Raw genomic sequence first — 57,671 nt, 5'->3', positions numbered from 1 at the left:
ATTCCCCGGCGATCATTAACACCGGCGTCGCGTACAGGTCCACATGCACCGGCTGGAGATCGGTATTCCCGAGGCCGATCGCGAGCTTTCCGCCGCCCTGCTGGATCTCCCGGATATCGATGCTCGAAGGCATCATCGGAATCGGTCTGGCCTTCGTGCAGGACAGTCCGGCAATGCGTTCCAGCATCTGCTCGGTGCCAACATCTTCATACTCCGGCAGCGAAGTCTGGAATTCCAGCGGCGGCTTGCCCCGGACGAGTCCCCGTCCGGCCACCTTCATCGGCTCCAAGCCTTCCGTCCGGCCGACCACGCTGTCATAGTCGCCTTTTTCCGTCATCTGGAGGGCTACCGCCAGCTTGAAGTTAACCGACAATTTATACCGTACAAAGGTGGCGTTGGTGGCTGTGGCGACGAGATAAATGCCGTATTTGGAGCCTTCCCGCGCCAACAGCATCATTTGGGCGTCCAGATCCTCATACGATTCCGACAGCGCAAAATAGTTGTCGATGATCAGCACAATCGCCGGCAGCGTATGACCGGAAGCGCGATAAGCGTTGAAGCCCTCGCTGACCGTTTCTTCAAACCGTGCCTTGCGCTGCTCGATCTCCCGGAACAGGAACAGCATGAACTGATCGATCTTCCCTTTTTCCTCCAGCGTCATCACCCCACCGACATGCGGCAGCTTCTCGAACACCCGCAGCGAGTTGCCGCCGAAATCCATCAGGTAGAGGTTCGCCTCATCCGGCGAGTAAGTTTGGGCGATCGACATGCACAGCGTTTTGAGAAACACGGTCTTTCCCGTTCCCGGCGCACCGTAGACGAACAGATTGCCTTCCCCCGCAAAATCAACCTCCAGCACGTTCTGGCTTTGATTCCGCGGATCGTCCATCCGCCCGACCGGCACCGAGAGCAGCTTCTCCCGCTTCGGCCAATGCCCGGGGACAAATCCGTCCCCCAAAATGTTGTCGAAGTAGAGGGCTTCCGGAAGCGGCGGCAGCCAAGGCCCCTTCAACGGCGAAATCCCCGACGACTCCGCCGACTCCGTAATCCGCTCGACCATCGCTTCCAGTTGGGTCGGCAGCTCGTGCTTGACGATCTTCTCTTCCGACAGCGGATAGATTTGCTCCATCCGGCCGTTCAGCGAGACCTCGTAAATCCGCTTCGCCTTGTTCTCGCTCTTCTGCATCGCTCCTTCGGGATCGTAATCCGCTCCCGAGTAAGTCGATTGGAACAGCTCGAAAATCTCGTCGTTCCCGACTTGAATGTAGGCGCGCCCCGGCTCCTTGATCATCGCCGCGTCCGGGCGTTTGATAACGTCCTTACTGTCCCGTTCGTCCTGAACCTTGAGACAGATCTTGAACTTGGAGTTACTCCAGATCTGGTCGTCGACCACCCCGGCCGGCTTTTGCGTCGCCAAAATGAGATGCACGCCCAAGCTTCGGCCTACGCGGGCCGCACTGACGAGCTCTTTCATAAATTCCGGCTGATCCTGCTTCAGCTCCGCGAACTCGTCCGCGATCATGATCAGGTGCGGAATGGCCGGCATCCGGCCGTCCTTGTTGTTGCTGTAGTAAAGCTTTTGATATTTATCGATGTTGTTGACCCCAAATTCCGAGAAAATCCGCTGCCGGCTCATCAGCTCGCTTTTGATGGACAACAGCGCCCGCGTCGTCTGGTTGCCGCCCAGGTTCGTAATCGTCCCCACCAGATGCGGCATCCCTTGGAACACATCGGCCATCCCGCCGCCTTTATAGTCGATCAGGACGAATACCAAGTCATGCGGATGATAGTTCATCGCCAGCGAAATGATGATGCTCTGCAGCAGCTCACTTTTCCCCGAGCCCGTCGTCCCGGCGACCAAACCGTGCGGACCGTGCCCCGTCTCGTGCATATCGAGGTTAAAAAGATTGCCCCCCGCCTTGATGCCAATCGGCACGCTCATCCCTTTAAACGGCTTATTGATCGTCCATCGGGATAACAGATCCACTTCCTTCGTCGTCTTGGCCTGCAGCATGTCGAGCAAGGTCAACGAGTTCGGCAGCGTGAAGTTGCCGCCCGAGTTTTTGATGCGCAGCGGGGCCATTTTCCGGGTCGCCTGCTCCAGCTGCTTGAGGCTTACGGTGTCGGGGTTGAACGTGTTCTTCTCCCCGGTTTCCCGGTCCGCCAGCTCCCCGGTCTTACCTTGGGCCAGAATCACCTGCTTGCAATTCATCGGCAGGTAAGCCTGGTGCTTGGCCAGGTACACCGTCGACAGCCCCAGCGCGGCGCTCTTGTTGTACAGGTATTTCGTGATCGGCTCCTCATCGAGCAGCGAAGCGTCCTCGACGATGAACACGTAGTGCGGCAGCGGAATACCGCCGATCTTGCGCCGCTCGCGTTCCTTGAACACGTTGTTCAGCTCGCCGAGCACGGCGTGAGCAATCGCTTTGCCGCACAGCAGGAAGCGGAAATCGAAGCCGTCGCTCCACAGATGCGGGAGATGGCGCAGCCAGTTCCACTTCTCCAGCCCGTCCTCCGCGGCCAGCACGACCAACCGTACGTCGTCGTAGCCGTGGTGGGTCACGAGCTGCAGCAGCATCTGCGTCACCATGTCAAACGTCTTCTCATCCTCGCCGGCGATCCCGACGATTTCCGCCTGAATCAGATTGACCGAGACCGGCACGCCCTGCACGCGCTCGAATTCCAGCGCCAGCCGCTGCGGTTCCATCATCAGCGGGTCGCTCTCCAGAATGATCGCCTGCTTGGTGTACTTGATTTTCAGCTCGGCCGGAACACTCCCTACGCCCAGGCGAAGCGACAAGAAATCGGGCGAAGATGGCGTTCTTTCCCACAGCCGGTTGTCGATCTCTTGAATCCGCTGCAGACAGGCCGACGGATCGGGACTCATCTCGTTCATCGCCTTGATTTGCTGTTCCCGCGCCAGTTGAAGCTCGCTCCGGCTGTCCGTGATGAACTGCAAATACTTCTGCTCGCGTTCCTTTTTCTTCTTTTTATACTTCCGAATTTGCGACGCCGCGCCGGTCAAGGACACGATCAGAGTCATCACCGTCATGGCGATGGACAGCATCATGTACATGGACTGGGACGTCAGCGCCAGCAGGAGCGTAATGACCAGCATCACCGCCGGCGGCGCCAGCAGGGCGAACCAGGAGATTTCCGGCTTCTCATAGGCGTGAGGAGGATTCGGGATCTCCAGCTCGCCCCCCGGCATTTCCGGAAGAAACCGGGGCTGCCGGCTAAATTCATATTTTTCGTTGATCATACGTACCTCACGATAAAGTTATGACTTTGACCGCCTGCCCGCCGGACAGCGACATCCGGTACCACTCCTGCCGGCTGCAAAAATACAGCGTATCCCGCAAAACATGCAGGTAATCGGCCCGCTCGCCGCAAATCCGGATCCGGCTTCCCGTGTCGGGATCAATCCGGTAGATGGAGCTTTCATTGAGCCGGTTGGCACAGTACAGATAGCGCCCGTCGCTGTTGAGGCTGTTTGGCGCGATGTCGTCATATACGCTTGATTGCCCGGTCGGCAGATGCAAAACGGTAAGCAGGTGTTGATTTTTCTTATCGGCAAAAACCAGGCGCTCGCCCACTTGAATCAACTGCACCGCAGCGTGTTCCGAAACCAGTTCCCGGTCGCCGCCGTCAAGCCCGCAGGAGCGGATCCCCTGCTCAGTCGCATAAAAGAGCCGGTTCGCTTCCACCACGAAAGCTTCCACCGCATCATCCGCCACCCGGGCTTCGCTTCTGCCGTTAAGCAGGCAGCGGTACAGCTTCCGGTCGTTTTCCCCGATATAGTAGAGCCACTCGCCCTGACGGGTCAAACCGTAAACCGGGCGATCCAGCAACGGTTCGGGAGCCTGTGATCCGCGGTCCAAGCGGCACAGCCGGTTTCCCCGCATCTGGTCGCTGCAAAAGATCGCGTCCTCCGCCTCGTTCATAAACCAGAACACCCCGTCCAGAAGCTCCGTCACGCCGGCCGCTTCGTCGCGCCGAAAGGTACCGGAATAGCCCCGGAGATCGGCGAGAAACAGGCCGTTCCCACTCTCAAAGGCGACTCCGCCATTATGGATATTGCTGTTCACGGTCTTCATCCCTTCTATACGAGAGTAAGCAGCGCCCCGTCCACAACGCCTTCTTCCTCCAGCGTCAGGGAGGGGTCCAAAATCCGGCCCAGCGGTTCCGCCTGGAGGCGATGCTCCGGTCCGACGGGGAGTTGCAGCGCTTCGGACAGCATCGCCAGCAGCTCTTGCGAGGTGACGAACCCCGGAATTTTCAATTCCTTCGTCAAATGCGGGCCGGCCTGGAACGTTACCAGGATATAGTCCATGCCGTCACTTCCTTTTGATATTCCAGTTTTCTTGCGCTTATTAACGGGAAAACCTCCCGTTAATTTAAAGCTACGAGCCCTTGGGGCGGAATTAGCTGGAAAAACTCCATCTATTCCATGATCCCGGCCGCTTAGATGTCCGTTTCATGTGAATTAACTGGAGGATTTCCAGTTAATTCATCACTTTCACCTAATAGCTCCCCATTAACGGGAGAAATTCCAGCTAAATGCACTGACGTTGCATTAAACCTGACTTAGTGCTGCCGGTCCGCAATTTTTTCTGGCCGTCCATTATAATAGCGGCGTTTTGGGCTGTTATTTGGCCCAGAATGGCTTTTTCGGGAAGAATAGCGGCTAAAAAGGGCCCTATTTCTCTGGTGCGAGCTCAAAAATCCGGTTTTGGCCCGACTTTCTCTAAAATAAGGCCCCAAATGACCTCTATTTCACACCAAAAAGCCAAATTCGACAAAATCATGCCCCAAACGGCCCTTATCCACCAGCCCGGCTTCAAAGAGAGGCGGTTACGGCTGTTCGCCCCCGCGGATTAATGCAACGCTAGTGAGCTAAATGGGCTAATTAAGCTTTTTTCGCCAATTCAGCCCCATCCTCGCCAGCAATAATCAGTTTTTCACATCCAGGATCAGGCTTCGCTTGGAGGTCAGCTTGGTAGCCGTATCTTCCCCGGCCGCTTCCGCAAGCTGCAAATACTTCGTCTTGAACTTGTACTCGGTCGTCGCCGTCATTTCCACCTTGGAAACCAGCTGTTCCGTCTCCAAATCGTCCTCTACCGTAAAATCGAGTTCCACAATAAATTCATTGTATCTTCCGTCATTGGAGACGAACCTTAGCGTATCTTCGCTCTGTCCCTTGTTCGTGCAGGTAAAATTCATCGCATCCTCGAACGATTCGGTAAAATACCCCACGAATTTCTCCCGGTTGACCTTCGCGTCCAGATTCCGCATTAACTCGTATTCCAAGCTCCGGTCCCTGGCCGAACGGGCCGCATTCGTCAGCGCCGTGCCGAGCAGGACTTTCTCCTTGGTCAAGTTCGCGATCTCCGCGATCGGCTGCAAAAGAACGACGGCCAGAAACACCACCAGAATGCCTATCGCCACATTTTTCATCATTCATCACCGGTCGTGTATTCTCTCTGGTACTCGTCATACGGTAAATCCTTGTAATGTTTCAGCCCGATCGTCTTCATCGTGAACGAAACCGGAAACTCCTGTTCGATTTCCTTCCCCCAGAGCTTCATCTTGAACGGGTAAACGGCGCTCAGCGTGATCGTAACCGGGTTTCCCCGCTGACGATAGGGCTTGGAATCGTCATCCAGATTCTCGTAAACCTCGGCATTGGTATCCCCTTCCGCCGAGTGTTCATCGTCGTCATCCTTTTCTTTCCGCACGGAAATTTTAATATCGTCCGGCCGCTGGTTAAAGATAGGCCTTTCCTGCAGCTCCTCAAGGACCTCTTCCTTATAATCTTTCTTCAGGTAGTTGTCGCTGGCCACCTTTTGCGAGACATGGAAGGTTTCCACGATCAGCGTCGTATACCAGGGAAAGAAATATATAAAGTTCGTAAACACGATGATTGCCACCGTGACCAGGATAGAGATCAGGATGGATTTTGCAAATGCACGCATATCAATTCACCTGTGTGTTAAGACGTAGGAGATTAGGTGGTTCCGCCCATTTTTTCCTTAATCAAATCATCAAAGAGGAACTCCCAGACTTCAGTAATCCATTGCTGCAGCAAGTTATTTTTCAATGTCGTCACAATAAACGCCACAAGAACAATCACCGCGACCGTAATCGCGATCTGCTTCACCCCGATATCCCCGGTTTCATCCTTCCAGAAATTGCGCTTCTCGCTCTTTTCAAGCTCCTTATTTTTCATAAACTCCATCCTCCTCGTCCTCGGACAATTTATTGGAACATTTTTATGGAATCCAAAATGGTGAATAAATAGTAGATGGCGATATAAATCCCCAGCACGACGATCAAGATGAGTTGAATCCGCGAGTTCGTCCGCTGCCTGCGCTCCAGGTCTTCCTCCAGGGCGAGGATGCGGTAGCTGTCCACCTCATTCTTCAGGTAAACCATCTGCGAGATGTTGTCGTACCCTTTGAGCCGGGTTTCCATCAGATCGCAGAACTTGATGATATAGTGGATCGGCACGCGTTTCTTCAACTGCTTCAGCGCATATTCCTCGCCGTACTCGATATTGTCGAGCATCACCCCGAGCTCCTCGGCCATATCCTTGTTGGCGTTCGGCAGATAGTCGCGGATGACGTCGGCCAGGTAGATGTTGACCGATTTGGAGTACTGGTAGTACACCATACTGTAGAACCCCGGAAAGTCATACGCGATATTCTTGTTCTTCTTCTCGATCTTCTTCTCCATCTCCGAGACCGGGTACATCCAGCCGAGGAAAATAAAGATCGCCGAGACGTAACCGAGCAGCTGGTTGGCGCTCATCATCACGATCGTCACCAGCCCGCCGCCCACGGCATAGAACAACTGCTCCGCCCGCAGCTCCTCGGGCTTCATGTTCAAATCCAGGCGGTCGATCATCTTCTGGAAGCGGGTGCGCTCCGCGGTGCTGAGCAGGCGGCCGATATATTTCTCGGAGAACCGGCGCTTAAACACCTTAAACTTGTCATTCAGCTGCGCGTTCTTCCGCTCCTTCAAATATTTACGGTTGCGCTTCTTCTGCCGGGCGTTTACGGGCCGAAAGAACGGGTAAATGAACGCCTTGACCAGGTAAAGCACCGCCGCGAGAGCGCAAAGCTTAGCCAATAAACTCATTTGCCATCACTTCCCGGACCCAGGTTGCCCTGCAGCGCCTGCGTACGGGCGAAGCTGAGACAGATGGTGCTGATCATCGCGGTGTTAATGAGCTTGCCCCAGGTGCTGTAGAGCATGAAATCGCGAAAATCCTCCACCGTTAAAGCGTACAAAAAGAACAAGACAATAATGACCGTTTTGATCAGGAAATCCCGGTTCATCTTGCGGAAAATCCGATCTTTGCGGGCGTTGATTTCCCGAAGCACCGCATTCTCATCGACAATATCGAGAAAAATGTCCGCCATCCCTTTGCGCTCGTTGTACTCGAACACGATGGCTTTTTTGGTGAAATTATCGAATTTCGGGCCGAGCTGCCGATTTAGCAGCGTGATCGCCTGTTTGAACGAGTAGCCGTTATTTTCGCAGTTATCGATGAATTGCTGAAAATAGGGCCGGATGCTGGGCTTGATGTACTCCTCGCTCTCCATCACTTTTTTGATCGCGACCAGTACACCCTCCCGGGCCAAGGGACAAATGATGTCCTCGGCGTCCATGATGCTCTCCAGCTTCTCCGCCTTGATCGCCTTCGACTGCATGACGAAGAAGGTAAGCAGCCCGATGAAAATGGCGACCGTAACGACAACCGCCAGGGTGACGTTTTGCATAAAAATAACCACGACGAGCACGACGATGGCAAAACAGATACAGAGCAGGGAAGTGAAACTTTCCAGCGTCAGCGGCAGATTGAAATCGAGAATCAACCCTTCGACGAGCCGGTTGTATTTGGCGTACACGTTTTCCTTCCGCTTCACGATCCGTTCTTTTTTGATCCGCTCCACATAGCGCTTCGTATTGTATCTGCCCAGGTGCTCCGCCAGCGTGTCCAGCAATCCCAAAAAGAAACGGCCGGTCCCTTCAAAGAACCGCACTTCGAACACCGCGTTGAACACGATAAAGGCGGTGATGCCGAAGAACAGACTAATGATTGAAGTTGTATCCATGGAATCCGTACTCCTCTATCTCATCTTCCCCGGGCGGCGAAGTCAGGAACTCAAAGCGGCTGCGCTTGATCCCCGCTTTGATCATCGTTTGCTGGACCTTCTCGGACAGCATGCCGACACGCTTGTGCTTGCCGATGATCTTCAGCACCCGGTGGGTGCCTTCCTCCTCCAGTACGTCCTCCGAGATGAACTTGTAGATCGGATTGACGATCGGTTCAAGCCCTTCGGAGCCGAGCACTTCCGAGATTGACGTGACTTTGCGGGTTCCGTCCGCCAGCTTTTCCTGGAAAACGATAAATTTGACGGCGCTGCAAATATTCCGCAAAGCCAGCTCGGCCGGCTCGTTGGAGGCCATCAGGTACGCGGTCAGAAAGCGGTAGATCGCTTCGCGGTCGCCCTCGGCATGCAGCGTCGTAAAGAAGAAATGGCCGGTTTGCGCGGCCCGGAGCGCCGTGGCGAATTCCCCCGGCGTCCGCAGTTCGCCCGGACCGATCCAGTGCGGAGACTGCCGCATCGCGTTGATCAACAGATTCTCCATCGTTGCCGGACTGGCGTCGTCATCGTCGGGTACCGATTCATACTGCAGCACGTCGTTGATGATTCGTCCGTGCTCGCTGTTCCCTTCCCGCCGCTGCAGCCGCATTTCCGACGGATTCTCGATCGTAATGATCCGCGACAGCGGATTGATCTCCCGGACCATGATTTCGTTCAGCGTCGTTTTGCCGCTCCCGGTAGGCCCGACCGTAATCCAGGACAAATCCGCCTTCGGCAGCAGGGACAGCAGCTTGAACATGTTTACGGAGAACGATTCGTTCTTGATCATCATTTCCGGGGTAATACTCTTCTTGCTGAACTTCCGGATCACGACGGCCGGCATATCGTACGGCGAGATGTCCGCGTGCGTCGCGTTGACCCGGTATCCTTCGATCGTCCGCGCGTTGACCATCGGGATCTTCGGGGTCAGCCGCACTTTGGAGACGCCGAGCAGCTTGGAGATGATCCGCTCCAGATGCTCCCGGTCGATAAAGTGCTGCTCCCAAGGAACCGTCTTCCCGCCGGTCTCCACAAAGATCTGATCCGTGCCGTTGATCCGGATTTCGTCGATCGACGGGTCTTCCATCGCCTTCGTAATCGGGCCGTAGTGGGTGATCTCGTCGATCAGCGCTCTTTTCAACTCCACCAGCTCGTAGTAGCCTTCGACGACCGGTTTTTGCGAATCGACGAATTCATTGATGTAGGCCTTCGTCATTTCCCGCTTTCGTCCGGGATCGTGTTCCCGCCGGAAAGCGTGCGTCGCTACTTTGGTGATATATTTCTGACACAGTTCCAGCGCTTCTTCAAATTGGATGGTCGTATATTTGTTTTTCAGATCATCCATTTCTTCTTTTTTGACGATCTGATGGCTTACCTTCTGCTGCATGTCGCTGATTTTCGCACGGGTGAGCATAAATTCATTGTCCCTCCCTTACTGGTTGCCCAGGATATCCGCCAGACGCCGCATATCCTTGAGAAAATACCGGTTGACCAGCGGGTTATCCCTGATGTACAGCTTGCCTTCCAGCGCGCTGGCATAGGCCGCTTTGACCAGCGGCAGCGCCGCCACAATATTGAAGCCGAATTCCTTCAGCCCTTTGTAATCGTATTGGACATCCTGCATGTTCATCAGAATCACGCTGGTGAATTTCGCGGTACTGATACCGACCGAAGCAGCAAAATCCAGCATCCGCACCATATTGCTCGAAGCCTCGATCCGCTCGGTCGCCGTAAAGAAGCCGATATGCGAATATTTCATCGCCCCGAGGCAAAACTCCAGCGGAGGATTGTTCGGAATGTCCAGCAAAATGATATCGAACATGCTCTTCAGCGTATCGATGACCCGTTCCAGATGCTCGAACTCAAAGTCGAGATACTCCTCGATCAAATCATGCGGACTCGGCGACAGCAGATACAACCGCTCATACTTCGTCGCCTGAATCTCCTCCCGGAAGTCGACCTTGTCGCTCTTCAGCACCCGGATCAGGCCGCTGCCTTTCTTGCTCGGCTGCGCGTCCAGAAAATGATGCAAATTCGGGTTAAACACTTTTAAATCGACGATACAGGTATTCAGCCCTTTTTGTCCCAACAGATAGCCGAGGTTACTGATGAGCAGCGCGTTGTCGACCATATCGCAGGCCGGAAGGAAGCCGACCACGCTGTAGATGAGCTTGCTCTCCTGCATTTCCGAGCCGACCCGATCCTTGGCCGAAATTTTATTCAGCACCTCATCCAGGTTCAATCCTTGGTTTCGAGCCATGATTCCACCTCATTTTGCAAAGTAGGCAACTGGTCCAGAATGACCTGGCTGTTCTTCCGGCTTAGGATCGTGATCAGATACTTCTTCCCTTCAAAGCCGTTATACTTGGCAAATTTGTCGATTTGCTCCCGCGAGCCTTCCAGCAGCAAGGATTTCGGCTGGATACTCCGCAGGAAATCTTCGCTCTTCATTACTTCCTGCCGCTTGTCTTCACTGAGCTTGAGCACTTCCTTGTAAACCTCATAGATCGAGTGGCTGCGCGAATTGAGCATATCCCGGACTTCAATGCTGTCGAACAAGACCTCGGTGCGCACCTCCGTCCCGGACGCCAGGAACCCGGCATTGGGGTTTCCCGAACCCGTTCCGGTTTTTTCGGCCTCATACGATACGCGGATTCTGACCCGGTCCCCCGGCATCAGAATATCGCCGCCGGCTTCCAGGAAGTTGTAGGGCAAGGTCAGTACTTCGTGCTTGTCATCCAGCTGGTACAGCCATTCGTTCTGCTGCGGCTTCTCCGCCATCAGCTGGTCCTTGTACAAAATGCTTTTGTCCCGCATGTAATACTTCGTAAACTTATCCTTCACTTCCTCAAGATCCTCCGCCAGGATCATGTCCTCGGTATATTCCTTGCGGATGAGCGAATACTTCTCAATCATCTTCTCCGACAGCGGCACGTAAGCCGCGACTCCGCCACTCTGCTTGATCCGGAGTACCTCAACGGTGTCCTTGGCCGCCTCGTTCGCATTGTTCAACACGATAAAAGAGATTACGATGACCGCGATGCTGAACAGCAAAGCGAGTATTTTTTTGAACAGCTTTTTGTTCGGGGAGACGCTTTTTACTGTACTTAAATCCATATGAGTTACGCACCCTCCATCAATCTTAGAAGCATTTGACCAAAAGCCTTCTCATACTCGGCGCCCGCCTGGATCGCGGGGATATCCGTTTCGATCTGGCTGTCGAACCCGTCGCTGTAGGGGACGGAGCCCGCTGTTTTCATCTCGTAACGAAAGTAGTCGCTTAGCCCGGAGGTCAGCAGCTCGCTTACCTTATCCGGAGCGAACAAGCTGTCCTGGAAGCGGGAACGGTCATTGTATTTGGTCACGATGACCTTGGATTTGGCGTTCAGGTAAGACGCGCGTTCCTGGTCCATGACGACCTCCACGTTCCGGATGGTGCTCAGCACGGCGTGGAGATTGTTCGGCACGCAAAGACCGAACAGATCCATATGAATCATCGATTCCCGGAACATCCGGAACAGATCGAGCGGCATATCGAGCAGAACGAGATTAAACTTGGTTCGCAGAACGGAAATTAAGCCGATCAGCTTCTCCGTCGTGTAGAACTGCTCCATTAACTTGCGGTCATGAAAAGAATAGCCCAATCCGGCAAGCCAAAAGTTGTCCTTGATATTAAAAGCGGTGGTCATATAGTCCTGCGGCCTGGCCAGTGTGCGGATTAGCGAAGCGCTCATCTGCTCGTCTTTGTTCGTCCGCTCATGGAAGCGGCTGAAATACATGTTCGTGCTGCGGTACTCCGCATCCATATCGATGATGATCGTACTGAGCCCCCGCTTGCTGGCTTCATGCGCCAAATTGACGACCGTGCTCGTCAATCCGCTTCCCCGATGGCCCGTAATGGCAGCAACGCGGCTGATTCCCCGGCTGACGTTGAGCAAATCCCGGGTCAGGCGGTCCGTCGCCTCCGGTTCGGCTTTCGGTTCCGGTTTGGAGCGAAAACGGTCGAAGAACGATCTTTTTTTCTCCGGCGGCTTATTCTCTTCAGGTTCCTCGGTAACGTGCTTGGGTTCTGATTTGGCAGATCTATGTATATCGGTAAGTTTTTTATGGCCCTGCTGATCCATCGCCTCCGCAAAAACCTCAGAAGGAATCCGCACCTGGTCGGAAACGATCAGCGTTATGTTCGTATATTCTTTAGTCAGCGACGCCAGTTCCTGAGGTTTCAAATAGTCCCGCGTCACGATCAGGACCGGAATCCCGGGTTTTCTCCCGTTCTCGATCCATCGGAGCAGGGCCGTCAAATCTTCCCGATCCTGTCCGGGACGCCCGGAGAAAGCTTGATCCGTAATGAGCACGCCGTCCAGAGCCGGATTTTCCCGGGACAGGAACTCCCCGAGCTCCGGCAATTCCAGTCCGTTCGGATGGACCGACTCCATTTTTCGGCCTAAGCAGCTTGTCACTATTCTATGAAATCCACCGGATACGATAAGCCATTTCATATGTTCACCTGCTAGTAGATGGTTTTTCACAGGAATTAGTAATTTTTACCTCCCTGGCTTTTGCTATTATACAAGTAACCTATATCACAGACAATCCAAAAAACGATAAATAATCCCTTAGAAGGACGATTTCCAAGTATAGGAAGGCCCTTTGACATATCTTTTGCGGAACTGGGGAAAAAGTAGGATTCTCCCAAACAGTCGCCAAGAATTAGTGAGAAATGCAGAGGATGTAAAAAATACCCGGACCGCCTAAGAGAAAACTCGTGTTGATGTCAAACGTCGAGTCCAGAGTAGTCATCGCCAAATCCGTCTCTATTTTAATAGGAAGAAACTCGGAATAAGAAAGAACGTGCGACGCAATTTTTCGGTTTGACGGATTCACGAATCCGAAAAAAACCGTATGACTTAAGTCGTGAATATGAGCGAATCAACCTGTATCTTAAGTCGTGTTATTTTTTGGTTCCTCCATCCCATATCCCCTCGATTCCTCAGACTTTTTTCATACGCGATTGTGCTGCTGCAAATGTTTAGAGTTCACAAAAATAAAACGACGATCGCTTCAAAATCATTGCGATCGCCGTAAAAGCTTACCTAAATTTATTATACTCTTTTGTCCAGAACTCCATTGTTATCGTCGTCGTATACATACCCATCGATATCATAGTTTCTGTACTCACCAGCCAATTCATCAATCATCCTTCTCAGCAAAGCGTTTTGGTCGGTGCTTGATAGTCTATCCCAATCATCTTTCTCAACATAGACCTTCACAACAGCTTCTTCATCATCCTCATCCACAGATAGTCTTATGGACAGCGGTATTCCGCGATAAGTGCCAAAATTTCTCTTCAACTTGTCAAGCATGTCATCCTCATCAGTCACACCGCTGCTAGACAGGGTGACATTTCCTGAACTGCTGACGGAAAACGATGTTAATTTCTTGGAACTTTCGTTTCGCACAGTCCCAGTGATATCAGCACGATCAAACTCGTCAAGGATGTCATCTACAATAGCTTGGACAAGGTTTTTCTTCCTGCTGCTGGTCAAGTCTTTCCAGATATCTTCGTCAACTTCCACTTTTACAGTAATATCATTTTTGTCGCCGGATAGCGATATTTCAGCATCTAGTCGGCTATAGTAATCCCTATAGTCCTTGTTTAGCTTATCTTCTAATTTATCCAGATTCCCCTTACTGGTTGAATTTTTTTGCGCACTAAGTTGCGTTTCCAATGTAGCGATGGTCTGATTCTTTGTGGCAAGGGTGGAATTCGCGTCGCTAAGCTCTTTTTTCAAACTGGTTACTTGACTTTCCAAGTCTTTGATCTGTTTATTCAAACTATCGATCGTGGCCTGGTCAATTGGAGCCGTTAGGTCCGAAATCTGAATTTGCTTTGCCGCGCCATCCCAATATAGTGATTTTCCAAGTGCTTCTCCCGCCATTCTGATAGGCACATACGTAGATCCGTCGACCACAAAAGGCTCCTGACCGGAAGTAGAACTGATGGTTTGACCGTTGTAAACAAGTTTAATGTTACTATATACCGCTTTCAATGTTTTTGTAGCCTCTGCCGCAAAAGAAGTGTTTGCCAGCACGGTACCCGATACAAGAGTCGCAGCCAGGGCTATTGCCGCTGCCGTTTGTTTCTTCATCTTCATTTGGTACATATTCCCCTTTTACATAATTCCCCAACCGATTTCCCCCATAGTGCCCGTAAAACCAGTTGTAGGTATATAAAAGGTTACCATAAATTTCTTGGGAGTGCGAATACAATGTACCAGTAATTAGCTACTTTATTAAATCGCACTTTCCGGCCAGTCGGCCCCTCCCCTCCTTAATGACTATTTTCCAGAATCCTGGAATTTAAGAATTTTGTTGGATTTCCCGTTTTTCTGTCTTCCATGATAATGGAATGGGGTAATGTTCCTTGATAACCATTTTGAGAGGAGAACTGCTGATGTCTCAATTTTTGAAAAGACTCACCGCAATATCCCTTAGCTGCCTGCTGGCCTGGACCGTTTGGCCGGGAACCGGTAAGGCCGCCGAGTCTCCGGAAAAACCGGGCACGCCGAAAACCGAGTGGAGCTTCGAGTTTGGACAAGCTTTCAGATCTTCCAAAGGAAACTCGGTTATCTCCGCTACCGATGGAGGATACCTTGCCGTCGGTGACGTAAGCAACAGCTCAACTTCTTTTGGATACGTCGTAAAAGTGGATGAAAGTGGCCGCCCCCTATGGGAGCAAACCTTGAATGCTACCGGAGACCCCAATATGGATGGCGTCACGGCCCAAGGGATCATCCCCGTACGGGAAGGCGGTTATTTGGTGAGCGGAGCAGCGACGGACCGGACGGCCAGGCCTTTAAACATTCCTTATTTGGCCAAGCTGGACGACCAGGGAGTCGTCGAGTGGTCCCGCTATTACCACCTTTCGAACTCCACTCATTTTTATGCGGAATCCGCTACGGAGACAGTGGATGGCGGATTTGTATTTACGGGCTATGGCGCCAATTCCTGGAGTGAGGCTCCAGCTTACCTGATGAAAGTAGATCGGAATGGTAACGAAGTATGGCATAAAACTTTCCGGCTTGGCGATAACCAGTCCTTTAGTGAAGTATTAAGCACTTCAGACGGAGGCGTGCTGGCGGTCGGTGAAATCGACAGTGTGATGCATTCGGATTCCGACGCCTCCCTGGTCGTTAAAGTCGACGCGAATGGTGAAGTGCAATGGGAAAAACAGCAAGTTTTTCCCGGCAGCGGCCGCTCCGCTTGGTCCGTACAGATGACGTCGGACGGAAGCTATATGGTCTCCGGAATGACGCGTCAAGACGGAAAGCAGGTGCCGTTCGTATTCAAAATGGATGAAAACGGAGAGATCCTCTGGGAGAAAACCTACCCGCTTGGGGAGGGAGAACATTTCTTCCAGCAGTTGGTTTCGACCCCGGATGGCTATGCTCTGCTTGGGCGCCACACCATCCGCGAGGATGTGTATACTTCGTCGTCGCAGTATCAAATTTTGCGGATAGACCACGACGGGAATATGACCGGACATCTCCGGTTTGGAGGCCCGGGATTGGGATATATCGAGAAAGGTACGTACAGCCCGGATGGCGCTTTTCTCATGACGAGTCAAGTTAAATTAAACGAAAGGTACCTGATGCAGCTGATCAAGGTAACAGGCAAAGGCGAGGGGCCGACGGCGAATTTGCAGGAACTCCGGTTCACGGATCCGGCTCTGGAGCTTGACGTCGGCGAACGCAAGCCTAGCGTCGTAGAGGCGGTTTATGCGGATGGAACCGCGTCGGTCATCACGAACCAGGCCGTATTCACCTCGCTAAATCCGGAAATTGCCACCGTCGATAGCGACGGCTTCGTTACGGGCCTGTCCCACGGGACGACGGAAATCGTCGCCGAATATGCCGGATTCTCCGCAAGACTGCCGGTGACGGTGACGGACATCCCTGGCGAAACGCAGGGGCGGTTCTACCTGGACTCGGAGGATTATTCGCTGATGATCGGCGGTGAGCTGGATACCCAGGCTCTATTTACCGACGAGTCGGGCCATACCTCGATCGTGAACGGGGAAACCCGGTTTACGATCGCCGATCCCGAAATCGCTCAAGTGGATGAGCGCGGCTTTCTCCTTGGCCTCAAGCCGGGGCTCACTTCCGTGACGGCCGAATACCGGGGGCACACCTTCACGGGGAGCGTGCTGGTCGTGAAGCCGTATGTGCCGGTGCCGCCGGTTCCGGCAGACGAGCAACCGACGGCCCCGGAAGCGCCGGAAGTGAACGCTGAGCCGGAAGGGCCGCCGGTTCCGGCGGTGGAAACACCTGCGGGGCCGGCCGCCCCTGAAGCGGACGCGGAGCCGGAGGGGCCGCTAGCCGGCGAGGCGCCCGCTAAGACCGGCGGGCAGCCTGGAGCGCCGGCCGAGCCTGCTGTAGAGGCGGCCCCGGCAGCTCCGGCGGCCCCCGAAACCGGGGACGGCTTGAAGTAAGCCGCCCAGTCTGGATAACAAGCCCGGATTAGATCCGGGCTTGTTCCTTTTGCCCAGCCTTACAAAAGCCCGCAAAAATGCAGGCTTTGACGGACCGGGTCAGGACTTTCCGGCAAATTTCTGCGAATCTGCATCTTTTTTCGGGGGAAACGGCCCGGCAGGCTGATTCCTACGAAAATACCTGCATTTTTTGCAGGAATTCTTTATTTATTTGAAATCCCCGATCCAAAGCCTGCATTTTTGCAGGAATTTCGCCCACGGGAGCAGCAGCGGCACCCTTTTAAACCCCGGACATCGCCGGCGGCGCAAAAAAAGCCGCCGAACTCGTCGCGGCGGCAGCATAAACCTTCTTCTTCACTTGTCCTGCTCTTCCTTCTCCTTGATCAATTCCAGAAATTCCAGAATGATATCGGATACCGCATCTTCGGCCGGCGAATGAATGTACTTGCTGACTCGCAGGATATCGCCTCTATACAGCTCAAGCAGTTGCAGTACGGCCTCCGGGTCGTTTTGCTTCGCCCGATGAAGCAAAGTCAGGAACTCATCATCCGGGACAACTCTTGGATCATTTTGCGCTTCCATTTGTTCACCCCTTGCTGAGTCATATTCAATTCAAGGGCTACCTCACGCTCGGTCTTGTCTTGCAAATAAAGCTTATAAATGATCAAACGCCCCGTACTCGAAGGCAAGGCATCGATCAGCTGACGGATCAACATTTTGTCATCAGAAGATGAGGTAAAACTGGATACGGCCGGTTCGAATCCGTTGAATGAACATTCCCGTCTTTTCACAACTTTGGCTTTGTACTGTACCCTCCAGGCGATCCGATAAACTTCTTTCCGATATTGCTCATACACGGTTGGTTGTTCCTTCAAATTAACCTCCCCCTTCCATCTTCATCTTCTATGTATAGGGAAATGTGAAGGTTGAACTTACAACCATTAATATGCGAGATAATTTCAATTATAACATTTTTTCTAATTATTGGTTGTCAAAGTGGACAATTTTTTTCTCTATATAAGTGAAAGGGAATTTTCAGAGAAAGGAGGCCCTGAACATGCAGGTCACGGACATTGTCTCGATGGTGGCGAATGTTGGATTTCCCGTCACGCTGTGCTTTATCCTCATCAAGTATGTACTTGAAACTGTCGGTAAAAAGCTGGATACCATGAACTCTACGATTCAAGAATTATCCGAGCAAGTCAGAAATCTCGAAGAAAGCATCGACGGCGCCAGCCCGGCGGGTCAGACCGGTGCAAAAGCCAAATGAGTTTGAGTTTATCCCGTTTCGAACCCGTTGTATCGTGTCGTCACAGTGAACAAGGAAGCAGCCTGGCCCCATTCGAGCACAAGTTCCTAGCCTTTGGCTGCTTCCTGTTTTTCATGGCCCTTAGCAAACCGCCTTCCGCATCATTTTATTCCCTTCAAGCCCGTCCTATGCCTAAGCCGCGGATAGTCAAAAAATATCGAATATTGTCACCGTTTCGGAATGTACTATATAATCTATTTAAAAATTAATGAATAGGCGGTTGATCAGCGGATGAGTATTTTGCATAGCCTAGTCGCTTCGGTCCCTTACATGAAAAAAATGATTAAGGGCGACATTATGATCGGAATCACCGATCTCGAAAAATTTCTGCTCTATGAACCTTCTCAGGCTATCGATTTTCAGATCAAGCCCGGTGATCCTATTCCGGCGGACGACCGAAACCTGAGAACCGCCCTGGCCGGTCAAATCTCTTCCACCCAACTTCCTGCGGATATTTACGGAATTCCAATCCTGGCTTCCGCCATCCCGGTCCGGGATGAGCACGGAACCATCATCGGAGCTTTGGCTACCGCCCAGTCCATGGAGAACCAATTGAAGCTGGAAGAGAACATGCTGATGATGGAGTCCATTGCGGGCCGCCTTGTCGATATGGTACAGACCGTGGCCGCCCATTCCGAAGAACTGACGGCCACCAGCGAGAACATGCTGGCCAATACAAAGCAAACCGTGGAAAACTCCTCGGAGATTAATCATACCATCGGATTTATTAAAGAGATCTCCGAGCAGACCAATCTGCTTGGGCTAAACGCCGCGATCGAAGCGGCCAGAGTCGGTGAACTCGGAGCCGGCTTCGGGGTGGTGGCCAAGGAAGTCCGCAAATTGTCGGTCAGCACGAAAGAGGCCACCGCCAATATTTCCTCGACGCTAACCAATGTTCAGGACTCCATCCGCCGGCTGGAAACCGATTTTTCGCAAATCGTTCACTCTTCGCAAGAGCAGGCCGTTCTGGTCACGGAGTTCATGACGGTCATCGAACAACTGAACGAGGCCAGCCAGCAGATGAAAAGCTTTGTCGAATCGCTGATGCAGCACACCAGAGAATAAAACGAAAACGGCAGCCGCGGCTGCCGTTTATTTTTTCACTCGAACGGATATTTCAAATTCCATTGCCCACGGACTTCGTCAAGAAGCTTCATAATTCCGAGCGATTCCTCCAGCGTGATGGACGGGCTCTCCTTCAGGTCTGCCTGAAGGCAACGGCCCACCTCCTCCGCTTCAAAAGCATATCCGGTGGACAACCGGTCGTCAGAGAATTTTATTTCCTCTTGGCCGGCAACCCGCAGATAGGCTTCCTTCGCGTTCAGGAAAGACGGAATATAAATGGAGCCTTCCGTTCCGTGAATATAGGCGTCATTCATCAACGCAAGCCGGACGGCTCCGTGCAGGGAGGCGGTTTTCCCCTGGCCGTAGTCCAGCAGAATGGAGAAGTGCTCGTCGACACCCGTCTGCCCAAGATAGACATTGCTCCAAATGTGTTCCGGCTTCGTTCCGAAAATCATCGACGCGAAAGAGACCGGGTAAATGCCCGCATCCAGCAACGCTCCGCCTCCGAGCTGCGGATTCAACAGGCGGCCTTCGGGATTCCAGTCGCTGCGGAAACCGAATTCGGCTTTAAGCAGCTTCACTTCGCCGATCCGCCCTTCCTCAAGCCACGTTCTGACCTGGACGATCGGCGGCAAAAACCGGGTCCACATCGCCTCCATCAAAAAGAGCTTTTTCCGCCTCGCCGCGTCCACAAGCGGCTCCAACTCGGCGCTGTTTACGGTGAACGGCTTTTCGCATAAGACGGCTTTACCCGCATTCAGAGCGGCAAGCACGTTCTCCCGGTGATAAGGATGCGGCGTTGCCACATAGATCGCATCGATATCCGGATCCTCCACCAATTCCGCATAGGTGCCGTAAGCGCGGGGCAAGCCGAATCGATCCGCAAACTTCTTAGCGCTTTCAATCGTCCGCGACCCTGCAGCCAAACCCTCTCCATTTCCGACGTAAGCCAAATCTTCGGCGAACCTCTCGGCAATCCATCCTGTGCCCATGATTCCCCATTTGATTGTTCCGCCCGCTTTTTCCACGATAGAGTTTCCCTCCTGACAATAATTTCATTGTGACTATATTAATTCTATCAGCAGGATAAACGGAACACCAACTTTTCTTCTATCGCTATTCAAAAGGGTACCGCAGTCCCCACTGGGTGCGAATCGTGCTCAGTTGTTCCATCACCTGCATCGAAGCGGCAAGCGGCATCAGCGCGCTTTCGGTCCGGCCTTCCACAAGACAGCGGCCCACCTCTTCCGCCTCGTACTCGTACCCTTTGCCTTTCCGCTCGTCCGCAAATGTCTCCACGGCTTCCCCGCCGATATACAGCGTGACCGAAGGCGCCTTATTGATTGAGGGAAGCGCAATGCATCCCTTCGTCCCGTGAATGACCGCTTCGTTTCGGAGACCCAACCGGATCGCCCCGTGCAGGGACGCTATACCTCCCGAGGGGTAGGTGAGCAGAGCCGAGAATTGCTCATCCACTCCGGTTTCGCCGATCCGGGCCGTGCTCCAGATTTCTCGGGGCAGCGTTCCGAATACCATGGAGGCAAAAGCGACCGGATAAATGCCCACGTCCAGCAGGGCCCCGCCCGCCAGCTCCGGGTTCAGCAGCCGGCCTTCCGGCTCCCAATCCGCCATGATGCCGAATTCCGCCTGGACCAGGCGGACCTCCCCGATGCGGCCGGATTGTATCCACTCCATGGCTTTGCGCATGGGCGGCAGAAACCGCGTCCACATCGCTTCCATAACAAACAGTCCACGTTCCCGGGCGGCCGAAATCAGCACGTCCAGTTCCCGGCTGTTCACGGTAATCGGCTTTTCGCACAGGACGGCTTTGCCCGCCCGCAGGCTGTTCAGCGTATTTTCCAAATGATAGCGATGGGGTGTCGCGACGTAGATGACATCAACCTCAGGGTCATTGACCAGTTCCATGTAGCTTCCGTAGGCCCGCGGAATTCCGAATTGCGCGGCAAAAACCGCGGCATGTCCGGGCTGGCGCGAGCCGACGGCGTAAGCGACTCCGTTAGTCGTATGGGCCAGGTCCGCCACAAACTGCTCGGCGATCGTGCCCGTCCCCATGATTCCCCATTTCACTTTTTTGGCCTCAGACCCTCTCATGCTTCCTCCTCCTTTACATTACAACTATACTAAATAACATGTACCCTTTTCCGGGGTTTGTGAAATACGGCTGCCCGTCAGGAACAAATTCCTTTGATTCTTCGCGGGCCCATCCGTTATACTGAAGCTGTTTGCGAAAAAGACGATATGACGGCGGAGGCGAATCATGCTTACATTTGAACAGAAGCTGCAAATTCTGGATTCCTACCCGGAGCTGGAGCGAAAAAATGTGTCGCTGGGACGCGTTAATTACCAGTATGAGCAAAGTGTCTACGATAAAAAAACGGTAGCTTACCGTCTTCATCCCAATGGGAACGGGTACGTGTATGCCGGCTTGCTGGAGGGATATGAAACGGATGATAAAGGTTATGTAAATATTCGCGAGTTTACCGAACAAGAATTGCGTACCCTGTTGGAGCGGTCGATCCGTTCCCTATCCGTGCGCGATGACCGGGAAGCCGACGAACTTGATGGTCCCCTCCCTTCCGATTCATTCAAAGATACGCCGGGAGGCCTTTGGCGGAACGCTGACGGAGCGGTGCTGACCCTGAAATACGAAGACGATCTATGGTACATTTTTGCCGGACAGAGCTTGGAAATGGTGTTTGAGACGCGGGAGGAGGCCGGGGAATATCTGGCCGAAGAAGGATTTGTTCCGCAAAAAAAATAGAAATAAGCGGGATCGCAGCCTACGGAGAAATCCTTGGGCTGTTTTTTTATCAAAAATTTTAAATAAAGTTCAAAAAAATGTTTGATTTTAGACACAAAATGTTCAATAATATAGATAAGACACAGAATGTTCACAAATTATATCTGCACTGCGAAAAAGGAGCTGACTCTCTATGTGGGAACCTGGAAGCAGTAAAACCAAAAGCGGCATATTCGGTTGGATTATCGGTTTGGGTATTTTCTACGCCGTCTTCTATATCGCGTTCACGCTAATGTCCATACACGGATAGTTGAAACCGTTGTCATTCGTTGGATAAGCCCCGCGGCTCTGCCGCAGGGCTTTTTTGCTTGTACATCGGAAAAAGCCGGACCCTTCTATGTTGGGATCCGGCTTTGCACCATTGGATTTTTATTTTGCGCTATCCAATACTTCTTTAGGAACTTCGATCTTCGTGATTTCATCGTACTTGGAAATCGTGCTGTCCATCACCATGTCAAGCGTCACGTTTTGTCCTTCCACGCTCATGTCCATGGCCATTGTAACATTGGACTTCGTTGGCAGGAAAGTGTCTTTGTTTACGGCATAAGAAATTTTGATGTTCTTGATGTTCATTTGCTCCAGCATAGCCGCTGTTTGTGCATTTTGACCGCCCGATTGATTCATCAGGTTTTTCGCCAAATCTTTCACGCCGTCGCCGGACAGATCCGCGGTCAATACATATTCGCCGCCTTCTTCAATCACTTTCGCTTCCTTGGCGATCGACTTAAATTGTTGCAGTTGAGCTTCCGGGCTTGCCGATTGCTTCAGGCTGTCTATCAATTGTTGGGTTTGTTCAGCCGGAGCTTTCATCCAGCCTGTGCCTTGATTCATGTAAACGGAATCCTTCGTGATGTATTGCTCCACGTTTTGGCTTCCTTGATCTCCCATGGACACGTTGATCACTTGATGCATTTCCATCGGTTCTTTCACAATATCCGATTTCATCGTCATGTCGATCTTTTGTTCCTGCGATTGATCACCTTGTTTCATTACGATCGTTTGATTGATTTTGGCCTCCATGGACATGCTTTTCAGCTTTTCGCTGGCTTCCGTGGATTTCGCCATCAACTCATCTACAGTAGGAACCTTTGTTTCCGCCGGCGTATTCGTAGTTGTTTCTGCGGCTTTATTTGCGCCGCCGTTGGCCGCTTTATTAGCGCCGCCTTCAGCCGCCTTCTCTTTGCCGCATGCTGTCATGCCAAGTACCAGTACTGCCCCCAGTAATACTGCTGTTAATTTTTTCAAATCTTTATCCTCCTAGAATATGTATTCCTAACGATATTACCCAATGCGCTAAAGGGATGACAGGGCAAAAAGACTCATTTCGGCTTATTATCATCATAATAATATGGTAATTTCGACCTATAATCGTTGCTTTTTTAAGTTATCCTGCCATGTATGGTTTATAATGTTAACGAAGAGAACCCGGAACGGAAGGAAGAAACGTGTTGAAAAACTTGCTGGTCACCGGTTACCGTGCGCACGAGCTCGGTATATATAACAATAAACATAAAGGCATCCCTTTCATCAGACAAGCCATCATCAACCGGCTCCTTCCCCTCTTGGACGAAGGGCTGGAATGGGTGATCACCCCCGGACAGTATGGCGTCGACCTGTGGGCCTGCGAAGCCGCTCTCCGGCTCAAAGAGGAATACCCTCAATTGAAATGCTCCATCATCACGGCCTTCAGCCACCCCGAAGAACAGTGGAACGAGGACAAACAAACGTATTATCGCGATTTGGTGCACCGGCTCGATTATTACGGCTCGGTAAGTAAAGAAGGTTACCAGGGAAGATGGCAATTTACGGCCCGCGATGAGCTGCTGCTGCGAAAAACCGACGGAATTCTGCTGGTCTACGATGAAGAGGCCGGGGAAGCAAGCCCCAAATATATCAAAGAACGGGCGCTGAAAAAACAGGCGCAGGACGGTTATTTGTATCTTCAAATCGGCCCCGAAGAAATCCAGGCGGTCGCGGAGGAAGAACAACAGCGGGAGGAGTTTTTCGACGGCTAACGCGTAAAATCGGAAGCCCTGGGCAGAGATATAATGCCGAAAAACTCCCTGCAGTTCCCGGATCGTTCATTCCCCTGTTCGCTGTCCTCCGAAGGGCATTACATCCCCACGAAAGCGGAGACCGCCGAGAAAATGGCCGCGATGACCCATAGCACGATGAAGAGTTTCATAATCACTTTTAGCCATTGTCCGAAGTTGACACGGGCGATAGCCAGCCCCGCGAGCAATACCCCGCCGGTCGGAGAAATCAGGTTGGTCAGTCCGTTTCCGAATTGATAGGTCGTAACGATCGCTTCGCGGTTGATCCCGACCAAATCGCCCAGCGGCGCGAGGACCGGCATCGTCAGGGCCGCTTCCCCGGAAGAGGACGGCACGAAGAAGGTAATGATATTGTGAACAAGCAGCATGATGGTGGTAAACGCGTAATTCGGCAGTCCTTTCAGCAAATCGGAGAGATAGTTCAGGATCGTATCGATGATCATGCCGTTTTCCGCAAGCACCAGTATCCCCCGAGCCAATCCGATAATAACGGCCGCATAAACAAACTCGCCGCAGCCCTTCACAAAATTCTCCGCCATTTCGCGCTGATTCATTCTGGATATCACACCCGCAAAAAGCCCAAGCGCAAAGAATAGCGCTCCGATCTCGGTCATATACCAGCCTTTCGTAAGAATTCCCCAAACAATCAGTCCCAACGTGGCCACAAAACCGGAAATAATCAACTTGTCCCGCAGGGAGAAGCCGATTTCTTCCCCGGTATCTTCTTTAAGAAAAAGCGGCCGGTTAATCAGGTCATTTTTGAAAACAACGGATTTCTCCGGATGTTTCTTGACCCGATGCGCATACCACATCGTAAAGGCGATGGATATGCCGGTAAACACGATCCATTCGACAAATCGGAGCCACAACTGCGGATTGCCTTGAACCCCCGCGATTCCTTGTGCGATAAGCACGGAAAACGGATTGGTCGTCGAGCCTACATAACCGATTTGCGTTCCCAGGAAAAGAATCAATATGGCGGTCATCGAATCGAAGCCCAGCGCAAACATCAGCGAAATAAAGATCGCGTACAGCGGGATGATTTCTTCACTCATCCCGAAGGTCGACCCGCCGAGGCTACAGATCACCATAGCGATCGGAATCACCAAAATTCCTTTGTTTTTAAGCCGCCGGGCCAGCGCAAGCAAACCGCGATCGATCGCTCCGGTCTGGAGAATAATGCCAAAAGCGCCGCCTACGACAAGCACAAAAGCAACGACATCGACCGCATTGATGACGCCCTCCATAGGAGCGCTTAAAATTTGCGGAATCCCTTGGCGCAAATCGGTTTCCTCGCTTTGCTTGGATACCGAATGATAAGTTCCGGGGATGATGACCGATTTGGTCACTCCATCCACCGTCACCTCCTGACGTTCAAACTGCCCGCTCGGCACAATCCAAGTCAACGCCGCCATTAAAATCATAATGAAGAAGATCAGGGTATAGCTATGAGGCAGCGACCATTTGAATCTGTTTTTTCCCGTTTCCATCTTAACCCCTCATTCCGGAATTGGATTATTCGCAAAATATAACATTATAAGATGTCTTATCCAGGGCAAACTAACTGCGTTGATCATGGACGATTTCTCCGCCAGCAATGGTCAACACCGCTCGGACTTCCCTAAGCTCGTTTGCCGGGGTTTGCAGCAAGTTCCGGTCAAAAACGGCGATATCCGCCAGTTTTCCCGCCTCCAGTGAGCCTGTCCGGTCTTCCATGAAACAATGTTTCGCCCCATTGACCGTCCATGCTTTAAGCACTTCTTCCACTGGCATCGCTTTTTCAGGGTACCATCCTCCGGGCGGACTTGCATCCGGAAATAACCGGGCGCTTGCGGCGTAAATCGAATCCGGAACGCTCGTTATAAACAGGGGGAGATCCGTCCCGATGGTGATCGTGACCCCGGCGTCCAGCATGCTCTTGTAATTGTAAAAACGGCTTTCCTTATCTTTCCCGACCACCTCCGCCATATAAGCATCTTCATAGGACGGATTCAGCAGTAGGACCTGGGCGTACACTTCCGCGAAAATTCCGGCCGCGGCCATCCGCTGCAGATCTTCCGGGTGAGGATATTCCAGATCGCTGATCGAATGTCTTGCATCCCGCTTCCCGTTTTGTTCCCGGCATTTTTCCAGGATGGAAACCGCACGTCGGATCGCCGCGTCGCCTTCGGCAGTCAACGTGCATTTCAACCCGTTGCGATCGGCCTCCAGCACCGCAGCTTCTATAGCCTCGTAATCCACCGGACGCAGGTTGGTTATCCCCGGCAGATCGGCATAGGGCTCCAGCATGTCGCCCGTATGATCGGCCACCACGCCGTCCAGCATGAGCTTGAATCCCTGGAAACGAAGCTGGTCTCCCTTGTATTTCTCCCGGCACTCAAGACCAAACGAGATGTTAAGCGGTTCCAAAACAGGCTCCAGGGCAAAATGAACGCGCAGGGGTAAACGCCCGCTCCCCTCCAATTTCGTCAAGACCGGCAGCAAACCGCTGTAATCATCAAAACCGATATCCTTGATCGAGGTCACCCCGCGCTCCGCCAGCATGCGGGCGAAGTCAAGAAACTCGGCTTCCACCAGTTCCTTGTCCTGGAGCATTTCTTTCAATAGTCGGGCTCTTGCCTCCGCACTGCACTCGTCCGGCTTAAATCCATATTTGTCTATGGCGGCTCCGTTCATCCAGCAATAACTTTTCGAACGGTTGATGGCAATCACCGCCCGGTCGGGGAAGGCACCATCCAACAAAGCTTGTTCCGGCAATTCCCCCCAAATGTCCCGATCCCAACCGAAAGCGTATACATTTTTGTCTTCCGGAAGCGCGTCCGCATATTTCACCAGCATGCGCAGCGCTTCCTGAACAGAGGTTGTCTTCGACAAGTCCAGGCCTCGATGCATCGACATATAGCCGGTAAAAAACACATGGTTGTCATGGATTCCGGGCATAATCAATTCATCCTTGAAATCATATATTCTCGTGTCAGGCCCGATCCATTCCCGAAATCCCGATTTTGGCCCAACCGCGGCAATCCTCTCCCCCTTCACCGCAACAAATCCGGGTCTCGCCTCAGGTTCCTTCCCGGTGAAGACCGCATCCGACAAGAGGACGAGATCGGCAAATGCGGTCCTTGTGGCATTGGAAGCTTGCATGTTCACCCCTCCTATATCATGAAAGCTCGTTAAAGCTCGTTTTTTTGGCTGCATATTGTTTGAAAACTCCGTCCTTCTACCATACGTATTATAACGTTATGTTCTAGGGATCAACCTTCCCCTTCATCAGGGAAAAGAAGGTTATGGTGTTTTCGGCAAAAGGACGGAACGTCTACAAGGTAAACTGATATCTGTCTCCAATCATGAACTGTTTTCCGACGTGCACCGGTAATCCGCGCTGGTCATAGATCATCGTTCTCAAGTAAAAAAGCGGCTTTCCGATCGAGGTTTCCAATAAACGCGCCTTATCTTCGTCCGCCAGCACGATTTCCAGCGTCGACTCCCCGGGCCGGTTCGGATCAATTCCGTACTTATCCCGCAGCAGATCATAGAGCGAGCCTTCCAGCGTCTCATCCATAAGAAACGAGAACCGCGATTCGGGATAGTAGTTGTTCTCCAGCATCAGCGGGTTGTCGCCGGCATATCTTTTCCGCTGAATATAGATCGCCTTCTCTCCCTTCACCAGCTGCAGGGCACGCGCCAGTTCAGGGTCGGGAACGATCATTTCCTTTCGGGTCACCTTGCTGTGCGAAGATAGTCCGTTCGCCTCGCACGCCGCAGTAAATCCGATCAAGTGCTCAATCTTCCGCCCGATTTTGGGATGACTTACAAAGGTTCCTTTCCCCTGCCGCTTGGTCAAATATCCTTCCTGCGCCAGTTCTTCAACGGCCTTGCGAACGGTGATGCGGCTGACATTATAACGATCGCTCAATTCCGTTTCTGTGGGAATCTTCTCCCCTTGCTGAAAAATTCCGTTATGAATCGCTGTTTGAATCGCTTTTTTGAGTTGAATATATAATGGTTCAGGATGATCAGAATTTAACATAGGACCCTCTCTTGTACTATAACGTTATAGACTCTTGCTTAAAGCGTATCAAACGTTACCGGATTATACAAGAAGATGGTTTAACGCCATTTCCGTCATTCGTAGGATACTCCGAAACCGAAGGACCCTTCCACGAGACAACTGGCCGCGGCGAACCGGGAGCCCTCTTCCATCGCCGCCTGGATGTTGCGGTCCTTAAGATAGCGGAGCAGAAACGCCGCGATAAATGAATCTCCCGCTCCCATTGTATCCGCGGCCTCCACCAACTCCGGAGTCTGATAATATAAGCGCGATCCGTCAAAAGCGACAGCCCGGTCGCCGCCCCGGGTAGCCACAATCACTTGCCCATCCCGGCCCCGTTTGGATTGAATATAACGGATCGTTTCCTCCTCGCTCAGATGACTGCACGAGAAGAAGGCGAAGTCAACATGGGGAATATGCTGTTCAACCTGAGCCTCATCAAAATCATCGGAGAAATCGAAGGAAATTGGAACGCCGAGGCTTTGCAGTTCGAGCAGTAGATGCCCCGTATGGCTGTAAAGACCGGTATGCATCACGGCAAACCCCCGGATATAGTCCTTGTCTTCCTCGCTTAGCCGCAGCGGATTCATGCGGGTAACGCCGCCTTCATTGCTTCCCAGAAAAATTCGGTCCCCGTTCTCCAACGTAACGCGTGCACAACCGTTTTCGCCGTGGTGATGGCGGCACAGGCTGATGTCGATTTCCAGTTCCTTCAAGGTCCGCTCGACATGCCGCGCTTCCCGGTCATCTCCGAACACGCCGACAAACGCCGCGTCCACGCCCAGTTTCTTGGCAAACACGCTGAAATTCAGCGCATTGCCTCCCGGATACATCACACCCAAGTGAACATATTTATCTACAACGTTATCGCCAATCCCCAAAACTTTCATGCTATATCACCCCTGTTCTCAGTTCAATATGCCACTTTCCCCATGTAGCGGCGAGTCTCCAACGGATGATTGCGAATGTCCGCCAGCTCTTCGCGGTATACGCACAAGATGCTGTAGAACAGGACGGGGTTGAAGAATTCCACCACTTCATCGGCGATCGTGTTCAATCCCAGTTCCTTGGCGTCCACGACTTCCACTTTTGCCGCATACTTATTCAGGAAGGTCAGAGCGCGTTCATCCAATGCGCGGGTGCGCCCCTCATTCATCATCAAGATAAATGGCGTCTCTTTATCGGTCACTTCAAACGGGCCGTGGAAGTATTCACCGGAATGGATCGGGGCCGCATTAAGCCACTGCATTTCCATCAAAGAGCAGATGGCAAACCCGTACGCATGCCCGAAAGAAGCTCCGCTGGACAGAATGTAGAACAAATCTTCGCTGCGGTATTTTTCCGCGAATGCCTTGGCGCGGGGAGCCACCAATTTCTTACCTTCCACAATAATGCCGTTGATCTTGTGAATGCCGTTCCGGAACGCTTCGTAATGGGCGTACCCTTCCGTCACGTTCAGGATTTCTACGACCAATTCCAGAATGATCGCCATCGGATTGTTCTTTACATCGCTGTCCTCGCCCCACTCGTACAAGAAAGGATGGTCGGTGTATTTCAGCAGCCCCGCTTCCTTATTATGTGTCAAACCGATGGTGTGCGCCCCGTTCTCTTTGGCCACTTTGGCCGCCTCAACCGACTCGGGCGTATTGCCGCCATGAGAGCAAACGATGACCACGGAGTCCTTGTTCAAGCGTTTCGGCAAAGCATGGACAAATTCATTGGCGGTATAAAGCCCCGTAACCACTTTTTGGGCCTCGCTCTCCAGAAAATACTTGGACGGATACATATCTACCAGGGATCCGCCGCAGGCGACCAGATAAACCTCCGAGATACCGTTTTTGGTCTGCTCATGAATCGTGCTAATGACTTTTGATACGTTCATCTGTAATCTCTCCTTTTATATAACGTTATATAACGTATTGTTTACATTCCCAATATAACCGCTTTCATGGATGAGGTCAAGCCCATTTTTTTTCGCGTTAACTCCCCCTCTCCATTCCCCCGCATATGATGTGCTATATATCCGAAGGAGGCTGCTCATGAACGAATTGAAATTGCCTACCGTCGCTTACTTCTGCATGGAGTACGGGCTTCATTCCGATTTTAAAATATACGCTGGGGGACTGGGCATCCTGGCCGGGGACTACCTCAAAGGGGCCAAAGATATCGGCGCGCCCATCGTCGGGATCGGCATCAAATGGAAGCAAGGCTACACGGACCAGCGAATTGATGAATACGGGAAGCCTTATGACAGCTACCATAACTATGATTATGATTTTCTCGAGGACACGGGCGTTAGAGTCAGTGTAAAAATTCGGGGCGTCGACGTCCTATGCAAGGTATGGAAAACGGAAAGTTTCGGAAACAACCCGCTATACTTGCTGGATACGGACATTCCCGAAAACGCGGATTCCTGGATCACCGGACAGCTGTACGGCTGGTTCGGCGAGGAGCGGATCGCCCAGGAGATCGTGCTGGGAATCGGCGGGGTGAGGGCGCTTCGGGCCCTTCAGATCCCCGTGGAGGTGTACCACTTCAATGAAGGGCATGCGGCCCTGGCCGCCACGGAGCTGATCCGCGAGAAAATGAGCGCCGGCAACACATTTGAGCAAGCCTGGCTCGCGACACGGGAGGAGGTCGTCTTTACGACCCATACCCCGATCCGGGAAGGCAACGAAGCGCACCCGCTGGAGCGGCTTGAATATATGTCGGCCCTTAACGGACTGACCCGGGAGCAGATGGAGCAAATCGGAGGAAACCCCTTCAATATGACGGTGGCCGGCCTCCGGCTGTCCCGCATTTCCAACGGGGTTGCCCGGCTGCACGCGGAAACCGCGAACAAGATGTGGCAGGATGTCTCGGGGCGCTCCGAAATCATCGGGATTACCAATGCCATTCATCCCCAGACCTGGGTCGACGAGCGCATCACTCGCGCTTATGAGGAAGGCGGCGATTTGTGGGGCGCCCATATGGAACTCAAGGGGGAACTGCTTGATTTCATCCAGAAGCGAACCGGCATCCCGCTGGATCCCGACCGCCTGCTGATCGGATTTTCGCGCCGGGCGGCTCCCTACAAGCGCAGCGACCTGATCTTTTCCAAGCCGGAAGTGATTGGTCCTTACCTGGAGTCCGGAACCATTCAGATCGTGTTCTCCGGCAAAGCTCACCCGCAGGATGACACCGGCAAGCGGATCATCGGCAACCTGGTCGCTATGATGAAGAAATATCCGAAAAGCGTCGTCTTCCTGGAGAACTACGACATGACGATCGGTGCCCAGCTCACCCAGGGTTCGGACGTCTGGCTCAACAATCCGCGCAGGCCGTTGGAAGCCAGCGGCACCTCGGGGATGAAAGCGGCGATGAACGGCGTGCTCAACTGCTCCATTCTGGACGGCTGGTGGCCGGAGGCTTGTCAAGACGGGGAGAACGGCTGGCAGATCGGCGGCGGCTTCGAGACGTCCGATTTCGAAGCACAGGACCGCCACGACTGCGAAGCCCTGTACGACACCCTGTTGGGCAGCGTACTGCCGACCTATTACGAGAACCGGGCTCAATGGGTGCGGATGATGGAAAGAAGTATCGGAACGACCCGTGAAGCCTTCGCCACCAAGCGAATGCTGAAAGAATATTACGACAAGATGTATATCAAAAAAGGCGAATAGAACCACCGTTTTGCCGATGATATTTCGGACCACCGGATTCCCCAAGGAGGGGACTGGCGGTCCGAATTTTTTTTAACGAAAATGTGGAGTCGATCCGATATTACATAAGGGGACTTTATGACCTGCATAATCGAATCAAAGGAGTTTATGACCCGCATGAAAAGACCAAGACTCATCCCGCTTCTCCTCCTCTTTTTGGCCCTGACCTTCCTGGTTCCGGCCCAACTTACCGCCGCTTCGGCCGCCGCGCCCAAGTCCGTAGTGTTGATCGACGGCCAGACCTACCATGCTTTCCTGCCGGTTTCCGCGCTTAAAGGGGACCCGGAGACCTCCCTGCTGTGGAACGAAAGCGAAAAAAGCTTTGAGATCACGGATACCCGAAACCGCGTAAAAGTGTTTGTCGGACAAACCTTCGCGGAGGTCAATGACGCCACGGTCACCTTAACGGACGCTCCGTTCCGGGGAAACGGGACTACTTATGTGCCCCTGCAATTTTTGAGCGAACACCTGGGCTACACACTGGTCTGGAAAAGGAATCCTACCGCGCTCACCCTGAGCCGCGACGGTTTCAAAATAACGCTCCCCGCCGTGAAACGGAGCAGCTTGTCCAGCACCGCGTCCCCGATCGTCAGCGCCCGTAAGGCATTCAAGGTCGGGAACAAGTACTTTTCCGTGAAAATGATTACGATTTCTCTGGCGCATCCGAACGTGCACCTGGACGTGGTCATGGCCGGCAATCAGAAGGGGAAGGTCGAAAGCTTGAGCAGTATCGCCAAACGCAGCAAAGCCATCGTTGCCATTAACGGCTCCTATTTCGATGCCTACACGAAAAACAGCTACAAAACACCGTACGGATATATCGTCAGCGGCGGCAAGCTGCAAATGATAGCGTCGGGCGACCGGCGTACCGTCTTCACTTACAATCACAACCTACTTGCCGGAATGATTCCGGGCACAAAGTTCAACGACCTCTTTGCGGAGGGCGATCTGGAAGGTGCCCTGCAGGCGGGACCACGCCTCGTCACCGACGGAAAAGTGGCTCTGAACCTCAGGGGCGAGGGCTTCCGCGACCCGAAAATTTTAAAGGGCGGCAGCACACGCAGCGCCATAGGGCTCACGCGCGACAACATGCTCATCCTGCTTACGACCAAAAAGGCAACGATGCCGCAGTTGGCGCAAATCATGAGACAGGCCGGAGCGTATCAGGCGATGAACCTCGATGGCGGCGCTTCGAGCGGGCTTTATTATAACGGGAAGTATTTAACGACGCCCGGCCGGAAAATCAGCAATGCGCTCGTCGTGAAATACCAATAATAATTGATTCCACAAAAAACCACCGCATCCATTGTGATGTCGGTGGTTTTTTATGGACTAGCCTACACGTTAATGCCTATTAACGGGAAAACCTCCCGGTAATTGACGGCAGAGGGCCCTTTAAGCTGATTTAACGGGAAAAACTCCGGTTATTTACGCGGTTCCGGCCGCCAATACTCCTCTTTCAGGCAAATTAGCGTGAGTTTTTCCAGTTAATTCACCTCTGCCGCCGGGTAGGGACCATATTTAAGGGAGGAATTCCTGTTAATTGCGTTGAACGGGCTCTGCCCCGGGCAAGAGTTTACCATGCCGGGTACACTTACACCCTTAAAACCGGTCCGCCGGATACTTCAACCCGATCTGCCGCCGGGCCTCCTCCATGATTTCGGCAACGATCAAGGAATTGGCCAGCGTGTTCACGCCACTTTCCCGCCGGCCCGTTTGCGCGAGTTCGATAAACTCCCGGGCTTCGTAGAACATCGACTCCTGCATCTGCGGCTGCCGAAGGTCCTCAACGGTGCCGTCCCGGTACATGATCTTTACATCGTAAGGCTGGTTGATCTTATCGATGATCAGCGTGCCGTTCTCCCCTTGAATTTCCGCCGGGGCATAGGAATCGGCGATTTTGGAATACATCACTACGGCATCCATGTCTTCATAGCGCATCAGAATGCTCCCCTCCCCGTCCACGCCGGACGACAGCATCACGCTGGTGGCTTGAAGGGATTCGGGTTTGCCAAACAAAGTCACCATCGGGTACAGGCAGTAAATCCCCAGATCCATCAACGCGCCGTTCGAGTAGGCGGGATTGAACGCGTTCAGAATCGTCCCTTGCTTGAACGCGTCATACCGGGAAGAATACTGGCAGTAGCTGGCAAAGTAACGGCGCACACGCCCGATTTTATACAAATTGTTCGCGATCACCCGGAAATTCGGCATCAATGTGGACTTCATCGCTTCCATCAGCAGCACGTCGTTCTCCTGCGCCGCCCGGATCATCCGCTGTGTCTCTTCCACATTCGATGCAAAAGGCTTCTCGCACAGCACATGCTTCCCATGGTTCATGCACAGAATGGCCTGCTCGGCGTGATACGAATTGGGGCTGGCGATATACACCGCGTCCACCCGGTCGCTCGACACCATTTTTTCCAAATCCGTAAATACTTCAGGGTTGCTGTTGTACTTGGCCGCAAAAGCCTCCCCTTTCTCTTCCGTGCGCGAGTAAACGGCCGTCAGCGCGAATTGCTCCGTCTCCTCCGCCGCTTGGATAAAGCGTTCCGTGATCCAGTTCGTTCCGATGATTCCGAATCGAAGCACTGAATGCATCCCCCTTTTTCTAATAGCATTATCTGTATTCTCTCATTAGCTGCCCCTTTATGTCCACTTGCAGTCAATAATTGAGACCTAGCTCACAGAAGAATTCTCTCTTTCGTACCTGTTCCAGGACTTTCCCTTCCATCACACTGAAATTGATATGATTTCCAAATTGAGGAGGAATGATGCAATATGAAAGCACCGATGCGCAGACAAGCCGAGTTGTGGATACTTACCATCCTGATGGCCGTCGGCCTTTGGTACGTCCCCCCGGTGCAAGGGTTTGCTGCCGAAGGTCCGGCAGGCTACGCGGAAGAATGGTCCCGGGAGTTCGGATCGCCGGACAACTACAATGAGCCATCCCAAGTATTGTCCCTGCCCGATCAAGGCTATATCGCTGTAGGCACCGCAACCCCGCGGAATGAAATCTCTCCCTTAGCCAAAATCGTTGCAATCAAAACCGATTCGAGCGGAAATACGGAATGGGAACGCGAATATTTGGATGAAACCTACCCGACTGAGATGTACACCATTCAATCGATGATCCAAACCCGGGATGGCGGATTTTTGATCGGCGGTGGAATGCTCGACAGAAGCGATGGAAAGCCTTTTTCCCGGGCCTATCTGCTCAAGCTGTCGGCAGACGGAGACCCTGTATGGAGCGGGTCCTATGGCGAGTACCGCGGGTATGCACCGATCCAACGGATCAAAGAAACCCGGAATGGCGGTTTTATCGCCGTTTCCTGGACTTCCAACGCATCGGGTACCCAGCCCGCTTATATTTTGAGGGTCGATGCGGAAGGAACCCCGTTGTGGGATCATTATTACCGCGAATATCAAGAACAGGTGCTCCTTGACGTTGTGGAGACGGAGGATGAAGGATTCTTAGCCGCGGGGTACGCCGTGAAGGAAAACAGTACCTCCTGGCTTCCCTTGCTGGTGAAATACGGTCCGACAGGTGAAATTACGTGGAGCAAAACGCTGCCTTACGAGGCGGGCTGGGGCTACGTCCGGCAACTGGTGCCCCCCCCCGGCGGGGACGGGTATTTCATGCTCGACGGCTCCGGACTGTGGAAGTTAACGGAGGATGGTGACGCGGTTTGGCGAAAAGGCTTGGTAGACCCGGAGTTCCCCGAGCTTCTCTCTTACATGAAGCCTACCCCGGACGGCTCGGGCGGCTATCTGATCAGCGGCAGATCGGACCAACGGCATCTCACATTAAAAATCGATGTAGAAGGAACGATCCTCTGGTCCCTGCTTCAAAACCTCGCTCCAAGATTCTACGACGCCGCCCGCACCGACATTCCCCAGGACGGGGGGCTTGTATGGATCACTTCAACTTACGGTTCGGAACGGCTAAAGCTGGTCAAATACAAAACGGTCGACGAGATTCCTGGGGAAAGCCAATTCTACCTGGATTCCGACGATTACTCCCTTTCTGTCGATACACAGCTGGATATTGTCGCTCTGTTTCAAGCTCCGGACGGCGGTGTTAAATCGGTAACGGAGGCTACTTATTTCACGATCGAGGATCCAAGCATCGCTTCGATCGACGCGAGCGGTAACCTTTCGGGGCTCTCGCCGGGACTCACCCGTGTCATCGCAAAATATGCGGGCTTTACGGATGCGGCCACCGTACTGGTTGTACGACCTTATGTCCCGCCTGCAAACCGAATCGAGGACGTTCCGGCCGATCCGGGCGATCCTTTCGGCATCCCGTCATCGCACCCGAATCCTGCCGGATTCTGATCCGCATTCTGATCCGCTTCTTTCCGATCTCCGCTAAGGGAATCCGCTTGCTTTCCGGTGTGAAACTCAACTACAATTGAAGAAGGAAAACAGCAATGGAACGAGGTGATCCGAAGAGTATGGAAAATCAGGGAAGCCCGGATATGCCGGCCAAATACCTGGTTACTGGAGATTCCATCTCCAAAGGGGTTATTTATGACGAGGTCAAGAACAAATATGTTTTGCTGGAGGACAATTACGTTTCCCTGCTGCAGAACAGATTGAAGGGCGCGGTCCGGAACACCGCCCGGTTCGGCAATACGCTCATGAAGGGTGTGGCCAACCTGCGCAAAGATGTCATGAAAGACAAACCGAACATCGTGCTCATTGAGTACGGCGGGAATGATTGCGACTTTAACTGGAACGAGATTGCGAACAACCCTGAAGGCGAGCACCGCCCGAAAACGGATTTTAATCTGTTCGAAAAAATGCTGACCGAAGCCGTTCAATTTCTGAAAAACCAGCAGATTACCCCCGTACTAATGAGCCTGCCCCCCCTGAATGCGGACAGCTATTTCAAATGGGTCAGCAGGAACAATCCCGATGCCGAGAAGAACATTCTCAAATGGCTGGGCAGTGTTACCAAAATTTATTGGTGGCAGGAGAGGTATAATTCCACGATCCTCAAAGTGTCGGAATTGACCAAAACCAAGTTCATCGATGTGCGCGGAGCCTTCCTGGAGCATCCCGATTTCACCCAATTTCTCTGCTCGGACGGGATTCATCCGAACCAGGCCGGCCATCAAATCATCTCCGACAAAGTGCTGGAGTTCATCCGCATGCACTACGGTCACCTGCTCCGTGATCATGGCGGACTGACGGCGAAATAAACTGTACTCGCGCGTGACAAAAAAAGCCTGCAAATCTGCAGGCTTTTTTTGTCGGATGAAGCCGCTGCTGGCCGCGGACCAATTTGTTCATGATTTAAATTGCTTGATATAAGCCGTCGGGGCCATGCCGACTTCCCGCTTGAATACTCGGCTGAAATAAAACTCGTTTCCAAAACCGGATTCCGCCGCCGCCTCTTTCACAGTAATGCCGGGACGGGAGAGCAGCATCTTCGCATGATGCAGCCGAAGCCGGCTCAAGTATTCTACGGGAGTCGCCCCTTTCTCCCGTTTGAAGCGCCTGGAGTAGGAGCTCGGCGTCAGCCCGGCGATCTCCGCCAGCGTCTCCAGCTGGATTTTGGAACGGAAATGCCGCTGCATGTATCCGATACTGAGCTCCAGTCCGCTGGGCTTTACGGCCGCGCTCCGCTCCTTGAGCTGATCCAGCACCATGCAGAGCAGGCTCTGGCATCGCAGCTGCAACTGCTCGCTGTCAGCCCCGGGCAAGCGGCTGTCCGCATATAGTGCAGCCGCATCCCCCAAAAGCGCGGGTGATCGTACCGGCTCAAGCTTGCCGGCGAATCCCGACCATCCGCCGTCGCCGGGAAGCAGCGGTCCCGCTTGCCAATTCCCCCTCCGCCGCTGCAGCGTCACCGGCCTGAACAACACCAGAAAGCACTCGAGCGATTCGGACTCGAGAATCAACTGCACGGTGGACCCCGGGGTCAGCACAAAGCAATCCCCCTGGCCGACGGTCGCCGTCTTTTCCGGGTCGCTTAAGCTAACCCAGCCTTTCCCCTCTTTCACCATGCAAAGCAGATAGGTCGGAATCTTGATGTCATGGCCATGGCCGGAACTATGAAAAGCGCGGCGATGGATTGAGGAGAACAGCACTACAGGCCTTAGCCCCGCCGCATTCAACGCCATCGGTAGATTCCCCCCTTTCGCCTAAGGTTAATTGGTAAGCGGCAGTCGATCCAGCACGGTCAGCTTCGTTTCCGCCCTGTCTCTTGGCTGAGCGGTAGGGATCGTTTCGGCGTAGCCGATGTACAGTACGCCCACGATTTTTTCCCCCGGCTGGATGCCGAAGTCCGAACGAAAGCGCGGCTCGTGGATGTAATGATTCGTCTTCCAAACGACGCCAATCCCCTGTTCCCAGGCGGCCAGCTGAAAATTCTGGATCAGGCAGCAGACGGCGCCAAAATCCTCTTCCCGCTGTTTATGGCGGGAATCCTCCGTCTGCAGCACGATAAGCTGCGCCGGCAGCGTCGTCAAATACTCGTGACGCTGCGCGCCGATCCTGGCCCGCTCCTCGGCGGAATGCGTGCGCAGCACCGCCTCGGCGAAGGCCTCCCTCGCTTCGTCCATCACGAGGATAAAGCGCCAAGGCTGCCGGTTCCCGTGATTCGGCGCCCAAACCGCCGTATTCAGCAAAGCGACAATCTGCTCCTTGCTGACCGGGTCCGGTTTAAACGCGCGGACCGTTCTGCGGCTCTTGATCAGGTCGGCCAAAGGATACCGTGGATCAGCCGCCTTCGCCGCCTCTAATTGTTCATCACCTTGCAGGGGTTTTGTTTCAGCCAATCGTTTCGCCTCCTATTGATTTCGGTTCGCATACAGCAGATAAATGAAGAACGGAGCGCCGATCGCCGCCGTAAACACTCCGGCCGGCACATCCAGCGGAAGGAACAGCGTGCGTCCGGCCAGATCGGCCAACAGGACGATCCAGGCGCCAAGCAGCGCCGATACCGGCAGCAGCCGGCCGAAGTCCGCCCCCACCAGCTTGCGGGCCATATGCGGGGCGAGCAGGCCGACGAATCCGATCGCGCCGGCCACCGCGACCGCCGAGCCGGCCAGGGCCACGCTGAGCATGATCTGCAGGAAGCGGACCCGTTGGACGCGGCTGCCGCTGCTGGTGGCGACCTCATCGCCCAACTGCGAAATGTTCACGTGCCGCTTCATCAGCAGCGCCGCCGGCAGCAGCACGGCGGTCCAGGGCAGCAGTAGCAGCACCTGCTCCCAATTCGCGCCGTAGACGGAACCGGTCAGCCAGGTATAAGCCTGACCGGCGTCGTTGCGCGGATTAAACACAATCATCATCGTCGTGGCCGCCGACATGAGCGAAGACATCCCGACGCCCACGAGGACGAGGCGAAGCGGGGTCACGCCTTTCTTCCAGGCGAACGCGTACAGCAGCAGCGCGGCGCCGGCAGCTCCCGCCATGGCGGCTACCGGCAGCCAGCGGATACTGAATACGCCGAGGCCATACGTCATGAAGGCCACCGCCGCCGCGGAAGCCCCCCCTGTCACCCCCAAAATGTCCGGGGATGCCATCGGGTTGCGGGCCACGCCCTGCAGGATGGCCCCGGCGGCGGCCAGGGAAGCGCCCGCCAGCAGCGACGTGACGATCCGGGGAAAGCGCAGCTTCTCCACGATCATGGCCTCGGCCTCCGGGCCGGCGCCCATCAGGCTACCGAATACCCGGACGGGCGAAATAAACGTTTCGCCCAGACTGGCGCTGAGCAGCGCCGCCAACAGGCAGCCGAACAGCAGCCCATATGGAATCCATCTGTTTCCTCGGTTCATGATTTGCCAAGTCCTCTCCGGGCGATATACATAAAGAACGGGGCGCCGAGCACCGCGGTCATCACGCCGACCGGAAGCTCCTCCGGAATCATAATGAACCGCGCTCCGATATCCGCCAACAGCAGCAGCGCGGCTCCGAATATTCCGCAAAAAGGGATCAACCAGCGGTGGTCCGTGCCGACCAGATAACGGGCCATGTGCGGTACGACGATGCCGATGAAGCCGATTGGCCCTGCGATCGCCACCGAGCCCCCGGCCAAGATAACGACGATGATGCCGATCCCGATTTTCAGGGCACCTGTACGCTGACCCAGGCCTTTGGAGGTGTCTTCGCCCATCAGGAGAATGTTCATTCCCCGGGCGAGCAGCCAGGCGGCTACCCAACAACAGGCCATATAGGGAAACACGGTGGCGAGTATCTCGGAGGAGCGCCCGGCGATCGTGCCGGTCAGCCAAAACAATACCGAGCCGAGGCTCTGCTGGTCCAATGCCAGGACGCCTTGCGTAAAAGAGGCAAACAGGGCGGTCATGGCCGAACCGGCGAGCACGATTTTGATCGGCGTTAATCCCTCCCTGCCCGCCGACCCCAGCACGTAGACCACTCCCGCTGCCGCTGCGGCGCCAAGGAAAGAAAACCACGTCAACGCCTGCAGGTTGGAAACGGACAGCAGCACCGTGGCGCCGACGACGAAGAAGCCCGCGCCCGCATTGATCCCCAGCACGCTTGGAGAAGCGAGCGGGTTTCGCGTCAGCGTCTGCATCATCGCCCCCGCGATGGCCAGGCTTGCCCCGACCACCGCCGCGATCAAAGCGCGCGGCAGCCGCGTCGTCCGGATCACGATTTGGTCGGTCACGTTGGGATCGTAGTGAAACAGGGCGTCCCAGGCCGTCTCCGGGCTATAGTTCGTGGCCCCCAGAAGTATGCTTCCGGCCAGCCCCAGCAACAGCACCAGGACCCCTAATATGATGCCTGCGGCTCTCCGCCCGCGTATCGCCCCTGTCATTTTTGCCTTCTCCCTATGCCGTATTTTTTACTTGATTCCAAAAATTTCGTAGACATCGTCCAGCATGGCATTCGCCGCCATCACCCCGCCGCTTAGATTCCAGGTAATCATATCCACTTCGATATACTTGCCGTCCTTGACGCCCTTCAGGGTTTTCCAAAGCGGGTGGGACGTCCATTCGTTCTTGGTTTTTTGCGTGTCGTTGTCGCCGGGGCTGATGCGGGTGATGTCGAAAATATAATCCCCGTCCAATTGCCCCATCTGCTCCTTGGAGGTCAGATTCACGGCTGCTTTGCCTTCGACCATCTGGGCTTCCGGACGCCCGATCCCAAGCTCCTTAAAGATCGTTCCGGCAAACCCCGTGGCGTAAAAGCGGGCGCTGCCGTCATCCTCAAACCGGATAATCGAAACTTTCGTATCTTTCAGCTTATCTCCGGCTTTTTGTTTAAAGTCCGCTACGCGGGCGTCCCAATCTTTAATGAGCTGCTCCGCTTCCTTGTCCTTATAAAGCGCCTGGGCGCTGAGCTGGAGGTTATCTTTCCAATCGAAAATTTCCTTGGTAATCAGCGTAGGCGCGATTTCGGACAACTGGGGATAAATTTTTTCATGGCGCCTTTCCGTACCGATAATCAGATCCGGCTTAAGCGCTACGATGGCCTCCAGATTCGGCTGATTCTCCTCTCCCAGATCCTTGACCCCCTCCATTTTGTCCCGGAGGTAGAGGTACCAAGGCTTCTCTTCCCAGGATTCGACGGCGCCGACTGGCTTCACTCCCAACGCCGCCGTAATATCCACCATGCCGTTAAACAGCACCACGACCCGCTCCGGCTTCTTCTTGAGCGTGATCTCCCCCATGGCATGCTTTATCGTTCTCGGTCCGTCTTCGCTTCCGGAAGTTGTCCCGGTTCCGGTACCATTCCCGGTTCCGGCTTCTTCCGCCGCTTGGGCCGTTTGGGCCGTATTGCCCTTCGTTTCGCCGCCGCTGGCGCTCCCCGCGCTGTTTGAGTTCCCTCCGCACCCGGCAACCGCCAAGGTTAATATCAGGGCAAATATCATCTTGAAGCTTTTCATTTCATGGCCTCCCGTAATTTCAAATCTATTGATAATGATTATCGATATCAATATACTATCCGACCGTCCTAATGTACATGACTTATTTTGTCCTTTTGACGCACCAATTTTATCCGGTAAGGATCGCCACTGGCAAAAGACCCATCCTTAGCGGATGGGCCTGTTACTGTTAACCGGGCTAAAAAACCGGTGGCTTATAATTTTACGGGATAACCTCCCGTTAAATTACTGCCTTTATGGCTGAAGTGGCTGATTAGCTGGAAAACCTCCCGCTAATGTGCCTGAAACTGCGGGTATTGGCGAAAGGGCCGCGAAATAGATGGAGCTTTTCCGGTTAAATCGGAGCCAAGGGTCAGAAGCGAGAAATTAACGGGAGGTTTTCCCGGTAATAAAAATGAAAAAATGATTTTTAAACGATCAGGGCAGGATCGCGAAGGATCGCACCGGGAAGCCGGACGCTCGTTCCGCTTTGGGCACGATATTGAAAATAACCGCTCCCTTGGCGGGAACAAGATCGAGATTTTTCAGCAGCTCAACCTGATACGTATCCCGCTCGAGCACGTAATACTCGGCGAGCAACGCGCCATTCTTCGTATAATCCGCAGCCGAATCGGTATCAAATGTCTCGTGACCGATCGCTTTAACGCCGCGCTGCCGGAACAGAAACTCCAGTGCCTCCATCGACCAGCCGGGGGCGTGGTTGTTCCCGTCCGAATCTTTGTTCTCGAAGCGTTCCTGGCTCGGCCAGCGCTTGCTCCAATCCGTGCGAAGGGCGACGAAGCTTCCCGCTTCGATCTCGCCGTGTTCGGCTTCAAACGCCTCGATGTCCGCAACGGACAGGGAATAATCGGCGTCGGCCGCGGCCTCCTTCGACTTGTCGATGACGACGAGCGGCAGCACCAGTTCCTTGAGCCCGAGTTCGTCGAGATAGCGGGCCTCCCGCACGAAGTGGATCGGGGCGTCAAGATGCGTGCCGTATTGACCGGGGAAGGTGAAGCTCTGGGCAAAAAAGCCGTCGTCGTGCGTGAACAGCGTCTTGAATTCCGCCGCCGCGAAAGCCGCAAAATGCGGGGAATCCGGGCCAAATGTATGAGTCAGGTCGATCCATTCCTTTTGCTTGATCAGTTTAAGCGCCTGCAGCAGTTCGTTCGACATGCCCTCACCTCTCGGATTATGTATTTGATCAGTCCGCCCTGAAAGCTTCTTTCCTCCCTCGGGCCAGTGAAGCATTAAATCTGCTTTCTTCCCTGCAATTCGCGCCAAATCCGTTTGTTGCTGTACTGTTTGTCCGTACTGATGTCCGGCCCGAACCATGCGGGAGGGACAAAACGCGTCGCTTCTTCCTCTGAGCCGAACTCGACTTCCAGGACCGCCATCTGGATCTGGTGATAGCTGTCAATTTCAACCTGGATGCCGTTCCACAGGGCTGTAAGCCGTTTTTTGACCAAAGGAACCGCGCGGCGAATATGGATCATCTGCTCGTACAGCCCGGCGGAAATATCGTATTCGATCTCCTCGCGCGCCAAGCCGAAGCCCCGTTTGAAGGTATGCGTATAGGTTACCTCGCCGGTGCCGAGATCCTTGATTTTTCTCACTCTAAGCTCCTGGTCTCCATCCAGGGCCAGATAGGTTTGGTCAATCACCTGTTCTTTCAGGACCTGGATCGCGCCTTCCTCCAGCAGCGTTTTCGGATACTCCGGAAGCAGAAATTTCCGTTCGATTTCGAGGGCCATGCTTCATTCTCCTTACTCTGGGATTCTGTATCCAGTTTATCACACATTACCGGTGGGCGACGACCTCAGAAACATAAGGGGGTGGACGGGCGAATGGGTGAATGGATGAATGGCACTCCATGGTCCGGAAAACATCTAACGGAAATAGGAGCGGCTATTTTTGCAAAAAAGGCAGATTTCAAACTTTAACGGAAATAATAGCCGCTATTCGGACAAAAATGGCCCGTTTTAGTGGTGATTGCAGAAAATAGGCGCTACCAGTTCCGTTAGAATCGGGGAAAACGCTTTTTGGACAAAATAGCGTCTACTGCTTCCGTTAAAATTCCGGCAGATGGAGGGGGAGATGGAGGGGGAGATGGAGGGGGAGGCTGAGGCGAAAGCAAAAAGAGGTCATCCGAAAGAAATAGGAGGCCGCCTCATGAAAACCCAGAAAGCTCGCCGTCAAGAATGGATCACTCTCATATGGGAATTACAAAGCCAGTGGACTTACTAAGACTGCGTGGTGCTCCACTAATCAATTTACGTTGCATACGCTAAAGTACTGGCTTCGCAAATTAAAAGGGACGTCATCCAACGTTTCCACCAAATCCCGCCCCCGGCCTTCATCCCCCTCTCCGTGGGTGACACCGCAAGTGTTGCAGCCCATGCTACACCGCTCATCATCCCTGTCGGGGAAGTGAGCATCGAGCTTCGGACCGACTTTGACCCTCGCCCGCTTCGTGAAGTCGTTCAGGTCCTTCGTTCACATGCTAACGCTGCCTGGCACGCATACTGTCTATCTAGCTTGCGGATCGACGGATCTACGTAAATCCATTGACGGACTTGCCGCCCTTGTTCAGCAAGGCTTCGGTCTCGCCTCGTTCTCTCCAGCTCTGTTCGTATTCTGTAACCGTGAGAAGAACAAGCTCAAGATTTTGCAATGAGAACATAGCCTCGCCTCCGCTTATATCGTGCTATTCGATTACCGGCCAACCCGATACGGCGAGAACCCACGCGCTTTTCTCAGGGATTCGCGGGCTACTTGCATGTGGACGGTGGCACGCTTCTCAGGTGCTGGGCGCATGCGAAGACTAGTAGCACTATCTATAGTGTGATCGAGACGGCAAAAGAAAACGGGCTAAATCCGAACAAATATCTAAACTACTTGTTTGAGCAACTACCGCAGCTCGAGCATCCGAAAAATTCGGAAGCGTTGAATCGTCTGCTTCCGTGGTCGGTGTCGTTACCGCTAACCTCCCGAGTGTTTATATCTTAATACCAGCATAGTCCGACCCCCGTCCTTGAACAAAGGTAGGGGTTATTTGGCACTTAAATATAAAAAAGTTGGGACTGTTCTAAAGTCTTAAAATCGTATAAATTTCTTAAATCTTGGGATATTTTCGAGTCATCAATCGTGTTGTAATCAGGAGGCGAGTAAATGGGAAACAATTCTTTATTGCGTACGGATAAAGAATTGGCTGAACTCTATCAACGGCATGTCGATCAAGTTTACAGGCTGAGCTATATCTATTTGAAAAATCCCGTTGATGCAGAAGACGCTGTTCAATCTGTATTTCTAAAACTGATCAAATCTCAAATGGTTTTTTTAATGACCCCGAGCATGAAAAAGCATGGCTAATTGTAACCACTAGAAATTACTGCAAAGACATTCTTAAAAACTGGTGGAAAACCCGTCGCGTGGAATTAGACGCTTTACCGGAATTTTCTTCTTGGAATAGCGATGAGCCATCGGGGAAGGTGCTTACAAAACTGCTTTCTCTTCCCGAAAAATACAAAACCGTTTTATATCTCTACTATATAGAGGAGTACTCGGTAAAAGAAATCTCGGAGATGTTAGGACACAAAGAAAGTACGATCCAAACGCAAAAAGAAAAAATGTTTCAGAACATTTTGACGCAAAGCCAGAACGAAAACACAAGGCGCAGAGGACTTCCTCCTATGAAACACGTAAGATCTGCAGTATTGGCTGCTGTGCTGATGGTTTGTTTAACTACAACAGCTTTTGCAGCGGCATACTTGGGAATAGATGAAACATTTTTAAAATTTCTTAATCCAGTCAATCATGAGCAGGCAGAATATTTGTCAAATGGCGCTTATGTGGTTGACAAACAAGTGGCAAACGAGAAAGGAACACTTACCATTAAGCAAGTTATCGGTGACAGCAATCTGACCTATATCTTAATGGACTTCACTGCTCCGAAAGGCACCGTTTTAAATGCAGCGCGATACCGTTTTATGGTTGACACGATGACGACAGATCAGGACACTCAAAGTTACGGGTTTGAGGTGGTCGACGATGGAAATCCGATTGACAATAAAGTTAGCTTGGTTATGAGAATTATGACCAAAAATTCAATAGCTGGCCAAACCGTTCATTTCAAATTAAAAGATTTACAAGCAGCAGATCCGCTTCCCGGGGTTTTTGAAACGGTCATACCGGGTTCTTGGGAAACTTCCTTTAAGCTGGATTTCAAGGAGTACTCTACGCTTTATCAGATCGATCAAAACATTACCATGTTTGGTTATAGGGCAGTATTAAAAACGATCTCCGTCTCACCCATTTCGATTTCTTTAAAAATTGAAGGTAAATCATTGAAAGAGATTGATGAGGCAGCCGGAAGATTAAGGAAGTCCGATGTAAATGAATTCAAATATTTGGATAACTACCCGATCACGATAAACTATAAAGATGGCACCGCAGAAACGACAAGTATTTTTACCGGATGGACTTTAACGGAATTTGGAGTTCAAATGCTTACGATCAAAACTTTTGAAAATGTTATAAATGATAAGGAAATCGCATCAATCGTATTTTTTAATAAAGAAATTCCGATTAATAACTGAATCTCTACTACACTACTAATGATCTCATTAAATTAAGCGTCAAATTCTCTCCGGCGTGCATAGCATGGCTAGGCGCGCTTGGGTATTTGACTTACCAATAAAACAACAAATCCCCCGCCAGGACAGACCCGGGCGAGGGATTATGCCGTTATTTTAAACCATCACTTTGCAAATGTTGTTCGTGAACTCCACCGGATCCTCCACCGGCAGCCCTTCGATTAGGCGGGCCTGATTGTAGAGCAGGTTGGTGTACAGTCCCAGCTTCTCTTTATCCTGTTCAAAGGCATCCTTCAAAGATTGGAACACCTCGTGGCCGACGTTGATCTCCAGCACTTTGTCCGCCTTGACGTCTTGGCCGCTAGGCATGGCGTTCAGCACCTTTTCCATCTCGATGGAAACTTCGCCCTCGGCGGACAGGCAGACCGGATGAGTCTTAAGGCGTTTGGATGCCTTAACCTCCTTGACTTTGCCCGCGAGCAGCCGGCTCATCTCCTCGAAGAGATCCTTGTTCGCGGATTCGGTCTCCTTGCTGTCCTTATCGCCTTCCTCGGGCTCGATGCCAAGATCGCCGCTCGAGACGGATTTGAAATCTTTGCCTTTGTAGTTGAGGATCATCTTGATCGCAAACTCGTCGATATCGTCCGTGAAGTAAAGGATTTCGTACCCTTTATCCAACACAAGCTCGGTTTGCGGCAGTTTTTCCAGACGGTCTACGGACTCGCCGGCGGCATAGTAAATGTACTTCTGATCCTCCGGCATCCGGGAGACGTACTCGTCCAGCGTGACCAGCTTCTTCTCTTTGGAGGAAGTGAACAGCAACAGGTCCTGGAGCACTTCCTTGTTCATGCCGTAATCGTTGTATACGCCGAACTTCAGCTGACGGCCGAACGAAGCGTAAAATGTTTCGTACTTTTCCCGGTCGTCTTTTAGCACGCTTTGCAGCTGGCTTTTGATTTTGCTCTGAATATTCTTGGCGATCAGCTTCAACTGCCGGTCATGCTGCAGAAGCTCGCGGGAAATGTTCAGGGAAAGGTCTTCGGAATCGACCATCCCTTTCACGAAGCTGAAGTAATCCGGCAGCAGGTCCCCGCATTTTTCCATGATCAGAACGCCGTTGGAGTACAGCTCCAACCCTTTTTCATATTCCTTGGTGTAATAGTCGAACGGCGTCTTCTCCGGAATAAAAAGAATCGCATTGTAAACGACCGCGCCGTCCGCCTTGATATGGATATGCGAAATCGGCTTGTCGAAACCGTACCGCTTCTCCATGTAGAAATTTTCGTAATCCTCGTCCGTCAGCTCGCTTTTGTTTTTCCGCCAGATCGGCACCATGCTGTTGAGGGTTTGCTCTTCCTTCACTTCCTCAAACTCGCCCTCGCTGCCTTCTTTCGGCCGGTGGGTCGTCACATCCATTTTAATCGGGTAGCGGATAAAGTCCGAATATTTCTTAATGATCGACTTCAGGCGGTACTCTTCCAAAAACTCATCGTATTGGTCGTCCTCGGTATTCGGTTTGATCTGCAAAATAATATCGGTCCCGACGTTCGCTTTCTCCGCCTCGTCAATCGCGTAACCGTCCGCTCCGGTCGATTCCCACTTATAGGCTTCCTCGCTCCCCAAAGCGCGGCTGATGACGGTGACCTTGTCCGCCACCATAAAGGCGGAATAGAAACCGACACCGAATTGGCCGATAATATTGTGGCCGTCCTTCGCTTCATTCTCGTTCTTAAAAGCCAGCGAACCGCTCTTGGCGATGATCCCCAGGTTATTCTCCAGCTCTTCCTTCGTCATCCCGATTCCCGTATCGGAAAGGGTCAGCGTGCGGTTGTCCTTATCCACCGTCAGCTTGATGTAGTAATCGTCTTTGTTGAACGTTAAATTCTCGTCCGTAAGCGCCTTGTAGTAAATCTTATCGATGGCGTCGCTGCTGTTGGAAATCAATTCTCTTAAGAAGATTTCCCGCTGCGTATAAATGGAGTTGATCATCATTTCCAGCAATCGTTTCGACTCGGCCTGAAATTGCTTTTTTGCCATGATTGGGCTCCTTCCTTCCAGTGAACAATATATTAGCACTCTAAGAATCCGAGTGCTAACGATCTACTTCTATATTAAATTTCCCTTTTTTTGATGTCAATATCAGGTCATTCAATTCTAGAGATTTCGGCTGGAAATGCCCTTTTTAAGCATACTTTCTATTTTGCCGTATTGTTCTTCGGCATGGGCGAGCGATTTGGACTTCCGCTGCAGCTCCGCGGAGACCCGCCGGCTCCGGTTTTTGACCTCATCGCAAGCCTTCTGTACCTGCCGCACCTGGCTTTGCACGTTGGATTCGCTATAAGAGCGGCCGACGCTGGAACTGACCCTCTCCGCCTCGCCGACCATCCGCGTCGTTTTGGCTTCGATGTCGGAATCCAGCAATTTCAGCTTGGACTGAAGATCGCTTAACCGGGCAAGATTCACCAGCAGCAGTCCGTGGGAAATTTTAGCCATACCTTTGACGACTTTGCCGGCGAACTTCTTGAAGGAATCGGCCGACCCCTTGCCGATCTGCCGGATGCCCTCCTTCGTCAGTTTCCCCAGCCGCTTGACCCCGTCTTTGAACTCGGAGACCTTGACTTTCACCGCATCCTTCACGGAATTGAAGGCGGTGTTCACTTTGTCGCACAGGCTGTCCCAAGCCTTCTTCACCTGCTGAAGCGCCTGTTTGAAGGCCGCGACCAGCTTCTCGGCGAAACGCTTGACGACAAGGGTAATATGCTGCGCAAACCGGGATATGGCCTCGCCGGCTCGGACCGCCGTATTTTTGATCGTCTCGGCCATACTGCGGATTCCGGCCTTCAGCCGTTCCCAGCCTTCCTTCACCCTTTCGGCGAAAGCGGTAAAGGAAGCGGCGATTCGGGCGGCGATTTCCTTGCCTTTCTCGATGCCGTCCTTGATTTTGTTGACCAGGAACTCCCCGGTCTCCCGAACCTTGCGCACCGAGGCGTCGATGAACCGGTTCACGCCTTCCTTCGTTGCCGTGAGGGCCGACTTCACGCCGGCTTTGAACTCGCCCCACTTCGCGGCCAGCTTATCCCGGGTATCGCCGATAAAGTTTGAAACTTTGTCCACCGCGCTGTTCCAGGCATCCCGGACCGCGTTGATGACGTGCTTCGTGCCTTCGACCAGGCTGTTGCAGAAGCTGGTTACTCCCTGCACCACTTTATCCTTAAACCGCATAATGGCCTCGCCGGCCCCTATGACCGTATTCTTGACCTTTTCGCCCATCTCCCGGATTCCGGTGACCAACCGGTCCCAGCCGTCCTTGATCCTCTGGACGAATCCGGTGACGGCCGCGCTGATATGTTGGGCGGTCGTCGATATTTTTGCGGCGATATTGGACATGAATTCCGTCAGTTTGTCCACGATGATATTTTTTAGAATTCCGCCGATCTCGGTCGCCAAATCATACAAGTAGCTGAAGTTTTGTGCATTGATCGCCGCGTACTTCATGAAATCGTCCAGAAAGTATTGGGGGAACACTTTGGCTCCGAAGGAAGTGACCACGAGTCCCAAGAAATCCTTTGCCCCGTCCGCGGCGTTCTCCAGCAAATAATTCCCCACATAGGGAAGCACCTTTTTGATGCTCTCCTTGGTATGCTCCGCGCTCTCCTTGGGGAAACCCTCCTCCCCGCTCTCCAGTAAAGCAAGCAAACCGTCGACCGCGTAGCTGCGGTCGGGCTCCTTCATATTGGCATTCAGGTAAATGGTCAGATCATTGATCAGCGTGGAAATTGCGCTTCGTTCCGCGGGATTACGCAATTCACCGTTTTCTTTCAGCACAATATTCGGCTTGTGATTATTCAAAAAATCGCGCTGTTCATCCGTATCGATATAGAAGATCTTGTCGGACTCGGCAATCGGATTGAGCAGGACGTTGACATAATCCCCCTCCGCGGAGATCGACGTGATTTTATGCCGGTTCGCCGCGATTTCATCCTTGTACTTCTCCAGGAACTCCTTCGAGAACCCCTGTCCGTCTAACGATACGGCCCGGTCCACCTTATCGGACAGAATCGCCACATACTGCGTCTTGTTCCCGCCCTTGGAATGGCCGGTTACGGTAATGTTCTCATAAGGCAGGCTGTTGATATAATCCAGAGCGGCTTTTTGCATTTCCGTATCGGACAAATAGCCGCCCGTCCCGTTGTCGTGCCATTCGTAGTCCCCGGACGTCCCCCGGAACACGACGGTCGCATGGCCTTGGGGATCGACAAACGCGGCGGACCGGTTGCCCGTCTCCAAAATTCTTCCGTCACTGCCGCGCACGGGGTTGCCTTTAGTATCATACGTCGTGCCGACGACGCCATGCTTGAGCTTCAACGACGTTAAGTCCTTATCTTTTTGAATCGCCTTCAGAACCGTTTCCCATTCGCCCCGGTCCATTTGCCCGGGATAGGTTTCTTTGCCGTCCTTGATCGTCTTGCTCTTGTCCAGGCCGCCGCCATGTAAAAGCGAGTCCACGATATCGCCGACGGTTCGATTGTTTTTGTTGGCCACATCATTCAGGTAAATCAAATTATCCAGCAGGGTCAGCTGGCTTTCGGACAGCTCAGCCATCGACGTCGACCTCCCTCCCGTTCTGCCGGATCTTCAGCTCGGGCGTGACCATCACGGACTTGTAGTCGCCTACGAAATACTCGCTGTCATCCGCGGCGTTCAGGGCTTGCAAATCGATGTTCTCATACTTGTCATTGCGGACAACGAAAAGCTGGACGAAGCCGACCAGTTTTTTCTCGCGCATTTTTTTGGCGAGTTCCACCAGGCTTGCCTCCACATCCGCCGGATTCCTCACTGCCTCCTGTTTCACAAAAACAACGGTATCGGAGGAAACAGTCTCCCCCGGGGCATAAATTTCTTCAATTTTCGTCTCCTTGTTCAGCCGATCCGGCAGTACGCCCTCGCCGAAATTGGTATACAGCTTGAACGTACTGTACATTTCTTCAATGAGACCGGACATGGCCGCTTCGTACTCCGGTCTGATATATTTTCCGAAATACCCGTCGCTAATCCGGTAGGAACCATCCTTCATTTGCGTTCCCCAAACTTCGAAAGCATCGCTTTGAGTTCCCTGTTTGGGATAGGCCGACAAATTGTCATAATTGTAGGCGAAGCCGCTCAAAGTAAGGGACACCGGAACGAATTCCTCCCCGTATTTTTGCTGCAAATGAGACAGCATCCGCTCCTTGATCGCTTCCGGATCTCTGTTCCGGTTGGTCTGCGCTTCACTCTTCATACACCCGCTCACTCCCAAAGAAAATATGATCGTCAACAACAGCATTACGGTTCGCATCGCCAGGCGATTCAATGGACATACCTCCTATGTAGGCATTCCGGTGAACCTCGTTCGGGTTCGTTCCGGAACCGTTCTTCATGTTTACCAATCCAACGTGAAATCGGGCATTTGGAGCAGCCGCTCCATATGGCTCGCGATCGCCTGGTCCAGACACGCTTCCAGCTTGGTCTGCTCCCTGTCCAGCAGCTCGTGGATCCGGTCGTAAAATCCCGCCATCCAGGGGGTCACATCAAACTGGCCCTGATCCAGCGAAAAGAGCGCGATTCCCATAAAAATCGTCTGCACGCTGTCAAACGTCCGCTCCACGAACGAGCTGGCCCGAGCCGCATGCTCCCCGGCGATTTCCGGCACCCGGGTATGATAGTCTTCGTCCCCGACCTTCGCAAGTTCCCGGACCATTACTTCACGGTTGGCCGTAAGCACTTTTCCGGCATGCCGTATCGTTTCGTCAACAGAGCGAAGAATCCCTTCCCGGTTCAAGGACCCGATTTGCAAGTAGACGGAATACACGCCCAGATCGGCCAGCAAAGCCCCTTCTTCTTCGGGCCCGGGGAAAAAGATTCCCCAAATGTCCGGCTCCACCGTGCCGGCCCGCTGATAGAACCAGCTGACGAATCGGGAAAATTCGCTCTGTCCGGCAACGACCGGGCTCCCCTCATCATCGAACTCCAGCTTCCGGTAATAAAACGCCTCGTCCTCTTCTTTCAACCCGCTTTGCTGCTTCACAAACACGACTTTTTCCTTACTAGCGCCGACCGGGTCGTCTTCACCGACATAATTGACCGCCGTTCCCGGCAGCTCTTCCTCGCCGGGCGCCCCGAACACAACCGCTTCCGCGCCGAGGATAGCCGCCAGTTCCGCGGCGCGCCAGCCGCCTTGTCCCAGTCCCGTAAAGCTCAGGGCACCTCCGGTGTCGGTGACGCGCTGCAGCGCTGCCGCAAATTCTTCCATGCTATATGTATGGGAAAAAGGGATATCCGAAGGTTCCTGCATAACAACAACCCAACGCTTATGTTCCTTGTGCACAAAAAAATAACGGTCCGGGCGTTCCCCATCACCCTCCCGCCGCTCCCATTCCCAGTCAACCAGGTTCGCCGAGCCTCCGATCTGCTGCGCCAAATCCCCTTGGCCCATCCCCGCAAGCTTCATCTCCAGCTTGGCGGTCAATTCGAGCACGCCTCCGGATTGCTGCGCAGGAAGCAGCCCGGTGCGGGCCAACTCACACAACAATGCATAATCCTTTACGCTCCACATTCCTATTGTCTCTCCCCAATATAAAGATGAAGTTCTCTATTTTTTGTTTTTTTGTTGTTTCAATAGCTCCTCTTTGGCCTTTCTTTCCGCTTCCGCGCGGCGGCGGTCATCCGCGGCCTGCACTTCGCGGGCGAGCCGGTCCAGACCGGTTTCCAGATCGCGAATCTCCGCGTACAGCCGTTCGATTTCGCTGTGCGTTTTGCCGAGATAGTCCTCTTTGAACGCCTGGCCCGCTTTCCCTTTCCACCAGGAAGAGGTCTCGTGCACCGTGGAAACGAACTGTTTCTCCATGCGTTTGAGGTCCGCGTTTCCCTGTGACATTTTTCTGGCGACCGCGCGTATTTCACTTGATGAATACACCCTGATTCCTCCATTGCAAAAAGGTTCGCTCGGAATAAATTCCTTGCACGATTTACCAAACATACTACCTTATACCCCTTGAAATCTCCACTGCCAACGGGGCTGTTTCATGCAAAATATTCCTTTTGTCCTATCTGTCCTATGGAAAAAGTCCTTCTTCCCAGACGCAAGACTCACCGGCTTGCAGACGCGAAAAAGCGGCCTTGGAAGGGCCGCCTGAAGCGCATGGGGCGCGATATAGAGAGATATGTTAAAACGCCGACCTCATCTTCGACAAGAACGCTTGCACCGCGGTCCGGATTTCGCCGGCCGGAGCGCCGGTGACGGCCGAAATGACGGCTACGCCGTCCGCTCCGGCCCGGACCACGTCCCCGGCGCGGACGGCGGTAATGCCGCCGATGCCGACCAAGGGGACGCCGATGCCGAGGGCGCGCAGCTCCGAGAGCAGCCGGGTCCCCTGCACCGGGCGGGCGTCGGCCTTGGACGCGGTCGGATAGATCGGGCCGATGCCCAGATAATCCGCGCCCTGCTCGACCGCGCGCCGCGCTTCCTCCGGCGTATGGGCGGACACGCCCAGCAGCCGGCGGCCGCCGATCCGCGCGCGGACCTCCCCGGCGCTTTCATCGTCCTGCCCGATGTGCACCCCATCGGCCCCGATCCGCAGGGCCAGGTCCACATCATCATTGACGATGAAAGGCACGCCTTTCCGGCGGCAGGCGGCCTGCAGCCGGAGGGCCAGGGCGAACCGCGCCTCGCCGGTGCGTGCGCCGGGGCCCTTCTCCCGGAACTGGACCAGCGTCACGCCCCCGGCCAGCGCTTCCTCCACGATGTGCAGGGGATCGGCGTCAGCGCAGTTGGGAGTGCCGACGACCAGGTACATGCGCAGCAGCTCGCGCATGCGGTCCGGCCGTATCCGCGGTCCGGCCGCTGCGCCGGTCATAGCAGCACCTCTTGGCGCCGGCGGTACGCCCAGTGATTTGTCGGGCCATGCCCGTGCCCGAGCTCCAGGCTGTCCTCGATCGCCGCCTGAATAAACGCCCGGGCCGTACGCACGGCTTCCTGCAGTGCGGCTCCCTTCGCCAGGGCGGCCGCCAGCGCCGCGGAGAACGTGCACCCTGTTCCATGGGTATGCACCGTGTGAACCCGGAGGCCGACCAGTTCGGTAAAATGGCTTCCATCATACACTAGGTCGACCACCTCCACCCCTGACGGGGAGGAGGACCGGGATGTCCCACCGCCTTCAGCGTCCCGCTCGTCGTGCCCCCCTTTGATGACGACGATTTCCGGACCCATCGCGCGGATTCGCTTGGCCGCTTCCCGCCGCTCCTGCATTGTGCGGATCGGCAGCCCGGACAACGCCTCCGCTTCCGGAATATTCGGCGTCACCACCTGGGCGAGCGGAAGCAATTCTTCGCGCAGGGCCGCGACCGCTTCCTGCTGCAGCAGCGTTTCCCCGCCTTTGGCGATCATCACGGGGTCGACGACGACGCGCTTCCAGCGAAACCGGCGGATTTCCGCGGCCACCGCCCGGATGATCTCCGCGTCGAACAGCATCCCCGTTTTCAGTGCGTCCACGCCAAGGTCCGAGCCGACCGCCCGGATCTGCTCGGCTGCCGCCGCCGGGGGCAGCGGGTAAACCCCGCTGACGCCGAGCGTGTTCTGCACGGTGATCGCCGTAATGGCCGACATGCCGTAAACGTCCAGTTCCTGGAACGTTTTCAGGTCGGCCTGGATGCCGGCGCCCCCGCCGCTGTCCGAACCGGCGATCGTCAGCGCCTTGGGAATGCGGGAGAGGCCCTCCTTCATGGCCGGCCTCCGGCGGACGCCGTCTCGATCTCGCGGACAGCGGCATAGCCTTTGAGCGAATGCGGATGCAGCTTCGCCAGCTCATCCAGGAAGGCGGTCTGGAAGCTGCCCGGACCGAGGGAGGCCGTCCTTTCGGCGGCACGGGCGGCCGCCGTGCCGTAGAAGGCCAGCCCCGCCGTACCGGCCAGCATCAGGTCCTTCTCGACCGCCGCGAACGCGCCCAGCACCGACGTCAGCAGACAGCCCGTGCCGGTCACCTGCGTCATCAGCGCGTCTCCGCCGCTGATGATCCGGCACGAGCTTCCGTCGGTGATCACGTCCACCCGGCCCGTGATGACCACCACGGTCCCCAGGGCTTTGGCCGCCCGTACCGCCAGGGGAACATTGTCCTGGCTCTCGCTTTCCACGGCGTCCACCCCTTTGATCTCGCGGGCCTCCCCGATCAGGTTGGCGATTTCCGACGCATTCCCCCGCACCAGCGAGACGTTGACCTCACGCAAAATGCGCTGTGCCGTTTCCGTCCGGAACTTCGTCGCCCCTACGGCGACGGGGTCGAACATCACCGGCACCCCATGCTCGTTTGCGGACCGTCCCGCCAGGATCATGGCGTCGATCAGCCCCGCGTTCAGCGTGCCGATATTCAGCACCAGCGCGTCGGCGATTTTGGCCATCTCCGCCACCTCTTCGGACGCGGAGGACATCACGGGCGATGCGCCGACCGCATAAAGTCCGTTTGCCGTAAAGTTGGTGACGACTTCATTGGTCATGTTATGCACGAGCGGCTTTCTTTTTTGCAAACGGGTCAAGACATCCGACAATTCCTTTTCCAACAAACGCATAGAAGACATCCACCTTTCTATTCCTCGCGAATTTGATCGTTAACCGACTCCCGGGTTTGGCGTCTACATCACCGCGGCCTTCATCGGCACCGGCCACTCCTCCACCTTGAAGGCCATATCCCAGAACAAATATTCCAACTGGCAGCTGTACCAAAAATGCTCCTTCATCCGCGCACGTTCCTCCGGACTGGCTGTCTCCGCCCAGGCATCGACCCGCAAGCGCATCAACTCCGTCGCCTCGCCGGCCAGGCTGCCGTAGAACCGGATCCACTCCCCGAACGGATGGGATAGATCGGGCTTCACTTCCTCCATCAACCGCTGACCGATTTCCAGATAGGTCCACGGGCAGGGCAGCAGCGCGGCCATGATTTCCCCCAGGCTGCCTTGATGGGCTACCGTCAGCATATGTTTGACGTAATGGTCCGCCGACGGGGCCAGAGAGAACCCCTGAACCTCCTCGAACCTTACGCCGGCCACCGCGCAAAAATTTCGATGCGGATGGACCTCGCTGTGCAGTATGAAAGAAATCTGCTCATGAAACATCGCGATATCTTCCCGGCTGGAACACTTGGAAATCGCGATGCCGTAAACCCGCATGTACGCATTCAAATATTCAAAGTCCTGCTTCACATAATGAATCAGCTGTTCCCTGCCCAGCGTTCCTTCCGCGATTCCTCTCACGAAGGGATGGGCAAAAATCGCTTCGAACAATCCATCCGCCTCCCGGCGAAGCTCCTCGGTAAACCGCATTCCTTTCCACCTCCTATTGATGTTGAAATGAAGACGGAAGTCCCGGGAGCTCCGCCTGGTTGTTTCCGAGGACACCAAAAAAGCCGCCCCGGAAACGGAGCGGCTTCACCCAAAAAAAGCGTCACCCGGCACCCGCCTGAGCGGTGCGCCATCGCTTTTGATATGACCGACTCCACTTTCCTACGCTAGTACGAACTAGATCAGGTTCAAAGGGTCCAAGATATCCTCTTGTCTCAGCCGCTGACGGCTCCCCTAGTGGACTTCCTATTCATTTGCTTCTACTGTACCTAGGTTTGCCAAATCTGTCAAATCCTTTGAGCCAGTCTATCCGCCTTTGATCCCTATGGTGAGCCTGTTTCCCTGCAATAGCGGACTTTTTGGGCGTTACTTTTTTCAGCAAACAAGCCTAGCATGGCATTAAACAATTTAATCTTAATCACGAACAAATTTGTCAGCGGTCAGCTTCTCTTTGAAGTAGGGCTGATGAATAAGTGCCTTAAACGGCTCTATTTTGTCGAATTCAGCTGGGTGATGTGAAATAGTGGCTTTTCAGGGGCTTATTTTTGGGAAAAGGCAAGGCAAACCCTGATTTTCGGGACCCTTACCAGTCCAATAAGGCCCTTTTTGGCCGCTATGAATCCCGCGAAGCCGAATCGGGCCGAAACAGCGTCCCAAAAGGCCGTTAATATCGGCGGACGGCTAGGGAAATTGCGGGGCGCCAGCTCCTGCTCGCCACGTAACTTCTTAAGGCGGCGAATTAGTCTCAAGATGGGCAGCACCATGTCAGGGTCTGATGCAACGTTTGCTTCAATACCGTCGACCAGGATTCCGATTTACGTCAGAGTACGAGTTCCCGGCATATATTTGTCCTTCGGTCCTACGTTCGTGGTCTACACCCATCCTGAGAAAGTTCCAGCGAAAGTAAATTCCTGCAAATCTGCAGGAATTTCTCTCGTAATAAGCTACTTAAATAAAATTCCTGCAAATCCTCTAAGGCCCCCTAATTAAACTGGAGTCTCCCTGCCCAATAATTTAAACTTAGGACAAAGGGAGATGATCGGTATGGGAAAAAGGTTGAATGAAGAAAAACGTTTAAAAGTTGTGAAAGAAGCCATGGCAGGTGTTAAGGTGGGGGTATTGGCTCGAATGTACGACGTCCACCCTGAGACTGTCCGTAGTTGGATTAGAGATCATCGGGACTCTATTTCGCCTGAAGAAATTCCTGCGGCAGACGAACATG

At 53.5% G+C, this 57,671-nt stretch carries 54 protein-coding genes, 1 pseudogene and 1 riboswitch (1 of these 56 running past the window's edge); of the genes and pseudogenes, 15 read left to right on the top strand and 40 right to left on the bottom strand.

What is annotated here, in order from left to right; genetic code table 11:
• The 13 genes from essC to V4U88_RS11565 form a co-directional block, all read right to left on the bottom strand.
• Positions 1-3,262, bottom strand: the 5' portion of a protein-coding gene (essC, locus tag V4U88_RS11625; RefSeq protein ID WP_334073436.1) for a type VII secretion protein EssC. The gene continues 614 nt to the left of window position 1, outside the view; only the first 3,262 of its 3,876 coding nucleotides appear in the window; the start codon lies at positions 3,260-3,262; the stop codon falls past the left edge of the window.
• A 7-nt stretch (positions 3,263-3,269) separates the two neighbouring features.
• Positions 3,270-4,088 carry a DUF5050 domain-containing protein gene (locus V4U88_RS11620; protein ID WP_334073435.1) on the bottom strand — a complete coding sequence of 273 codons (819 nt, stop codon included), beginning with the start codon at positions 4,086-4,088 and terminating at the stop codon, positions 3,270-3,272.
• A gap of 14 nt (positions 4,089-4,102) precedes the next feature.
• Positions 4,103-4,333 (bottom strand): EsaB/YukD family protein, encoded by a 231-nt coding sequence (locus tag V4U88_RS11615; RefSeq protein WP_334073434.1) that lies wholly within the window; start codon positions 4,331-4,333, stop codon positions 4,103-4,105.
• Positions 4,334-4,953: 620 nt separating this feature from the next.
• Positions 4,954-5,460: a hypothetical protein gene (locus V4U88_RS11610; RefSeq protein ID WP_334073433.1), complete on the bottom strand. Its 507-nt coding sequence runs from the start codon at positions 5,458-5,460 to the stop codon at positions 4,954-4,956.
• Positions 5,457-5,975, bottom strand: a complete 519-nt coding sequence (locus V4U88_RS11605) for a hypothetical protein (RefSeq protein ID WP_334073432.1) — start codon at positions 5,973-5,975, stop codon at positions 5,457-5,459. The genes V4U88_RS11610 and V4U88_RS11605 overlap by 4 nt, the downstream gene beginning before the upstream one ends.
• Positions 5,976-6,007: 32 nt before the next feature.
• Positions 6,008-6,229, bottom strand: a complete 222-nt coding sequence (locus tag V4U88_RS11600; protein ID WP_334073431.1) for a hypothetical protein — start codon at positions 6,227-6,229, stop codon at positions 6,008-6,010.
• A 29-nt stretch (positions 6,230-6,258) separates the two neighbouring features.
• The gene (locus V4U88_RS11595) at positions 6,259-7,140 is read right to left on the bottom strand and encodes a hypothetical protein (protein WP_334073430.1); all 882 of its coding nucleotides are present in this window, start codon (positions 7,138-7,140) and stop codon (positions 6,259-6,261) included.
• The gene (locus tag V4U88_RS11590; RefSeq protein ID WP_148450953.1) at positions 7,137-8,120 is read right to left on the bottom strand and encodes a hypothetical protein; all 984 of its coding nucleotides are present in this window, start codon (positions 8,118-8,120) and stop codon (positions 7,137-7,139) included. Before V4U88_RS11590 ends, V4U88_RS11595 begins: the two co-directional genes overlap by 4 nt.
• Positions 8,098-9,567, bottom strand: a complete 1,470-nt coding sequence (locus tag V4U88_RS11585) for a CpaF family protein (protein ID WP_334073429.1) — start codon at positions 9,565-9,567, stop codon at positions 8,098-8,100. Before V4U88_RS11585 ends, V4U88_RS11590 begins: the two co-directional genes overlap by 23 nt.
• 18 nt (positions 9,568-9,585) lie before the next feature.
• Positions 9,586-10,413 (bottom strand): hypothetical protein, encoded by an 828-nt coding sequence (locus V4U88_RS11580; RefSeq protein ID WP_334073428.1) that lies wholly within the window; start codon positions 10,411-10,413, stop codon positions 9,586-9,588.
• Positions 10,392-11,270: a flagellar biosynthesis protein FlgA gene (locus V4U88_RS11575; protein WP_148450956.1), complete on the bottom strand. Its 879-nt coding sequence runs from the start codon at positions 11,268-11,270 to the stop codon at positions 10,392-10,394. Before V4U88_RS11575 ends, V4U88_RS11580 begins: the two co-directional genes overlap by 22 nt.
• A 5-nt stretch (positions 11,271-11,275) precedes the next feature.
• The gene (locus V4U88_RS11570) at positions 11,276-12,652 is read right to left on the bottom strand and encodes a helicase HerA domain-containing protein (RefSeq protein WP_334073427.1); all 1,377 of its coding nucleotides are present in this window, start codon (positions 12,650-12,652) and stop codon (positions 11,276-11,278) included.
• Between the two features lie 603 nt (positions 12,653-13,255).
• Positions 13,256-14,308 (bottom strand): stalk domain-containing protein, encoded by a 1,053-nt coding sequence (locus V4U88_RS11565; protein WP_334073426.1) that lies wholly within the window; start codon positions 14,306-14,308, stop codon positions 13,256-13,258.
• Positions 14,309-14,607: 299 nt separating this feature from the next.
• Here V4U88_RS11565 and V4U88_RS11560 point away from each other — a divergent pair, with 299 nt between their 5' ends.
• Positions 14,608-16,644: an Ig-like domain-containing protein gene (locus V4U88_RS11560; protein ID WP_334073425.1), complete on the top strand. Its 2,037-nt coding sequence runs from the start codon at positions 14,608-14,610 to the stop codon at positions 16,642-16,644.
• Between the two features lie 354 nt (positions 16,645-16,998).
• Here V4U88_RS11560 and V4U88_RS11555 read toward each other — a convergent pair whose 3' ends face one another.
• Together V4U88_RS11555 and V4U88_RS11550 are read right to left on the bottom strand one after the other, a co-directional pair.
• Entirely contained in the window at positions 16,999-17,175 is a 177-nt protein-coding gene (locus tag V4U88_RS11555) for a helix-turn-helix domain-containing protein (RefSeq protein ID WP_334073424.1), read from the bottom strand.
• Positions 17,176-17,177: 2 nt separating this feature from the next.
• Positions 17,178-17,519 carry a sigma-70 family RNA polymerase sigma factor gene (locus V4U88_RS11550; RefSeq protein ID WP_334073423.1) on the bottom strand — a complete coding sequence of 114 codons (342 nt, stop codon included), beginning with the start codon at positions 17,517-17,519 and terminating at the stop codon, positions 17,178-17,180.
• Positions 17,520-17,701: 182 nt separating this feature from the next.
• On the opposite strand from V4U88_RS11550, the gene V4U88_RS11545 reads away from it, so the two are divergent.
• The gene (locus V4U88_RS11545; protein WP_334073422.1) at positions 17,702-17,914 is read left to right on the top strand and encodes a hypothetical protein; all 213 of its coding nucleotides are present in this window, start codon (positions 17,702-17,704) and stop codon (positions 17,912-17,914) included.
• A 270-nt stretch (positions 17,915-18,184) separates the two neighbouring features.
• On the top strand, positions 18,185-19,018 hold the full coding sequence (locus V4U88_RS11540) for a methyl-accepting chemotaxis protein (protein WP_334073421.1): 834 nt from the start codon (positions 18,185-18,187) through the stop codon (positions 19,016-19,018).
• A gap of 35 nt (positions 19,019-19,053) precedes the next feature.
• Here the strand turns inward: V4U88_RS11540 and V4U88_RS11535 are convergent, their stop codons facing one another.
• Positions 19,054-20,049, bottom strand: a complete 996-nt coding sequence (locus V4U88_RS11535; RefSeq protein ID WP_442951888.1) for a Gfo/Idh/MocA family protein — start codon at positions 20,047-20,049, stop codon at positions 19,054-19,056.
• A gap of 85 nt (positions 20,050-20,134) precedes the next feature.
• A complete protein-coding gene (locus V4U88_RS11530; protein WP_334073419.1) occupies positions 20,135-21,130 on the bottom strand; it encodes a Gfo/Idh/MocA family protein in 996 nt (331 codons plus the stop codon).
• 166 nt (positions 21,131-21,296) lie between these two features.
• Here V4U88_RS11530 and V4U88_RS11525 point away from each other — a divergent pair, with 166 nt between their 5' ends.
• Positions 21,297-21,800 (top strand): hypothetical protein, encoded by a 504-nt coding sequence (locus tag V4U88_RS11525; RefSeq protein WP_334073418.1) that lies wholly within the window; start codon positions 21,297-21,299, stop codon positions 21,798-21,800.
• Positions 21,801-22,208: 408 nt separating this feature from the next.
• Here V4U88_RS11525 and V4U88_RS11520 read toward each other — a convergent pair whose 3' ends face one another.
• Entirely contained in the window at positions 22,209-23,084 is an 876-nt protein-coding gene (locus tag V4U88_RS11520) for a DUF6612 family protein (protein ID WP_334073417.1), read from the bottom strand.
• Between the two features lie 203 nt (positions 23,085-23,287).
• Here V4U88_RS11520 and V4U88_RS11515 point away from each other — a divergent pair, with 203 nt between their 5' ends.
• Positions 23,288-23,854 carry a DUF1273 domain-containing protein gene (locus V4U88_RS11515; RefSeq protein ID WP_334073416.1) on the top strand — a complete coding sequence of 189 codons (567 nt, stop codon included), beginning with the start codon at positions 23,288-23,290 and terminating at the stop codon, positions 23,852-23,854.
• Between the two features lie 98 nt (positions 23,855-23,952).
• On the opposite strand, the gene V4U88_RS11510 is transcribed toward V4U88_RS11515, so the two are convergent.
• From V4U88_RS11510 to V4U88_RS11490, 5 genes are all read right to left on the bottom strand, one after another.
• Positions 23,953-25,383 (bottom strand): YfcC family protein, encoded by a 1,431-nt coding sequence (locus tag V4U88_RS11510; RefSeq protein WP_334073415.1) that lies wholly within the window; start codon positions 25,381-25,383, stop codon positions 23,953-23,955.
• 70 nt (positions 25,384-25,453) lie between these two features.
• Positions 25,454-27,037, bottom strand: coding sequence for an amidohydrolase (locus V4U88_RS11505; RefSeq protein ID WP_334073414.1), 1,584 nt, complete (start codon positions 27,035-27,037; stop codon positions 25,454-25,456).
• A 172-nt stretch (positions 27,038-27,209) separates the two neighbouring features.
• Positions 27,210-27,923, bottom strand: a complete 714-nt coding sequence (locus tag V4U88_RS11500) for a GntR family transcriptional regulator (RefSeq protein WP_334073413.1) — start codon at positions 27,921-27,923, stop codon at positions 27,210-27,212.
• A gap of 95 nt (positions 27,924-28,018) precedes the next feature.
• Positions 28,019-28,834: a fructoselysine 6-kinase gene (locus tag V4U88_RS11495; RefSeq protein ID WP_334073412.1), complete on the bottom strand. Its 816-nt coding sequence runs from the start codon at positions 28,832-28,834 to the stop codon at positions 28,019-28,021.
• Between the two features lie 23 nt (positions 28,835-28,857).
• Complete coding sequence (locus V4U88_RS11490; RefSeq protein WP_334073411.1) at positions 28,858-29,826, bottom strand: SIS domain-containing protein; 969 nt, start codon at positions 29,824-29,826, stop codon at positions 28,858-28,860.
• Positions 29,827-29,983: 157 nt separating this feature from the next.
• On the opposite strand from V4U88_RS11490, the gene glgP reads away from it, so the two are divergent.
• Together glgP and V4U88_RS11480 are read left to right on the top strand one after the other, a co-directional pair.
• A complete protein-coding gene (gene glgP / locus V4U88_RS11485) occupies positions 29,984-31,606 on the top strand; it encodes an alpha-glucan family phosphorylase (RefSeq protein ID WP_334073410.1) in 1,623 nt (540 codons plus the stop codon).
• A gap of 156 nt (positions 31,607-31,762) precedes the next feature.
• Positions 31,763-32,920: a phosphodiester glycosidase family protein gene (locus V4U88_RS11480; RefSeq protein ID WP_334073409.1), complete on the top strand. Its 1,158-nt coding sequence runs from the start codon at positions 31,763-31,765 to the stop codon at positions 32,918-32,920.
• A gap of 327 nt (positions 32,921-33,247) precedes the next feature.
• On the opposite strand, the gene V4U88_RS11475 is transcribed toward V4U88_RS11480, so the two are convergent.
• On the bottom strand, positions 33,248-34,237 hold the full coding sequence (locus V4U88_RS11475; protein ID WP_334073408.1) for a Gfo/Idh/MocA family protein: 990 nt from the start codon (positions 34,235-34,237) through the stop codon (positions 33,248-33,250).
• A gap of 189 nt (positions 34,238-34,426) precedes the next feature.
• Between V4U88_RS11475 and V4U88_RS11470 the strand changes: the two genes are divergently transcribed.
• On the top strand, positions 34,427-35,983 hold the full coding sequence (locus V4U88_RS11470; RefSeq protein ID WP_334073407.1) for a hypothetical protein: 1,557 nt from the start codon (positions 34,427-34,429) through the stop codon (positions 35,981-35,983).
• Between the two features lie 95 nt (positions 35,984-36,078).
• Complete coding sequence (locus tag V4U88_RS11465) at positions 36,079-36,852, top strand: SGNH/GDSL hydrolase family protein (RefSeq protein ID WP_334073406.1); 774 nt, start codon at positions 36,079-36,081, stop codon at positions 36,850-36,852.
• Between the two features lie 87 nt (positions 36,853-36,939).
• Here the strand turns inward: V4U88_RS11465 and V4U88_RS11460 are convergent, their stop codons facing one another.
• The 7 genes from V4U88_RS11460 to V4U88_RS11430 all read right to left on the bottom strand — a co-directional run bounded on the left by V4U88_RS11460 (position 36,940) and on the right by V4U88_RS11430 (position 43,243).
• A complete protein-coding gene (locus tag V4U88_RS11460; RefSeq protein ID WP_334073405.1) occupies positions 36,940-37,776 on the bottom strand; it encodes an AraC family transcriptional regulator in 837 nt (278 codons plus the stop codon).
• 27 nt (positions 37,777-37,803) lie between these two features.
• A complete protein-coding gene (locus V4U88_RS11455) occupies positions 37,804-38,433 on the bottom strand; it encodes a nitroreductase family protein (RefSeq protein ID WP_334073404.1) in 630 nt (209 codons plus the stop codon).
• Positions 38,434-38,445: 12 nt separating this feature from the next.
• The gene (locus tag V4U88_RS11450) at positions 38,446-39,435 is read right to left on the bottom strand and encodes a FecCD family ABC transporter permease (protein ID WP_334073403.1); all 990 of its coding nucleotides are present in this window, start codon (positions 39,433-39,435) and stop codon (positions 38,446-38,448) included.
• Entirely contained in the window at positions 39,432-40,439 is a 1,008-nt protein-coding gene (locus V4U88_RS11445) for a FecCD family ABC transporter permease (protein ID WP_334073402.1), read from the bottom strand. The genes V4U88_RS11450 and V4U88_RS11445 overlap by 4 nt, the downstream gene beginning before the upstream one ends.
• Positions 40,440-40,466: 27 nt before the next feature.
• Entirely contained in the window at positions 40,467-41,510 is a 1,044-nt protein-coding gene (locus V4U88_RS11440) for an ABC transporter substrate-binding protein (protein WP_334073401.1), read from the bottom strand.
• A 417-nt stretch (positions 41,511-41,927) separates the two neighbouring features.
• A complete protein-coding gene (locus tag V4U88_RS11435; protein WP_334073400.1) occupies positions 41,928-42,665 on the bottom strand; it encodes a cyclase family protein in 738 nt (245 codons plus the stop codon).
• 74 nt (positions 42,666-42,739) lie between these two features.
• Positions 42,740-43,243, bottom strand: coding sequence for a CYTH domain-containing protein (locus V4U88_RS11430; RefSeq protein WP_334073399.1), 504 nt, complete (start codon positions 43,241-43,243; stop codon positions 42,740-42,742).
• A gap of 524 nt (positions 43,244-43,767) precedes the next feature.
• Between V4U88_RS11430 and V4U88_RS26990 the strand changes: the two genes are divergently transcribed.
• The 5 genes and pseudogenes from V4U88_RS26990 to V4U88_RS11410 all read left to right on the top strand — a co-directional run bounded on the left by V4U88_RS26990 (position 43,768) and on the right by V4U88_RS11410 (position 46,087).
• On the top strand, positions 43,768-43,923 hold the full coding sequence (locus tag V4U88_RS26990; protein WP_442951883.1) for a hypothetical protein: 156 nt from the start codon (positions 43,768-43,770) through the stop codon (positions 43,921-43,923).
• Positions 43,924-43,989: 66 nt separating this feature from the next.
• Positions 43,990-44,166: an IS66 family insertion sequence element accessory protein TnpB gene (tnpB, locus tag V4U88_RS26985; RefSeq protein ID WP_442951887.1), complete on the top strand. Its 177-nt coding sequence runs from the start codon at positions 43,990-43,992 to the stop codon at positions 44,164-44,166.
• A gap of 140 nt (positions 44,167-44,306) precedes the next feature.
• A pseudogene (locus V4U88_RS11420) lies at positions 44,307-44,498 on the top strand (transposase domain-containing protein); the annotation flags it as partial.
• A 162-nt stretch (positions 44,499-44,660) separates the two neighbouring features.
• On the top strand, positions 44,661-44,861 hold the full coding sequence (locus tag V4U88_RS11415; RefSeq protein ID WP_334073397.1) for an RNA polymerase sigma factor: 201 nt from the start codon (positions 44,661-44,663) through the stop codon (positions 44,859-44,861).
• Positions 44,862-44,920: 59 nt separating this feature from the next.
• Positions 44,921-46,087: a sigma factor-like helix-turn-helix DNA-binding protein gene (locus V4U88_RS11410; protein ID WP_334073396.1), complete on the top strand. Its 1,167-nt coding sequence runs from the start codon at positions 44,921-44,923 to the stop codon at positions 46,085-46,087.
• Between the two features lie 153 nt (positions 46,088-46,240).
• Here the strand turns inward: V4U88_RS11410 and htpG are convergent, their stop codons facing one another.
• The 9 genes from htpG to tenA all read right to left on the bottom strand — a co-directional run bounded on the left by htpG (position 46,241) and on the right by tenA (position 56,431).
• A complete protein-coding gene (htpG, locus tag V4U88_RS11405; RefSeq protein ID WP_334073395.1) occupies positions 46,241-48,121 on the bottom strand; it encodes a molecular chaperone HtpG in 1,881 nt (626 codons plus the stop codon).
• Between the two features lie 117 nt (positions 48,122-48,238).
• Complete coding sequence (locus tag V4U88_RS11400; RefSeq protein WP_334073394.1) at positions 48,239-50,686, bottom strand: Mbeg1-like protein; 2,448 nt, start codon at positions 50,684-50,686, stop codon at positions 48,239-48,241.
• Complete coding sequence (locus V4U88_RS11395) at positions 50,679-51,434, bottom strand: hypothetical protein (protein WP_334073393.1); 756 nt, start codon at positions 51,432-51,434, stop codon at positions 50,679-50,681. Before V4U88_RS11395 ends, V4U88_RS11400 begins: the two co-directional genes overlap by 8 nt.
• A 69-nt stretch (positions 51,435-51,503) precedes the next feature.
• Positions 51,504-52,676, bottom strand: coding sequence for a hypothetical protein (locus V4U88_RS11390; RefSeq protein WP_334073392.1), 1,173 nt, complete (start codon positions 52,674-52,676; stop codon positions 51,504-51,506).
• Between the two features lie 36 nt (positions 52,677-52,712).
• Positions 52,713-53,036 carry a WXG100 family type VII secretion target gene (locus tag V4U88_RS11385; protein ID WP_334073391.1) on the bottom strand — a complete coding sequence of 108 codons (324 nt, stop codon included), beginning with the start codon at positions 53,034-53,036 and terminating at the stop codon, positions 52,713-52,715.
• Between the two features lie 250 nt (positions 53,037-53,286).
• Positions 53,287-53,934 carry a thiamine phosphate synthase gene (gene thiE / locus V4U88_RS11380; RefSeq protein ID WP_442951882.1) on the bottom strand — a complete coding sequence of 216 codons (648 nt, stop codon included), beginning with the start codon at positions 53,932-53,934 and terminating at the stop codon, positions 53,287-53,289.
• Positions 53,935-53,972: 38 nt separating this feature from the next.
• Complete coding sequence (gene thiD / locus V4U88_RS11375; protein ID WP_334073389.1) at positions 53,973-54,842, bottom strand: bifunctional hydroxymethylpyrimidine kinase/phosphomethylpyrimidine kinase; 870 nt, start codon at positions 54,840-54,842, stop codon at positions 53,973-53,975.
• Positions 54,839-55,681 (bottom strand): hydroxyethylthiazole kinase, encoded by an 843-nt coding sequence (gene thiM / locus V4U88_RS11370; protein ID WP_334073388.1) that lies wholly within the window; start codon positions 55,679-55,681, stop codon positions 54,839-54,841. Before thiM ends, thiD begins: the two co-directional genes overlap by 4 nt.
• Before the next feature lie 63 nt (positions 55,682-55,744).
• Positions 55,745-56,431: a thiaminase II gene (gene tenA, locus V4U88_RS11365; RefSeq protein ID WP_334073387.1), complete on the bottom strand. Its 687-nt coding sequence runs from the start codon at positions 56,429-56,431 to the stop codon at positions 55,745-55,747.
• A gap of 160 nt (positions 56,432-56,591) precedes the next feature.
• A riboswitch (TPP riboswitch) is annotated at positions 56,592-56,695 on the bottom strand.
• A 789-nt stretch (positions 56,696-57,484) separates the two neighbouring features.
• Here tenA and V4U88_RS26980 point away from each other — a divergent pair.
• Positions 57,485-57,671: helix-turn-helix domain-containing protein (locus tag V4U88_RS26980; protein WP_442951881.1), on the top strand; the 187-nt coding region annotated here is incomplete at its 3' end.

It is taken from the genome of Paenibacillus sp. A14 (genome assembly GCF_036864815.1).
Taxonomy (GTDB): Bacteria; Bacillota; Bacilli; order Paenibacillales; family Paenibacillaceae; genus Fontibacillus; species Fontibacillus sanfengchensis.
This window is presented reverse-complemented; position numbering and strand designations above follow the sequence as displayed.

Coding starts and splice junctions, on each gene's coding strand:
- V4U88_RS11615 (WP_334073434.1), bottom strand. CDS start 4,333: ATGGACTATATCCTGGTAACGTTCCAGGCCGGCCCGCATTTGACGAAG.
- V4U88_RS11610 (WP_334073433.1), bottom strand. CDS start 5,460: ATGATGAAAAATGTGGCGATAGGCATTCTGGTGGTGTTTCTGGCCGTC.
- V4U88_RS11605 (WP_334073432.1), bottom strand. CDS start 5,975: ATGCGTGCATTTGCAAAATCCATCCTGATCTCTATCCTGGTCACGGTG.
- V4U88_RS11600 (WP_334073431.1), bottom strand. CDS start 6,229: ATGAAAAATAAGGAGCTTGAAAAGAGCGAGAAGCGCAATTTCTGGAAG.
- V4U88_RS11595 (WP_334073430.1), bottom strand. CDS start 7,140: ATGAGTTTATTGGCTAAGCTTTGCGCTCTCGCGGCGGTGCTTTACCTG.
- V4U88_RS11590 (WP_148450953.1), bottom strand. CDS start 8,120: ATGGATACAACTTCAATCATTAGTCTGTTCTTCGGCATCACCGCCTTT.
- V4U88_RS11585 (WP_334073429.1), bottom strand. CDS start 9,567: ATGCTCACCCGTGCGAAAATCAGCGACATGCAGCAGAAGGTAAGCCAT.
- V4U88_RS11580 (WP_334073428.1), bottom strand. CDS start 10,413: ATGGCTCGAAACCAAGGATTGAACCTGGATGAGGTGCTGAATAAAATT.
- V4U88_RS11575 (WP_148450956.1), bottom strand. CDS start 11,270: ATGGATTTAAGTACAGTAAAAAGCGTCTCCCCGAACAAAAAGCTGTTC.
- V4U88_RS11570 (WP_334073427.1), bottom strand. CDS start 12,652: ATGAAATGGCTTATCGTATCCGGTGGATTTCATAGAATAGTGACAAGC.
- V4U88_RS11565 (WP_334073426.1), bottom strand. CDS start 14,308: ATGAAGATGAAGAAACAAACGGCAGCGGCAATAGCCCTGGCTGCGACT.
- V4U88_RS11560 (WP_334073425.1), top strand. CDS start 14,608: ATGTCTCAATTTTTGAAAAGACTCACCGCAATATCCCTTAGCTGCCTG.
- V4U88_RS11545 (WP_334073422.1), top strand. CDS start 17,702: ATGCAGGTCACGGACATTGTCTCGATGGTGGCGAATGTTGGATTTCCC.
- V4U88_RS11540 (WP_334073421.1), top strand. CDS start 18,185: ATGAGTATTTTGCATAGCCTAGTCGCTTCGGTCCCTTACATGAAAAAA.
- V4U88_RS11530 (WP_334073419.1), bottom strand. CDS start 21,130: ATGAGAGGGTCTGAGGCCAAAAAAGTGAAATGGGGAATCATGGGGACG.
- V4U88_RS11525 (WP_334073418.1), top strand. CDS start 21,297: ATGCTTACATTTGAACAGAAGCTGCAAATTCTGGATTCCTACCCGGAG.
- V4U88_RS11510 (WP_334073415.1), bottom strand. CDS start 25,383: ATGGAAACGGGAAAAAACAGATTCAAATGGTCGCTGCCTCATAGCTAT.
- V4U88_RS11505 (WP_334073414.1), bottom strand. CDS start 27,037: ATGCAAGCTTCCAATGCCACAAGGACCGCATTTGCCGATCTCGTCCTC.
- V4U88_RS11500 (WP_334073413.1), bottom strand. CDS start 27,923: ATGTTAAATTCTGATCATCCTGAACCATTATATATTCAACTCAAAAAA.
- V4U88_RS11495 (WP_334073412.1), bottom strand. CDS start 28,834: ATGAAAGTTTTGGGGATTGGCGATAACGTTGTAGATAAATATGTTCAC.
- V4U88_RS11490 (WP_334073411.1), bottom strand. CDS start 29,826: ATGAACGTATCAAAAGTCATTAGCACGATTCATGAGCAGACCAAAAAC.
- glgP (WP_334073410.1), top strand. CDS start 29,984: ATGAACGAATTGAAATTGCCTACCGTCGCTTACTTCTGCATGGAGTAC.
- V4U88_RS11480 (WP_334073409.1), top strand. CDS start 31,763: ATGAAAAGACCAAGACTCATCCCGCTTCTCCTCCTCTTTTTGGCCCTG.
- V4U88_RS11470 (WP_334073407.1), top strand. CDS start 34,427: ATGAAAGCACCGATGCGCAGACAAGCCGAGTTGTGGATACTTACCATC.
- V4U88_RS11465 (WP_334073406.1), top strand. CDS start 36,079: ATGGAACGAGGTGATCCGAAGAGTATGGAAAATCAGGGAAGCCCGGAT.
- V4U88_RS11460 (WP_334073405.1), bottom strand. CDS start 37,776: ATGGCGTTGAATGCGGCGGGGCTAAGGCCTGTAGTGCTGTTCTCCTCA.
- V4U88_RS11450 (WP_334073403.1), bottom strand. CDS start 39,435: ATGAACCGAGGAAACAGATGGATTCCATATGGGCTGCTGTTCGGCTGC.
- V4U88_RS11445 (WP_334073402.1), bottom strand. CDS start 40,439: ATGACAGGGGCGATACGCGGGCGGAGAGCCGCAGGCATCATATTAGGG.
- V4U88_RS11440 (WP_334073401.1), bottom strand. CDS start 41,510: ATGAAAAGCTTCAAGATGATATTTGCCCTGATATTAACCTTGGCGGTT.
- V4U88_RS11435 (WP_334073400.1), bottom strand. CDS start 42,665: ATGTCGAACGAACTGCTGCAGGCGCTTAAACTGATCAAGCAAAAGGAA.
- V4U88_RS11430 (WP_334073399.1), bottom strand. CDS start 43,243: ATGGCCCTCGAAATCGAACGGAAATTTCTGCTTCCGGAGTATCCGAAA.
- tnpB (WP_442951887.1), top strand. CDS start 43,990: ATGCTAACGCTGCCTGGCACGCATACTGTCTATCTAGCTTGCGGATCG.
- V4U88_RS11415 (WP_334073397.1), top strand. CDS start 44,661: ATGGGAAACAATTCTTTATTGCGTACGGATAAAGAATTGGCTGAACTC.
- htpG (WP_334073395.1), bottom strand. CDS start 48,121: ATGGCAAAAAAGCAATTTCAGGCCGAGTCGAAACGATTGCTGGAAATG.
- V4U88_RS11400 (WP_334073394.1), bottom strand. CDS start 50,686: ATGGCTGAGCTGTCCGAAAGCCAGCTGACCCTGCTGGATAATTTGATT.
- V4U88_RS11390 (WP_334073392.1), bottom strand. CDS start 52,676: ATGTGGAGCGTAAAGGATTATGCATTGTTGTGTGAGTTGGCCCGCACC.
- thiE (WP_442951882.1), bottom strand. CDS start 53,934: ATGCGCGAGCTGCTGCGCATGTACCTGGTCGTCGGCACTCCCAACTGC.
- thiD (WP_334073389.1), bottom strand. CDS start 54,842: ATGAAGGAGGGCCTCTCCCGCATTCCCAAGGCGCTGACGATCGCCGGT.
- thiM (WP_334073388.1), bottom strand. CDS start 55,681: ATGCGTTTGTTGGAAAAGGAATTGTCGGATGTCTTGACCCGTTTGCAA.
- tenA (WP_334073387.1), bottom strand. CDS start 56,431: ATGCGGTTTACCGAGGAGCTTCGCCGGGAGGCGGATGGATTGTTCGAA.